This window comes from Promicromonospora sp. NPDC023805, assembly GCF_040639635.1.
Taxonomy (GTDB): domain Bacteria; phylum Actinomycetota; class Actinomycetes; order Actinomycetales; family Cellulomonadaceae; genus Promicromonospora.
Genome location: NZ_JBFAAH010000012.1, coordinates 57672 through 114080 on the forward strand (window position 1 = coordinate 57672; position 56409 = coordinate 114080).

53 protein-coding genes (2 of these 53 running past the window's edge) are annotated in these 56409 nt (G+C 70.7%); 34 read left to right on the plus strand and 19 right to left on the minus strand.

Annotation, left to right across the window (positions count from 1 at the left end):
* The 6 genes from AB0F70_RS13680 to AB0F70_RS13705 form a co-directional block, all read left to right on the plus strand.
* Nucleotides 1-891, plus strand: partial view of a trypsin-like serine protease gene (locus AB0F70_RS13680; RefSeq protein ID WP_357448774.1) — the 3' end only. The gene continues 2343 nt to the left of window position 1, outside the view; the window shows 891 of its 3234 coding nt (coding positions 2344-3234); the start codon falls outside the window, past its left edge; the stop codon is at nt 889-891.
* A gap of 139 nt (nt 892-1030) precedes the next feature.
* Nucleotides 1031-4840: an ALF repeat-containing protein gene (locus AB0F70_RS13685; RefSeq protein WP_357448776.1), complete on the plus strand. Its 3810-nt coding sequence runs from the start codon at nt 1031-1033 to the stop codon at nt 4838-4840.
* A gap of 118 nt (nt 4841-4958) precedes the next feature.
* Nucleotides 4959-6464, plus strand: coding sequence for a trypsin-like serine protease (locus AB0F70_RS13690; RefSeq protein WP_357448778.1), 1506 nt, complete (start codon nt 4959-4961; stop codon nt 6462-6464).
* A gap of 133 nt (nt 6465-6597) precedes the next feature.
* The gene (locus tag AB0F70_RS13695; protein ID WP_357448780.1) at nt 6598-6984 is read left to right on the plus strand and encodes a VOC family protein; all 387 of its coding nucleotides are present in this window, start codon (nt 6598-6600) and stop codon (nt 6982-6984) included.
* Between the two features lie 145 nt (nt 6985-7129).
* A complete protein-coding gene (locus tag AB0F70_RS13700; RefSeq protein WP_357448783.1) occupies nt 7130-7600 on the plus strand; it encodes a nitroreductase family deazaflavin-dependent oxidoreductase in 471 nt (156 codons plus the stop codon).
* 54 nt (nt 7601-7654) lie between these two features.
* Nucleotides 7655-8338 (plus strand): PAS and ANTAR domain-containing protein, encoded by a 684-nt coding sequence (locus AB0F70_RS13705; RefSeq protein WP_357448785.1) that lies wholly within the window; start codon nt 7655-7657, stop codon nt 8336-8338.
* Nucleotides 8339-8386: 48 nt separating this feature from the next.
* Here AB0F70_RS13705 and AB0F70_RS13710 read toward each other — a convergent pair whose 3' ends face one another.
* The gene (locus AB0F70_RS13710; RefSeq protein ID WP_357448787.1) at nt 8387-8971 is read right to left on the minus strand and encodes an iron transporter; all 585 of its coding nucleotides are present in this window, start codon (nt 8969-8971) and stop codon (nt 8387-8389) included.
* A 79-nt stretch (nt 8972-9050) separates the two neighbouring features.
* On the opposite strand from AB0F70_RS13710, the gene AB0F70_RS13715 reads away from it, so the two are divergent.
* The 3 genes from AB0F70_RS13715 (at nt 9051) to AB0F70_RS13725 (ending at nt 12326) form a co-directional block, all read left to right on the plus strand.
* Complete coding sequence (locus tag AB0F70_RS13715) at nt 9051-9956, plus strand: endonuclease/exonuclease/phosphatase family protein (RefSeq protein ID WP_357448789.1); 906 nt, start codon at nt 9051-9053, stop codon at nt 9954-9956.
* Complete coding sequence (locus AB0F70_RS13720) at nt 9956-10150, plus strand: CsbD family protein (protein ID WP_357448791.1); 195 nt, start codon at nt 9956-9958, stop codon at nt 10148-10150. Before AB0F70_RS13715 ends, AB0F70_RS13720 begins: the two co-directional genes overlap by 1 nt.
* Nucleotides 10151-10316: 166 nt before the next feature.
* Nucleotides 10317-12326: an MDR family MFS transporter gene (locus AB0F70_RS13725; RefSeq protein WP_357448793.1), complete on the plus strand. Its 2010-nt coding sequence runs from the start codon at nt 10317-10319 to the stop codon at nt 12324-12326.
* Nucleotides 12327-12333: 7 nt separating this feature from the next.
* Here the strand turns inward: AB0F70_RS13725 and AB0F70_RS13730 are convergent, their stop codons facing one another.
* Together AB0F70_RS13730 and AB0F70_RS13735 are read right to left on the minus strand one after the other, a co-directional pair.
* Nucleotides 12334-12819 carry a hypothetical protein gene (locus AB0F70_RS13730; protein WP_357448796.1) on the minus strand — a complete coding sequence of 162 codons (486 nt, stop codon included), beginning with the start codon at nt 12817-12819 and terminating at the stop codon, nt 12334-12336.
* 116 nt (nt 12820-12935) lie between these two features.
* Entirely contained in the window at nt 12936-13919 is a 984-nt protein-coding gene (locus AB0F70_RS13735) for a TerC/Alx family metal homeostasis membrane protein (protein ID WP_357448966.1), read from the minus strand.
* Nucleotides 13920-14372: 453 nt separating this feature from the next.
* Here AB0F70_RS13735 and AB0F70_RS13740 point away from each other — a divergent pair, with 453 nt between their 5' ends.
* On the plus strand, nt 14373-15839 hold the full coding sequence (locus tag AB0F70_RS13740; protein ID WP_357448798.1) for a non-reducing end alpha-L-arabinofuranosidase family hydrolase: 1467 nt from the start codon (nt 14373-14375) through the stop codon (nt 15837-15839).
* A gap of 111 nt (nt 15840-15950) precedes the next feature.
* On the opposite strand, the gene AB0F70_RS13745 is transcribed toward AB0F70_RS13740, so the two are convergent.
* The gene (locus AB0F70_RS13745) at nt 15951-16400 is read right to left on the minus strand and encodes an SRPBCC family protein (RefSeq protein WP_357448800.1); all 450 of its coding nucleotides are present in this window, start codon (nt 16398-16400) and stop codon (nt 15951-15953) included.
* A gap of 134 nt (nt 16401-16534) precedes the next feature.
* Between AB0F70_RS13745 and AB0F70_RS13750 the strand changes: the two genes are divergently transcribed.
* Together AB0F70_RS13750 and AB0F70_RS13755 are read left to right on the plus strand one after the other, a co-directional pair.
* Complete coding sequence (locus AB0F70_RS13750) at nt 16535-17572, plus strand: DNA topoisomerase IB (RefSeq protein ID WP_357448802.1); 1038 nt, start codon at nt 16535-16537, stop codon at nt 17570-17572.
* A gap of 16 nt (nt 17573-17588) precedes the next feature.
* On the plus strand, nt 17589-19337 hold the full coding sequence (locus AB0F70_RS13755; protein ID WP_357448804.1) for an acyltransferase: 1749 nt from the start codon (nt 17589-17591) through the stop codon (nt 19335-19337).
* Nucleotides 19338-19461: 124 nt separating this feature from the next.
* Here the strand turns inward: AB0F70_RS13755 and AB0F70_RS13760 are convergent, their stop codons facing one another.
* Entirely contained in the window at nt 19462-20493 is a 1032-nt protein-coding gene (locus AB0F70_RS13760; protein WP_357448806.1) for a substrate-binding domain-containing protein, read from the minus strand.
* Nucleotides 20494-20633: 140 nt separating this feature from the next.
* Between AB0F70_RS13760 and AB0F70_RS13765 the strand changes: the two genes are divergently transcribed.
* Entirely contained in the window at nt 20634-21338 is a 705-nt protein-coding gene (locus AB0F70_RS13765) for a ThuA domain-containing protein (protein WP_357448808.1), read from the plus strand.
* Entirely contained in the window at nt 21323-22423 is a 1101-nt protein-coding gene (locus tag AB0F70_RS13770) for a Gfo/Idh/MocA family oxidoreductase (RefSeq protein ID WP_357448810.1), read from the plus strand. Before AB0F70_RS13765 ends, AB0F70_RS13770 begins: the two co-directional genes overlap by 16 nt.
* Here the strand turns inward: AB0F70_RS13770 and AB0F70_RS13775 are convergent, their stop codons facing one another.
* Nucleotides 22424-23440 carry a LacI family DNA-binding transcriptional regulator gene (locus AB0F70_RS13775; RefSeq protein ID WP_357448812.1) on the minus strand — a complete coding sequence of 339 codons (1017 nt, stop codon included), beginning with the start codon at nt 23438-23440 and terminating at the stop codon, nt 22424-22426.
* Nucleotides 23441-23595: 155 nt separating this feature from the next.
* On the opposite strand from AB0F70_RS13775, the gene AB0F70_RS13780 reads away from it, so the two are divergent.
* Nucleotides 23596-24534, plus strand: a complete 939-nt coding sequence (locus tag AB0F70_RS13780) for a Ppx/GppA phosphatase family protein (protein ID WP_357448814.1) — start codon at nt 23596-23598, stop codon at nt 24532-24534.
* Nucleotides 24535-24748: 214 nt separating this feature from the next.
* Nucleotides 24749-25624, plus strand: coding sequence for an oxygenase MpaB family protein (locus AB0F70_RS13785; protein ID WP_357448816.1), 876 nt, complete (start codon nt 24749-24751; stop codon nt 25622-25624).
* A 16-nt stretch (nt 25625-25640) separates the two neighbouring features.
* Here AB0F70_RS13785 and AB0F70_RS13790 read toward each other — a convergent pair whose 3' ends face one another.
* The 3 genes from AB0F70_RS13790 to AB0F70_RS13800 form a co-directional block, all read right to left on the minus strand.
* Nucleotides 25641-25811: a hypothetical protein gene (locus AB0F70_RS13790; RefSeq protein ID WP_357448818.1), complete on the minus strand. Its 171-nt coding sequence runs from the start codon at nt 25809-25811 to the stop codon at nt 25641-25643.
* Between the two features lie 63 nt (nt 25812-25874).
* A complete protein-coding gene (locus AB0F70_RS13795; protein WP_357448820.1) occupies nt 25875-26330 on the minus strand; it encodes a hypothetical protein in 456 nt (151 codons plus the stop codon).
* Between the two features lie 65 nt (nt 26331-26395).
* Complete coding sequence (locus AB0F70_RS13800) at nt 26396-27496, minus strand: protein kinase family protein (RefSeq protein ID WP_357448822.1); 1101 nt, start codon at nt 27494-27496, stop codon at nt 26396-26398.
* Nucleotides 27497-27767: 271 nt separating this feature from the next.
* On the opposite strand from AB0F70_RS13800, the gene AB0F70_RS13805 reads away from it, so the two are divergent.
* Complete coding sequence (locus AB0F70_RS13805; RefSeq protein ID WP_357448824.1) at nt 27768-28148, plus strand: VOC family protein; 381 nt, start codon at nt 27768-27770, stop codon at nt 28146-28148.
* Between the two features lie 36 nt (nt 28149-28184).
* Here the strand turns inward: AB0F70_RS13805 and AB0F70_RS13810 are convergent, their stop codons facing one another.
* The 3 genes from AB0F70_RS13810 to AB0F70_RS13820 form a co-directional block, all read right to left on the minus strand.
* Nucleotides 28185-29009 (minus strand): HAD family hydrolase, encoded by an 825-nt coding sequence (locus AB0F70_RS13810; protein ID WP_357448827.1) that lies wholly within the window; start codon nt 29007-29009, stop codon nt 28185-28187.
* A 140-nt stretch (nt 29010-29149) separates the two neighbouring features.
* On the minus strand, nt 29150-30460 hold the full coding sequence (locus AB0F70_RS13815) for a hypothetical protein (protein ID WP_357448829.1): 1311 nt from the start codon (nt 30458-30460) through the stop codon (nt 29150-29152).
* A 38-nt stretch (nt 30461-30498) separates the two neighbouring features.
* On the minus strand, nt 30499-31365 hold the full coding sequence (locus AB0F70_RS13820) for a type II CAAX endopeptidase family protein (RefSeq protein WP_357448831.1): 867 nt from the start codon (nt 31363-31365) through the stop codon (nt 30499-30501).
* Nucleotides 31366-31542: 177 nt separating this feature from the next.
* On the opposite strand from AB0F70_RS13820, the gene AB0F70_RS13825 reads away from it, so the two are divergent.
* The 6 genes from AB0F70_RS13825 to AB0F70_RS13850 are packed head-to-tail and all read left to right on the plus strand — an operon-like array spanning nt 31543 to nt 36455.
* Nucleotides 31543-31836 (plus strand): hypothetical protein, encoded by a 294-nt coding sequence (locus AB0F70_RS13825; RefSeq protein ID WP_357448834.1) that lies wholly within the window; start codon nt 31543-31545, stop codon nt 31834-31836.
* Entirely contained in the window at nt 31833-32672 is an 840-nt protein-coding gene (locus tag AB0F70_RS13830) for a hypothetical protein (RefSeq protein ID WP_357448836.1), read from the plus strand. The genes AB0F70_RS13825 and AB0F70_RS13830 overlap by 4 nt, the downstream gene beginning before the upstream one ends.
* Before the next feature lie 18 nt (nt 32673-32690).
* The gene (locus AB0F70_RS13835) at nt 32691-34691 is read left to right on the plus strand and encodes a fumarate reductase/succinate dehydrogenase flavoprotein subunit (RefSeq protein ID WP_357448838.1); all 2001 of its coding nucleotides are present in this window, start codon (nt 32691-32693) and stop codon (nt 34689-34691) included.
* Entirely contained in the window at nt 34688-35440 is a 753-nt protein-coding gene (locus tag AB0F70_RS13840) for a succinate dehydrogenase/fumarate reductase iron-sulfur subunit (protein ID WP_357448841.1), read from the plus strand. The genes AB0F70_RS13835 and AB0F70_RS13840 overlap by 4 nt, the downstream gene beginning before the upstream one ends.
* A gap of 57 nt (nt 35441-35497) precedes the next feature.
* Complete coding sequence (locus AB0F70_RS13845) at nt 35498-35791, plus strand: helix-turn-helix domain-containing protein (RefSeq protein ID WP_357448843.1); 294 nt, start codon at nt 35498-35500, stop codon at nt 35789-35791.
* Nucleotides 35775-36455: a PIN domain-containing protein gene (locus tag AB0F70_RS13850; RefSeq protein WP_357448845.1), complete on the plus strand. Its 681-nt coding sequence runs from the start codon at nt 35775-35777 to the stop codon at nt 36453-36455. The genes AB0F70_RS13845 and AB0F70_RS13850 overlap by 17 nt, the downstream gene beginning before the upstream one ends.
* A 33-nt stretch (nt 36456-36488) precedes the next feature.
* On the opposite strand, the gene AB0F70_RS13855 is transcribed toward AB0F70_RS13850, so the two are convergent.
* Genes AB0F70_RS13855 through AB0F70_RS13870 form a run of 4 tightly spaced genes read right to left on the minus strand, consistent with a single transcriptional unit; the run spans nt 36489 to nt 40892 of the window.
* Nucleotides 36489-37733: an enolase C-terminal domain-like protein gene (locus AB0F70_RS13855; RefSeq protein ID WP_357448847.1), complete on the minus strand. Its 1245-nt coding sequence runs from the start codon at nt 37731-37733 to the stop codon at nt 36489-36491.
* A gap of 5 nt (nt 37734-37738) precedes the next feature.
* The gene (locus AB0F70_RS13860) at nt 37739-38605 is read right to left on the minus strand and encodes a carbohydrate ABC transporter permease (RefSeq protein ID WP_357448849.1); all 867 of its coding nucleotides are present in this window, start codon (nt 38603-38605) and stop codon (nt 37739-37741) included.
* Nucleotides 38602-39573, minus strand: coding sequence for a sugar ABC transporter permease (locus AB0F70_RS13865; RefSeq protein WP_357448851.1), 972 nt, complete (start codon nt 39571-39573; stop codon nt 38602-38604). Before AB0F70_RS13865 ends, AB0F70_RS13860 begins: the two co-directional genes overlap by 4 nt.
* Nucleotides 39570-40892, minus strand: a complete 1323-nt coding sequence (locus tag AB0F70_RS13870) for an extracellular solute-binding protein (protein ID WP_357448853.1) — start codon at nt 40890-40892, stop codon at nt 39570-39572. Before AB0F70_RS13870 ends, AB0F70_RS13865 begins: the two co-directional genes overlap by 4 nt.
* 249 nt (nt 40893-41141) lie before the next feature.
* Between AB0F70_RS13870 and AB0F70_RS13875 the strand changes: the two genes are divergently transcribed.
* Complete coding sequence (locus AB0F70_RS13875) at nt 41142-42350, plus strand: MFS transporter (RefSeq protein ID WP_357448856.1); 1209 nt, start codon at nt 41142-41144, stop codon at nt 42348-42350.
* A gap of 114 nt (nt 42351-42464) precedes the next feature.
* Nucleotides 42465-44522, plus strand: coding sequence for a P-loop NTPase fold protein (locus AB0F70_RS13880; protein WP_357448858.1), 2058 nt, complete (start codon nt 42465-42467; stop codon nt 44520-44522).
* A 121-nt stretch (nt 44523-44643) separates the two neighbouring features.
* On the opposite strand, the gene AB0F70_RS13885 is transcribed toward AB0F70_RS13880, so the two are convergent.
* Nucleotides 44644-45432, minus strand: coding sequence for a PAS and ANTAR domain-containing protein (locus tag AB0F70_RS13885; protein ID WP_357448860.1), 789 nt, complete (start codon nt 45430-45432; stop codon nt 44644-44646).
* Between the two features lie 119 nt (nt 45433-45551).
* On the minus strand, nt 45552-46706 hold the full coding sequence (locus AB0F70_RS13890; protein WP_357448862.1) for an iron-containing redox enzyme family protein: 1155 nt from the start codon (nt 46704-46706) through the stop codon (nt 45552-45554).
* Between the two features lie 244 nt (nt 46707-46950).
* Between AB0F70_RS13890 and AB0F70_RS13895 the strand changes: the two genes are divergently transcribed.
* The 5 genes from AB0F70_RS13895 (at nt 46951) to AB0F70_RS13915 (ending at nt 50248) form a co-directional block, all read left to right on the plus strand.
* Complete coding sequence (locus AB0F70_RS13895) at nt 46951-47688, plus strand: hypothetical protein (protein ID WP_357448864.1); 738 nt, start codon at nt 46951-46953, stop codon at nt 47686-47688.
* Entirely contained in the window at nt 47672-48121 is a 450-nt protein-coding gene (locus AB0F70_RS13900) for a phage holin family protein (protein ID WP_357448866.1), read from the plus strand. The genes AB0F70_RS13895 and AB0F70_RS13900 overlap by 17 nt, the downstream gene beginning before the upstream one ends.
* On the plus strand, nt 48118-48744 hold the full coding sequence (locus AB0F70_RS13905; protein WP_357448868.1) for a DUF3618 domain-containing protein: 627 nt from the start codon (nt 48118-48120) through the stop codon (nt 48742-48744). The genes AB0F70_RS13900 and AB0F70_RS13905 overlap by 4 nt, the downstream gene beginning before the upstream one ends.
* A gap of 69 nt (nt 48745-48813) precedes the next feature.
* Nucleotides 48814-49986, plus strand: coding sequence for a YihY/virulence factor BrkB family protein (locus tag AB0F70_RS13910; RefSeq protein ID WP_357448870.1), 1173 nt, complete (start codon nt 48814-48816; stop codon nt 49984-49986).
* A 10-nt stretch (nt 49987-49996) separates the two neighbouring features.
* On the plus strand, nt 49997-50248 hold the full coding sequence (locus AB0F70_RS13915) for a CDGSH iron-sulfur domain-containing protein (RefSeq protein ID WP_357448872.1): 252 nt from the start codon (nt 49997-49999) through the stop codon (nt 50246-50248).
* A 15-nt stretch (nt 50249-50263) separates the two neighbouring features.
* Here the strand turns inward: AB0F70_RS13915 and AB0F70_RS13920 are convergent, their stop codons facing one another.
* Nucleotides 50264-51853, minus strand: coding sequence for an NAD-dependent epimerase/dehydratase family protein (locus AB0F70_RS13920; RefSeq protein ID WP_357448874.1), 1590 nt, complete (start codon nt 51851-51853; stop codon nt 50264-50266).
* 84 nt (nt 51854-51937) lie between these two features.
* Between AB0F70_RS13920 and AB0F70_RS13925 the strand changes: the two genes are divergently transcribed.
* The 4 genes from AB0F70_RS13925 to AB0F70_RS13940 all read left to right on the plus strand — a co-directional run.
* Nucleotides 51938-52723 (plus strand): alpha/beta fold hydrolase, encoded by a 786-nt coding sequence (locus tag AB0F70_RS13925; protein ID WP_357448876.1) that lies wholly within the window; start codon nt 51938-51940, stop codon nt 52721-52723.
* The gene (locus AB0F70_RS13930; RefSeq protein ID WP_357448878.1) at nt 52720-53436 is read left to right on the plus strand and encodes an alpha/beta hydrolase; all 717 of its coding nucleotides are present in this window, start codon (nt 52720-52722) and stop codon (nt 53434-53436) included. Before AB0F70_RS13925 ends, AB0F70_RS13930 begins: the two co-directional genes overlap by 4 nt.
* Before the next feature lie 12 nt (nt 53437-53448).
* Nucleotides 53449-54381, plus strand: coding sequence for a DNA-3-methyladenine glycosylase 2 family protein (locus AB0F70_RS13935; RefSeq protein WP_357448880.1), 933 nt, complete (start codon nt 53449-53451; stop codon nt 54379-54381).
* A gap of 314 nt (nt 54382-54695) precedes the next feature.
* A protein-coding gene (locus AB0F70_RS13940) for an HNH endonuclease (protein ID WP_357448882.1) crosses the window boundary here: on the plus strand, nt 54696-56409 show its 5' portion. The gene runs 356 nt beyond the window's last position; 1714 of the gene's 2070 nt are visible here — the first part of the coding sequence; its start codon is at nt 54696-54698; the stop codon falls past the right edge of the window.

Genomic DNA, 56409 nt, shown 5'->3' on the forward strand with positions numbered 1-56409 from the left:
GACCGGATCACTCCGTTCGATGCCGACCATGACGGGAAGCCGAACGACCTGCTCGTGTACCGGCCGGGTACGGCCAAGAAGTACTCGGTCGTCAGCCGCGACACCACGTCCGCCTACACCAAGCAGTCCGAGGGCACATGGCCCGCTCTGGGCAGCGCGACGAGCCGGGTGGTCGCCACCGCGTACGACGACGACGGGAAGCCGGACGACCTGGTCGCCTACTCGCCGGGCACGACGATGTCGGCGATCCGGACTGCCACCGCAAACGGGTTCACCGAGATCCGCCCTGACCAGGCCGGCGGCCTCGGCGGCTACTCCCTGCGGAACGCGCAGGACCAGCTCGTCAGCGTCGCCGCCGCGGACGGCGGCAAGGCACACCTGTTCGGGTACCGCCCGGCCCAGAAGCTGGCAGTGGTCCTGGACCGCACCCGCAAGCCGGACGCGGCGGTCACGGTCTCGCGGCCGACAGGGGCCACGTCGCTGGTCGAGCGGTTCGCCTACCCGGACGCAGCGCGGATCGGGGAGCAGCTCGGCATCGAGCTCATCTCGGGCGACGGCAACATCGTCGTCGACGCCGAGTGCGCGACGGTGCCCGACGAGGAGGGAGTGGGGGCGATGAGGGTCCGGTACACCGTCGAGTCCGGTGGGGCGCTCACGCTGTGCCTGATGGTCCGCGGTGACTCGGGCCGTATCGACCTGCGTGTGCCGAACGTGTACTCGATCCGCGGCGACGGATACGAGACCGGCGCGGGTCACGACTTCACCGCGGTCGTCGACACGCCGTCTGGTAACCCGGTGGAGATCACCGGGGATGCCGATTCGTACACGCCGGTCGGTATCGGCGCCGATCCGGACTCCGAGCGGACCGTGCTGCTGCAGATCACCGTCTGACAGGCGCTGCCCGCCGTACACCACTGCAGCGCCGAGGCGGGTGGGTTCCTGCCCGGGCGCGCTCGCCGATCGTCAGTCATCTGGATGGAGAGGACCTGAAATGTCGTGGCCAAGATTATCGAGCTTCAGAGCAGGTACCGTGCTAGTCGCCGTCCTGGCGGCAAGTCTGGTGGTGCCCGGCGTCGTGCCGGAGGCGAATCAGGCCTATGCCGAGGAACTGCCTTCCGAGGTGGCGTGCACCCGGGCCGGTGTGCTTGCGGCACGCGATGCGGGCGGACCGCAGGTCAGGGAGGCTGCAGAGGCCGCGTTGGTGGGCGGCGAGGAAGAAATGTGCGCTTTCGTGCGCGAACAGTGGGGTGAGTTGGAGCTGGTGGATCGCGAGATCTTCGCCAACCAGATGCTCGCCAGCGGCGGCCCGGCGATGAAGGACGCTGTCACGCCGCTGCTCGACGCGCAGGACCCCGAGGCGCTTGGCGCGTTCCTCGCGAATGGCTGGAACGACCCGTGGCTGGCCGACCAGGAGATTCGGATCAGCCAGCTGGCGGCAGCGGGTGGGCCACAGGTCAACCAGGCTGCCCGGGTTGCGTTGGACGCGGGATCACCGGACGACCTCGAACGGTTTCTGTCCGAGGATTGGGCGCAAGCCCATCGTGCGGACGTGGAACTTCGGGTCAATCAGGCCCTCGCCTCAGGCGGGCCGCTGGTGAGGGAAGCCGCGGCGAGGGCACTGGACGATGGCCGATACTCAACACTCACCCGGTTCCTCGACATCGACTGGGGTGTGGCGGCAGCAAGGGATCACGAGAGCGAGACGATTACCGACCTGGTTCGTGCGGTCGAGACCGAAGGCAGCAAGGCAGAAGCAGCGATGAACGCTGCCGTGGACGAAGCCGACCGGGCCGAGAAGTCTGCAGGGTTGGCCAAGAAGGCCGCGGTGAAGGCCCGTGACGAGGCGCGAGCGGCGGGCAACGACCGTCAGCGTGCAGAAGTCGCAGCGAGCAAAGCCGCACGTGCCGCACGGGGCGCTGCTGCGGCGGCCGGCAAAGCAGTTGGTGCGGCCAATGAGGCTGCCGCGGCAGCTCAAACTGCGGCGAATGCCGCGGCCCGCGTAGCCCTCGCTGCTGCCAGGGCAGAGCAGAAGGCAGCGGAAGCAGCCCGCGCAGCGGCAGCAGCACGAAACGACCGTGATGCCGCCGCCGACGCCAGGGACAAGGCGGCTGAGGCGAATGCTGCCCTGGCCGATCTGAGCGATATCGAGCAGGCGATGGACCACGCCTTCGACGCGTTGGACGCAGTGGATGACGCCTTTGCAGCTGTGACGTCCGCAGTGACCAACGCCCAGGATGCCTACGCGGCGGCCCAGGCCGCTGCGGAGGCCGCGAACGCGGCCGGTGCCGATGCGGAGGAGGCGTATGCGGCGGCGGCACGTGCCCGCGCCGCTGCGATCCGCGCGCAGGAAGCCGCGGACGAGGCGGTCGACTTCGCTAGGTATGCCCGTGAGCAGGCGATCATCGCTCGTGATGCTGCGGAGTCAGCCGTGATCCACGCGCGGAATGCGGCACGAGCGGCAGAAGACGCCGCCGAGCATGCCGGAGATGCCGCCGACGCGGCCCAGCGTGCCTTGGAAGACGCCGACACTGCGTCTGAAGCTGCCGGTGCTGCGCGAGATGCTGCGGAACAAGCGCATATGGTCTTTACGGAAGCCCGCAGGCAGGACCGGCTCCGGCTTGCCCGCGAGCGTGACCAGATGATCGAAGCAGCGCGTGATGTCGCGCAGGCGGTCGAAGACGCCAGCTGGTCGGATGGCCCGGGGCCCAGCTCGCCGCGAGCGCAATGGCGGCCCCCGGCCGTGGAGGAGGCGCTTCGGGAGGCGACTGACCCGAACACCCCGAGGGACATCGCCGTCGCACGAGCTCGTGAAGCAGCGCTCGGACTGGTCGACTCGGGAGGAACCTGGACGCGAGAGGCTGCACGGAGCGCGCTGACAGGTGAGGACGAGCAGGTGCTCGCCTTCGCACGTGAAGGACTCCGGCGTGCGGAAGGTATGGACGACCGGACGACCCTGGCTGGAATATCGGCCGCCGGTACAGAGTCCATGCGCACCGCGGCCCAGGCAGTGCTAGCGGGCACGGACGCCGAGGTCGCATCCTTCCTTGAGAATCCGGAATACCCCGAGCGAGTCGTGGAGTTCGACCTCGCGGTCAACCAGGTTCTCGCTTCAGCTCGCGAGTCGGGCGACCAACATACGGTGGCGGCAGCAACGAATGCCCTGGATGACGGGTCGGTTTCGGTGCTGGGAGATTTCCTCGAGACAGGGATGTTTGCCGGGCAGGAGGCGGACGATGAGATCAAGGTGACCCAAGTACTTGGGAGTGCTCCAGCGGGCAGTGAGCTGAGGATCAACGCTGAGGTTGCGCTCGAAGGCCCCCCGGCGTTCCGCGAGCTGTTCCTGAAGACAGGGCAGTACGAGGCAGGTGCGCGTGACCAACGCACCGCCGCACACGTGCAGACGATGACGTCGTTGGTGGCTCAGGCCGCCGAAGTGGCGATGCGCGCGACGGAGAACGAGAAAAGGGCATGGGAGGAAGCTGCGCGAGCCGCCGGGGCCGCTCAGGACGCGGCGAACTACGCCGGCCAGGCTGTCACGGCAGCGAACGAGGCGGGACGGCATGCCTCCGCGGCCGTCGCGGCTGCCGACGAGGCGAGAGGGTCCGCCGCAGCAGCGAAACGGTCCGCGGACAGCGCTTTGGCGGCTGCCAACGATGCGCGGAAATCAGCCCAGGCGGCGGCAGGATCCGCTGCCTTCGCACGCGTCGCACACGTGCAATCCGTCAAGTTCGCTCGCTCCGCCGCAGAAAGCGCGGAAGAGGCATGGTCCGACGCAAGAGAGGCCGGCGAGAGCCTCGCCGAAGCGGCCGAACATGCAATCGATGCCTACAACGCCGTGTACAAGATGATGGAAGACGCGATCTGGGAAGAAGCCTGGGGCACGGTCCAGCAGAACTATCCCCAGGGCTGCAGAGTGTTTCCATTGTTCGCGTTCCGGTACGACAAGGGTCTGGACAGCGGATGCCAGCAGGATGTCTACGATATGGCGCAAGCCATCATCGACAATGATTTCGATCGCGGACCGATGATGCAACAGAACGCGAAGTACTGCTGGAGGACGTTCGTTTCCGGTACCCTGTATGCGCGTTGCATGGAGTATGTGGGGAGCTTGAACTTCGACAACTACGTAGAAGACCAGATGAGTTTGGATGCTGTCTTCGTCTCGTATCAGTTCCTCGAACCGGTGGCTCTTATCGCGCTCGATCATCAAATGGGTCGCATGCCGGATGCGTTGTGCTCCGCAACGGCTCGATTGTGCAGGAACATCGTCGAGCGCGTCGTTGATCAACTGTCCGACGTCGTGGTTCCTGAGGACCCGTATTCGCTGGAGTACTGGGAGAGTTGGGTCGGTGCATGGGAAGAATGGTTCAGGATCCCGAATATCGAAGAGGTCTCATCCGATAACGCCCGGATGATTGAGGAGTATCGCAATTCTGCCTGCCTGGCGATCGAAGGAAGCGGGGGACTGTCGCCGCAGCAATGTGTCAACCAGCGCGTCAATGCTGCCTTGGACGACCTGTCCTGGGACCCGCCATCGCTGGAGGTTAGGGAGTGGACGGTCCGCATGACGCGGGACCGCATGGTGGAGATTCTCAGTCGCCAAACGTGGGAACACTTCGCGGTGCATCCTTCTGATGTCAGGAAGTATTTCGCACGCGGCGACACGGTGGCTGATCTAGATCGCTACCTCGCGGAAGTGGTTCGGCACAACGAGGATCGAATAGTCGACTACCTGGAGGGGCGCTCACCGGTTTCGCTGTTCAGTCGTGAGATCGGCGGGAGCATTTACGTGGTGGTGCTGCAAAGGGATGGAAATATCGCACAGTTCTACCGCTGGTAGCTGCTATTTCTGTGTCGATCTCATCCGAGAGGAAGGATTTGCAGTGAACCCTCAACATGTCCGTGCTGCGATCGGTGGCGCAACTTCAGCCGCCGTTGTGATGGCGACGTTGGTGCTCATGCCTGCTGCCACCGCAGTGGTCGGGACGGCGTCGGAGAACGAGTACGCGTTTACCGCGCGGCTCGAGATCAGTGGCGAGGAGGACGGGCGCGCCTGCTCCGGTGCGCTGGTCGCGACGTCGTGGGTGCTCACGGCGGCGAGCTGCTTCTCCGAGGATCCGGCATCCGGCCTGCCACCGGCCGCGGGAGCACCGGAGATGGCCACGGTCGCCACGATCGGTCGCGCCGACCTGACCACCGACTCGGGCCAGGAGCGCGACATCGTCGAGCTGGTCCCGCACGAGTCACGTGACCTCGTCCTGGCTCGCCTGTTCGGCCCGGTTCCGGAGATTGCGCCGGTCGCGCTGGCGGACGAGCCGCCTGCGGTCGGCTCCGAGCTCGTCGTGCCGGGCTACGGCAGGACGGCGACCGAGTGGGCACCGCTGGAGCGTCATACGGGCACCTTCGTGGTCGATTCCGTCTCGGGCGGAGACATCGCCATCACCGGTCAGGACGACGCGTCGGTCTGCGCCGGCGACACCGGCGGGCCTGCCCTACGGGTGACGGCGGCCGGTCCTGAGCTGGTCGCGGTGAACAGCCGCTCCTGGCAGGGTGGCTGCTTCGGGAGCGACCCCACCGAGACCCGCACCGGCGCTGTCGAGGCCCGGGTCGACGACGTCTCGGACTGGATCCAGGAGGTCGTGCAGCGAGAGGAGCCCGAGCCACCGCCTGCCGCAGCTGCCGGCTGCGTTCCGGCACGGTGCCTCCCGGACTTCAGCGGGGACGAGCGCGCCGACGTCGTCGGCGTCGACGCCGACGGCTATCTCTGGCACCACCGCCAGGCAGCGGACAACAGGCTCGGCTCCGGCCACCGGTTCGGCCAGGGCTGGGACACCTGGAAGTTCGTCATGACCGCTGACTGGAGTGGTGACGGCGCGGACGACGTGGTCGGGGTCGATGCCAACGACGACCTCTGGTACTACGCGCATCAGCGGTCCGTCGAGGGCGTGGACTACTTCAGCAGCCGTGTCCGGATCGGCACGGGCTGGGGAAACATGACCAAGGTGATGGCGGCGGACTGGACCGGCGACGACCGCGCCGACGTGCTGGCAGTGAACGGTGCGGGCGACCTCCTGCTCTACGGGCACGGAAGCGGCAACAACTTTGTCCCGCAGGTCAAGATCGGTCACGGGTGGAACGGTATGCGTCTGGTCACCGCGGACGACGTGACCGGCGACGGCCGAGCCGACCTGCTGGCTGTCGATGCCTCGGGGACGCTCTGGTTGTACCCGCACGCCAGCGGCAACAGCTTCGGTGCCCGGACGCAGCTGGCAACGGCGTGGAGCGACGTCACGACGATCGTGGCGGCGGACTGGAGCGGCGACGGTACGGCGGACGTCATCGCCCGCAACGCCAACGGCGACCTGAATTACTACGCTCACTGGTACAACACGACCCGCGGCCACTACCTCGCCGCACCGGTGAAGGTCAGCCAGGGCTGGGGCACCTGGCACCACATCGGCTGAACCCGGCGCCGGACGGTCCCACCCTTTCGGGTGGGGGCGTCCGGCATGTACGCGACCGACCGATGACTTCCGCCGCGCCCGTCGTCGACCATATGACTGGTCCGAATGACTGGTCCGAGGAAAGGAACCCATCATGGTCACCACGCTCCGCAGCTTCAGCGGCTTTTCGGTCGACGACGTCGATGCCGCCCGCCACTTCTACCGCGACACCCTTAACCTGCCCGTACGGGACAACGCGATGGGCGCGCTCGAGCTCGATCTCACCGAGGGGTCGTCCGTGTTCGTCTACGCCAAGGGGGAGGCCCACGCACCGGCGTCGTACACGGTGCTCAACCTGGTGGTGCCGGACATCGATCAGGCGGTGACGGAGCTGGAGGCGGCAGGGGTGAGCCTGATCCGCTACCCCGGGTTCGACCAGGACGAACGCGGGATAGCCCGCAGCACCGACCCGTCCCAGGGCCCGACGATCGGCTGGATCGCGGACCCGGCGGGCAACGTCATAGCGCTCATCCAGGACTGACCTCGGGCTTGCACCGAACGGGCATCTGAGCAGGCATCGAGCAGACAGCCCGGACCGTGATGTCGAGCCCGGCGTGGCGGCTCCGTCCCAGGGATAGGTGCGGCCAAGGTGGTCGCACCCCCCAAGAACCGGAAGGACAGCCGCCATGGCCACCGCAGAAGACCTGGACCGCGCCATCGACTCGCAGTGGGACTGGGTCGCCGAGCACACCCGCACGTATCTGGAATCGGGCGGCACCAAGGGCCACGAGAGCAACGGGGTGCGCAACCTCGTGCTCGCGACCACCGGACGCCGGTCCGGTCTGCCGCGTCGCAACTGCCTGATCTACGGCACCTCGGGGGACGAGTTCGTGGTCGTCGCCTCCAAGGGCGGCGCCGATCAGGACCCCGCATGGTTCCTGAACCTCCAGACGGAACCGAGCGTCGGCGTGCAGGTCGGCACGCGCCGGTTCACCGCGCGGGCCCGGGCGGCGTCGTCCGCCGAGCGGGCGCCTCTCTGGGCCCAGATGGTGGAGATCTTCCCGCTCTACGGCGAGTATGCCCAGAAGACCGACCGCGAGATCCCGGTCGTCCTGCTCACCCCGGTGAACGGATCCGGAGCCCACGCGACTGAGTAGCTTTCCAGTATCGTTCGAAGCATCGGTTCGGTGGCTCGTCCCTGGAAGGTGCACGTGAGCTCTGCACAGATCCCCAGCGGTGTCTCGCTCGGCAAGATCGAACAGGCGCTGGACGGCGGTGACCGGCCACCGGTCGGTCGTTACCGTCTCGACCTCGCGACCGGTGAGTGGGCGTGGTCCGACGAGGTGTACCGGATGCACGGCTTCGAGCCGGGCGAGGTGGTGCCGACGACGCCGCTGATGCTGTCGCACAAGCATCCGGACGACCGCGGACGGGTGGACGGCGTGCTGCGGCGCGCGGCCGAGACCGGGCAGACGTTCAGCTCGGTGCACCGCATCCTCGACGCCAAGGGCAGCACCCGCACGCTGGCGGTCACCGGCCAGGGCAAGCGGGACCCCGCCACGGGCCGGGTGACCGAGCTGTTCGGCTACTTCATCGACGTCACCGACTCCCACCGTGCGGCGGCGGCGCGGGACGCGACCGCCTCGATCAAGGCCTCGGACGAGCGGCGGGCCGTGATCGAGCAGGCCAAGGGCGTGCTCATGGTGGTCTACGGCATCGAGGACACGGCGGCGTTCGACCTGCTGCGGGCGGCGTCCAACCGGTCCAACATCCAGGTGCGGGACATCGCGACCACGCTGGTGAACCTGTTCTTCGGGCCGGAGGTCACGGACGTCCCGACCCGCGAGGCGATCGAGCAGTTCCTGGTCGACCCCCGGCCCCAGCTGGACGCCTGATCTCGCCCCACCGACACCCAACCGGGCGTACGGCATCGGTGTTGAGAGCTAGCCGTCGGCTTCCGGCGGGTCGACGGGTTCGGCGCCGCGCTCGATGCGCACCCCGGCGAACTCGACGTCCACGGGTTCGGCGAACCGCCGTCCGTTGATCTCGTCGTGCCGCATGAAGGTCGGCGGGTCCACGTGCACACGCAGCGTGTACCCGCCGTCCTCCGGGAGGTCCCAGTTGCGCGCGTAGTGGTAGAGCATCGGGTGCCAGACCAGCTCCTGCGCGTACGGACCGAGCTCCTGCCCGCCCGGCGTCACGAGGGTCGCGGTCACGTCGAGGCCGGGGACGAAGCGCCCGTCGGCCGCGTCGCACACGACGATCTCCACGTGCGCGTTCGTGTCACCGGGGTTGTGCCACACCAGCTCGCCGTCCTGAAGGTGATACATGCCCTCGGCGTCCTCGATGGCGTAGCCGATCAGGTAGTCGCCGACCTGCTGGGTGCCCCCGTCCTTGGCGACGTCCTGCGCCATGTGGTCGAGGGCCTTCCGATAGGCGGCACCCTGCTCGACGGCGAGCTGCAGCTGGCGCTCATCAGCTTCCGACGAGCCGGGATCCATGGGCGGGGTGGCGTGTGCGGTGGTCATCCGGGCCTCCTCCTACGACGGTTCCTCCGATGCTCCACCGTCGCGCGTGCCCTCGCACCTGGGAAGTTATCGTGGCGGGATGACGGCGCACCGAGCGGCCGACGGCCGACCGATCCTGCGGCTCTACAACCACAACGTCCTCGGCAGACGGGCCGGCTGGGACGCGCGGCGGCGCGTGCTGCGGCAGATCGTCAGCGGCTCCGCCCCCGACGTCGTGCTGTTCTCCGAGGAGATCGTCACCGACGGGTACGACCAGACCGCCGATCTCGTCGGCGCCGGGTATCAGGTGGTGCACTCGCGGGCCCGGTCCGACGAGGAGCGCAGCGGCATCTCGGTCGCGAGCCGGTGGCCGGTCCTCGACCACCGCGAGCTCGACCTGATGGCCGACGGGCCGCCGGTCTACGAGTTCCGGTGGGCCGCGCTGCTGGTCAGCATCGACGCGCCCGAACCCTTCGGCCGCACGCTGGTGGTCAACCACTTCCCGGAGGCGGCGGCGCCACGCGAGGCCGACCGGGAACGGCAGGCGGTCATGGTCGCGCGAGCGGTGGAGGACCTGGTCGGCGACGACGACCGCCTCGTCGTCCTCGGCGGCGACCTGGACGCCGACCCGGACGCGGCGAGCCTGCGGTTCCTCACCGGGAAGCAGTCCCTCGACGGATGGAGCGTGTGCTACCGCGACGCCTGGGAGGTGGCGCATCCCGGCGAGCCGGGCTGGACCCTCGACCCGGCCAATCAGATCGTGAGCGCCACGATGCCTGGCTGGCCGTACCGGCGGATCGACCATCTGCTGGTCCGCTGCGGTTCGACGGGCATGCCGCCGGTCGACGTCGTCGCGTGCGACCGCGTGGGCGTCGAGGCGGTGGACGGCGTCTGGGCCAGCGACCACGCGGGACTGGTGACGGACCTTGCGCCCTATCCCGAACAGCGTGCGAGCGGGCCGGGTTCGGGTCAGCCTGGAGGCACCGACGAGAGAAGGGGGAGCTGATGAGCGCCGCAGACAAGGCCCAGAACGCAGCCGAGAAGGGCTTGGGCAAGGCGAAGGAGACGGTCGGGGACGCCACCGACAACGAAGAGCTCGTTGCCGAAGGCCGGACCGACCAGGCCAAGGCCGACCTGAAGGACGCGGGCGAGAACGTCAAGGACGCCGCACAGGACGCCAAGGACGCCCTCGACAGATAGTCGTCCTCGAAGACAAGTGCCGTGGTGGTAGTGCCCAGAGGGCTCGGGACGCAACCACCACGGCACTCGGCTGACTCCGCCGCTCCCCGTGCCGACCCGAACGGGCCGTGCCAGTGTTTGTGGCGGGCGCGGACCTCGCCGTCCGCCGGACGCTGGGAGGCGCCGCATGACCACACCGAGCGTGGAGGCCGGACCGCAGGTGCTGCCCCGGACCAGGGTCTGGGCGATCTTCGGCGGGCTCATGCTCGCGATGCTGCTCGCCGCCCTCGACCAGACCATCGTCGCCACCGCGCTGCCCACCATCGTCTCCGACCTCGGCGGCGCGGAGCACCTGTCCTGGGTGGTGACCGCCTACATGCTGGCGAGCACCGCGACCACCGTCCTCTGGGGCAAGCTCGGCGATCTCTTCGGGCGCAAGACCCTCTTCATCGCCTGCATAGTCATCTTCCTCGCGGGCTCCGTCCTGGCCGGCACGTCCCAGACGATGAGCCAGCTCATCGCCTGGCGGGCGGTCCAGGGCGCCGGCGGCGGCGGGCTCATGGTGCTGTCCCAGGCGATCATCGGCGACGTCGTGCCGCCACGGGAACGCGGCAGGTACCAGGGCCTGTTCGGCGCCGTCTTCGGCGTCTCGTCGGTCGCCGGACCACTGCTCGGCGGGTTCTTCGTCGACAACCTCGACTGGCGCTGGGTGTTCTACATCAACCTCCCCGTCGGGGTCCTCGCGCTGATCGCCGTCGCGTCCGTCCTGCCGCGCATCGCCGCGGGGGCCAGGCCACGCATCGACTACGCGGGCATCATCCTGCTGGCCACCCTCTCGACGGCGATAGTGCTCCTCACCAGCCTCGGCGGCACCACCTGGGAGTGGAGCTCCGGCCCCGTGTACGCCATGGCAGCGCTCGCGATCGGATGCCTCGTCGCGTTCATAGCGGTCGAGCGGCGCACCCCCGAGCCCGTGCTGCCGCTGCACCTGTTCCGCAGCAGGGTCTTCTCCGTCGCGGCGGTCATCGGGTTCGCCGTCGGCTTCGCGATGTTCGGCGCCATCACCTACCTGCCGCTCTACCTGCAGACCGTCAAGGGCTCCACGCCCACCGAGTCCGGGCTCGAGATGACGCCGATGATGCTCGGCCTGCTCATCACGTCGATCGGCTCAGGACAGCTCATCACCCGCACCGGCCGCTACAAGATCTACCCGATCCTCGGCACCGCGATCACCGCTGTCGGCCTCTACCTGCTCTCCCTCATGGACCAGGACACCACCACCCTCCAGGCCGGACTGAGCATGTTCGTGCTCGGCGCCGGCCTCGGCATGGTCACCCAGGTGCTCGTCATCGCCGTGCAGAACGACGTCGGCTACCGCGACCTCGGCACCGCGACGTCCGGCACCACCTACTTCCGCACCATCGGCGCGTCGATCGGCGTAGCGGTCTTCGGCACCGTCTTCTCGGGCCGCCTCACCGCCGAGCTGGGCGACGACGTCCCCGACACCGCCCAGGGCATCTGCGGGCCGGAGGCGCTCGCGGCGTCCAACCAGACGCTCGCGCGGTGCGCGCCCGAGGTGCAGGCCTGGTTCCTCGACGCCTACTCCGGCGCCCTGCACGTCGTCTTCCTGGGGGCGGTGCCGGTGGCGTTGCTGGCGTTCGTCCTGACCTGGATGCTGCCAGAGGTCGAGCTGCGCACCGCGACCCGGGGCCGGGACGGTGCCGGAACGGCGGGGCACGCGGCGGGCGCGTCGTTCGCGCTCCCGTCGTCCCGCACGTCGCTCGAGGAGCTGCGCATGATCCTGTGGCGCCGCGTGGGCAGACGTGATCCCTTGCGGGTCTACGAGATGACCGCGCAGGAGGTCGGCCTGTCCCCGGCGGAGGCGTGGATGGTCACGCGCGTCTCCCTCAAGCGCACGCGGTCCGTGCGGCTCATGGCCGAGCGCGCCTCGACCTCCGAGCAGGTGGTGCGGGACGTCGCGGACGCGCTCGCCGCCCGCGGGCTGGTCGAGGTCGACGGCGACACCGTCCGGGCGCTACCCGCCGCGGACGCCGTCGCCGAGACGATCCGGGAGGCGGAGCGCGAACGGTTGCGGCGGTACGTCGCCGAGTGGCCCGACGGCGACGAGCCGGAGGTCGCGCAGCTCGTGGACCAGCTCACGCACGAGCTGATGTCCGACCACCCGAGGAAAACCTGAGGACTGGTCAGCGGGTGGGGGAGTGGTGGGTCGCGCGGGAGCGGGTGCGCGTGCCCGCGCCGTTCGAGACGCCGTTGCTCGGGGTCGAGCTCGCGCCCGCACCCGCGCCGGCGCCCGCGTCCCACGCTCGTGCGATGCCGAGGCGGCGCAGGTGCTCGCCGGTCACCGTGGCGCCGTCGGGCCCTATCCAGTGCTCGGTGCCGAACCGTTCGTCGGTCGCGGCGCCCCAGCGGCGCATGAACGGTGTGCCGTTGTCCGTGATGACCACCGACCCGTAGCTCGTGGGGAGCGGCCGGGTGGGGAGATGGATCAGGGTGTAGATCTCCGCCAGGTCCGCCGGCCCGACGGAGGAGACGCTGTACCAGTTGCCGTCCACGTCGCGCTGGACCGCGTACCCGCTGGCGTCCAGCGCGACGCTGAGGTGCGGCAGGTCGGCCGCGAGTAGCTCTTGGCTGGTCTGGTAGACGGTGCCGACCTGGGCTACCTGGCTCATCGGGTAGGTCTCCTTGGCGTCGAATCGGTGGTGTCCACCCATCAAAGCGGATTTGTCGCGATTCGGGGGGCCGAGACGCCGTATGGGCCGCCCGGGCTACCGGGCGGCCCGCCGGCTCAGCGCGATTTCGTGTCGGACACGGCGACGGGCTCGAGTGCCTCCGGGTCCTTGTCGCCGGAGCCACGCGTGGCGTACAGGCTGGTGGCGGTCACCACGGCGAGGACGCCGATGATGACGCCGAGCGAGGCGAGCGTGGGGATCTCCGGGACGCCGGCCCAGATGCCGTGGGCCCAGTGCAGGACGAGCTTGACGCCGATGAACGCGAGGATCGTCGCGAGCCCGTACCCGAGGTGGACGAGCTTGCTGAGGGCGCCCTGGAGCACGAAGTACAGGGCGCGCAGGCCGAGCAGGGCGAAGGCGTTCGTCGCGAACACGAGGTACGGGTCGCTCGTGATGCCGTAGACGGCGGGGACCGAGTCCACCGCGAAGACGACGTCGGCGGCGAAGACCGCGACCACCACCACCGCCAGCGGGGTGAGCATGCGCCGGCCGCCCTCGCGGACCGAGAGGCTGGAGCCGCGGTAGTCGTCGGTGACGGGCATGAAGCGACGGATCAGCCGGACCGAACGCAGCTCGGAGACCTCGACGTGGTGCGAGCTGCCGCGGATCTGGTCGACGAGGATCTTGACCGCCGTCGCGAGGAGGATCCCGCCGAAGAGCAGGAACGCCCAGCTCAGGTTGGCCAGGACCGCCGCCCCGAGCGCGATGAAGACGCCGCGGAGCACGAGGGCCCCGACGATGCCGAGCAGGAGCACGCGCTGCTGCAGCGCGGCCGGCACGGCGAAGGCGGTGAGCAGGAGCATGAACACGAACAGGTTGTCGACCGACAGCGACTTCTCGACGAGGTACCCCGTGAGGTACTGGACGCCGATGTCCGAGCCGAACGTGGCCCAGATCCAACCGCCGAAGGCGAGGGGGAGCGCGATGTAGAACGCGCTCCAGCCCAGGGCCTCACGCATGGACACCTCGTGCGGGCGTCTGGTGATGAGGAAGTCCACGGCGATCAGGGCCAGGACGGCGAGGATGGTCACCGCCCACATGGTGGGAGTGGCGACAGAGGTCAGGGCAGCAGAAGCAGTGCCTGTGATGGCGAACAAGGAGTCTCCGTATCAGATGGCTCCGAGGTCTCCTTCACCTTGCTGAGCAAGGTCGCCGCCCGAGGTCGCATGGTGCGCCGTAATGACCGGACGATGTTAGGGAAGTACTCCCCTCGCAGTGCGCATCCTACGACACTTTTCTGGGTGAGATATGTCTTGTGTGCCAGGTGGGACTTCGATAACGTTATCGACCATCTACCGCTGCGTGCGAGCACTCCCCGCGACAATGATGTTAGCGCTCACACGATTGGCTCCACGCAGGCGGCTCCCGATGAGCCGCGGTCCTGATCACGCCGCAGGTAGGGCACTGCACTGACCGGTCACTGACCGGTTACTGACCGGTACTGCCCAGGCGCGGTCGTCGCAGGCTGCGCCCTGACGGAAGAGGAGCGAAGGATGAGGAAGTCCATCGCACGACTTGCACTGGCGCTGACCGCAGCCCTGGTGCTGGCCCCGGCGGCAGCGTTGCCGTCGGAGGTCGCCCCGGCGGCCGCCGCGAGCGCCAACCTGCTCACGAACGGCGACCTGGAGAACGGCACGACCGGCTGGTCGGTCTTCGGCGCCGGCACGCTGGCGTCCACGACCAGCCCGGTCCACGGCGGCGCTCGCGCCCTGTCGCGGACGGGCCGGACCGCCGCGTGGAACGGCCCCGCCCAGACCGTCACGTCCGCAATGACGAACAACACGAGCTACACGGCGAGCGTGTGGGTGCGCTCCCAGAGCGGGAGCCCGACCGGCCGGATCACGCTGGCGCTGACCGCAGGCGGCACGACGAGCTATGTCAACGTGGCGCAGGGGACCGTGAGCTCCTCCGGCTGGACGCAGCTCACCGGCACCACGACGGTGTCCTGGTCCGGGACGCTGTCGTCCGCCACGTACTACGTGGAGACGGCGGCCGGTACGGACAGCCTCTACATCGACGACGCGTCGCTCGTCAGCAACACGTCGACGTCCTGCGACCTGCCGTCCAGCTACCGCTGGTCGTCCACCGGGGTCCTGGCGAACCCGAGATCCGGCTGGGTCTCGCTCAAGGACTTCACCGTGGCTCCGTACAACGGCCAGCAGCTCGTCTACGCGACGACCCACGACTTCGGTTCGTCCTGGGGCTCGATGAACTTCAGCCTCTTCTCCAACTACTCGCAGATGGGGAGCGCCTCGCAGAACGCCATGTCCTCCGGCACGGTGGCGCCCTCGCTCTTCTACTTCGCCCCGAAGAACATCTGGGTGCTGACCTACCAGTGGGGCCCGTCGCCGTTCATGTACCGGACCTCGAGCGACCCCACGAACCCGAACGGCTGGTCGGCTGCGAGCCCGCTGTTCACCGGGTCGATCTCCGACTCGGGCACGGGCCCCATCGACCAGACGATCATCGGCGACGGCACGAACATGTACCTGTTCTTCGCCGGTGACAACGGGAGGATCTACCGGGCGAGCATGCCGATCGGGAACTTCCCCGGGAACTTCGGCAGCTCCTACCAGACGATCATGACCGACACCAGGAACAACCTGTTCGAGGCCCCTCAGGTCTACAAGCTCAAGGACCAGAACAAGTACCTGATGATCGTCGAGGCCATCGGCGCGAACGGGCGGTACTTCCGCTCGTTCACGGCGACGAGCCTCTCCGGTAGCTGGACCCCGCAGGCCGCCACGGAGAGCAGCCCGTTCGCCGGCAAGGCCAACAGCGGTGCCACCTGGACCAACGACATCAGCCACGGTGAGCTCCTGCGCACCAACGCCGACCAGACCATGACCGTCGACCCCTGCAACCTGCAGCTGCTCTACCAGGGCCGATCGCCGAGCTCGGACGGGGTGGACTACGGCCTGCTCCCGTACCGGCCGGGCCTGCTGACGCTCCAGCGGTAGGTGCGTGTTAGCTGACTTCGGTCGGTTGCGCTGAGATCGGTCGGTTGACTGACCGATCTCAGCGCGACCGACCGAAGTCGTGCACCGGCGGTCCCGTCGTGCACCGGCGGCCTAGTCGTGGGTGGCGCGGGTCCCGCCGTCGCGGTGCGCGAGCGTGGCGAGCGCGTCCTTCCAGTACCCCTCGGCCGACTTCGCGTGCCGTTCGGTGTCGATGTTCTCCTCGACGACCGTGACGAGCGTGCCGCCGTCGTCGGGCTCCAGCACTATGCGGATGTCGTGGTAGTTCTCGGGGACGTCGTCCAGGCCGTTCAGCGGCGCGAAGTGCGTGAAGCGCAGGAGCCGCGGCCGTTCGACGGCGATGACCGTTCCCTTGTCCGCGAACACGCGGCCGAAGAAGTGGCCCTCGAACGTGATGGGGCTGCCGGGCTGGAAGTCCGTCTCGATGTTGGCGCCGAGCATCCACCGGGCACCCGGGTGCATGAGCTCGGCCCAGACTCGCTCGGGCGGCTCGGCGATATGGGTCGTCGCGGTGACGCTGTGACGTGGGGTGTCGGTGCTCATCGTTGCCTTCCGTGGTGCTCTCGGACACGACCGTACCCCGCCGCAGGTCAGGTGGTGGAGCGGCAGGCTATGCGCGGGATGCCAGCCGGAGCGGCCCGGTCCATAGTGGCTTCAGGCACGAGGAGAGGGTGGCGATGGGCGATATCGACGATCTGCTCACCCACAGCTGCGACGCGGACGGCGGCATCCGGCGGCGCCGGCGCGGCAAGGGGTTCTCGTACGTGGACGACAGCGGTGCCAGGGTCACCGACCAGGAGACGCTCGCGCGGATCCGCTCGCTCGTCATCCCGCCCGCGTGGACCGACGTCTGGATCTGCCTCGATCCCGCCGGCCACATCCAGGCCACCGGGCGCGACGCCAAGAGCCGCAAGCAGTACCTCTACCACCGCCGGTGGCGCGAGTACCGCGACGCCGCGAAGTTCCACGAGCTGGCTGAGTTCGGCGCGATGCTGCCGGACCTGCGCAAGCGCGTGGACGCCGACATGCGCTCACCGCGGCTCGGCGCGGACCGGGTGGTCGCCACCGTCGTCCGGCTGCTGGACGAGACGCTGATCCGGGTCGGCAACGACGAGTACGTGCGGTCCGGCGAGTCGTTCGGGCTGACGACGCTGCGCAACCGACACGCCACCGTCGAGGGTGCGGAGGTGCGGTTCCGCTTCCGTGGCAAGTCGGGCACGCCGCACGACGTGGTGGTCCACGACCGGCGGGTGGCGAACATCGTGCGCCGCTGCCGGGAGCTGCCCGGCCAGCGGCTGCTGCAGTACGTGGACGGCGACGAGGTGCGGGGCATCGGGTCGCGCGACGTCAACGAGTACCTCGGCCGGGTGACGTCGGCCGACTACACGGCCAAGACCTTCCGGACGTGGGGAGCCAGCACGGTCGCCTTCGGCCACCTGCGTCACCTCGAGCCGGCGACCCGGCGCGAGCACGACGCACAGCGCGCCGAGGCCGTCCGGATCGCCGCCGCCCACCTGCACAACACCCCGGCGGTGTGCCGCAAGAGCTACATCCACCCCGCGATCCTCGCCGACGACCGCGCGGAGCTCGACGAGCTGATCGAGCGGTCCGGCGCGAACGCCTCCCGAGGGTCACGCTGGATGGACGCCGACGAGCGCGCGCTGCTGAAGCTCCTGACCGCCGCCGAGGACACCCGCGAAACCCCTGCGGCCTGAATATAGGGTTACCGACGTGCACCACTCCATGGCCGAGGGCGTCCGACGAGTCGACTTCCTGCCCTGGGAGTACGACCCCACGTCCGAGGAGGGCGCCGCGCAGGAGGCCCGTCGGCGCGAGCTGGTGGCCGACGGCGCAAAGATCGGCACCGGCGTCTTCGTTGCGCCGAACGCGGCGGTCTTCTGCGACCGCCTCACGGTGGGCGACCGCACGTACATCGCGGCGCTCGCCTACGTCACGGGCGACCTGACGATCGGCGCCGACTGCTCGATCAACCCCTACGCGGTGGTCCGCGGCGAGATCCGGATGGGCGACGGCGTCAGGATCGGCGCGCACACGTCGATCCTCGGTTTCAACCACAGCATGGCGACCGACCGGCCGATCCACCGGCAGGGCACCTGGAGCAAGGGCATCACGCTCGGCGACGACGTATGGATCGGCTCGAACGCCACGATCCTCGACGGCGTCACGGTCGGTGACCACGTCATCATCGGCGCCGGCTCCGTCGTCACCAAGGACGTGCCCGACTGGGCGGTCGTCGCGGGCAACCCGGCACGCGTCCTGCGCGATCGCCGGACGGACACCCGCGACGACTCGGCCCCGGACCTCGCCACGGAGCTGCGGGCCTTCGCGGGCCGGGCGCGCGAACAGGCCGGCGACCTGCTCGCCCGCTGCTTCGAGGACGGCCGGTTCGTCGACCGGCCGGCCTCGCTCGCGGGTGCCCTCGAGCCCGCCGTCCGGCCGTGGGCCGACGCCGTCGAGATCGCCGACCTGCTGCTCGACGCACCGCCGCCGGGCTTCTCCGCTGGGGACCTGGTCCGTCGACTCACCGCCCGGCAGGATCCCGCGACCGGGCTGATCCCGGCGGGCGACCTCTCCGACGACGGCCTGTCCGGTCCGGCACAGCTACCGGCGTCCGACGAGCCGCTGGACCCCATGCAGCTCGGCCCTATGCAGCTCAATCCCATGGACGGCCCCGCGAGCTACCACGTCCTCAGCGTCGGCTACGCGGTCCGGCTCCTCGGCGGGCGGCTGCCGTACCCGATCCGCGCGGTCCACACGCTGAGCGACCGCGACGTCGTCAGCGCGCTCGAGGCGCGCGACTGGGGTGCGCAGGCGTGGGGGAGCGGCGCCGCCGTCGACGCGCTCGCCACGGCGTGCGCCCTCAACATCGCGGACTTCTCCGCGGAGCTGCCCGACGGCGGCGTCGGCCCGCTCCACGGGCTCGTGGGCTGGCTGTCCGCCTCCGCGAACCCGGAGACCGGAATGTGGGGCGCGCCCCAGCCCGCGCCGCGCTGGCTGCAGGCGGTGAACGGGTTCTACCGGCTGACCCGCGGCTCGTACGCGCAGCTCGGGCTGCCGCTGCCCTATCCGGAGGCCGCTGTCGACACGGTGCTGGAGCACGCGGCCGACCCCTACCTGGCGACGCCAGAGGGGTACACGGCCTGCAACGTCCTCGACGTCATCCACCCGCTCTGGCTCGCGGCCAAGCAGACCGGGCACCGCCGCGCCGAGGGCGCGGCGTGGGCACGCGGTCAGCTGCGGCGGGCGCTGCGGAGCTGGGTCGACGGCGCGGGGTTCGCCTTCGCCCCCGTTACCGACGGCGCCGATGCCGTGGCCGGGCTCCAGGGCACGGAGATGTGGCTGAGCATCGTCTGGCTGCTTGCCGACTACCTCGGGCTCGCGGACGAGCTCGGCTACCGGCCGCGCGGTGTGCACAGCCCGGACCCGCTGGTCCGGCTCGCGCCGATCAGCGACCGCTGATCGGCGCTCGCTGAGCTTGGCCGGGGAGACTGTACGAATCCGGAGTGTGTTGCTCTGAGTAGACGATGTCTACTGACAGCAAGCGACCTCGAACTCGTACGTTCTCCCAGGGCGTCACCGCCGTTCAGGCGCCCGCTGCGGCGGTGGACCCGCGGACGACGAGGCTCGTGGCGAGCTCTTCGCGCGGCGCGACCTGCAGCGGGTCGACGTGCGGCGGGTCCGCGCTGAGCCGCAGCAGCATCCGGAGCGCCGCCGACCCCATCTCCGCGATCGGCTGGCGCACGGTGGTCAGCGCGGGGCTCACCCACTGCGCCTCGGGGGAGTCGTCGAAACCCACGACGCTGACGTCCTCGGGGATGCGCAGGCCCAGGGCCGCCGAGGCGTCGTACACCCCGAGCGCCATGGTGTCGGAGCAGGCGAAGACGGCCGTCGGCGCCGGGGCGTCCCGCAGCAGCTGCGTCGCTTGCTCCGCGGAGCTCGCCCGCTGCCAGTCGGTGTGCGCGATGCGCTCGTCGGGCAGCTCGTGGCCCGCCTGGGTCACCGCCGAGCGGAACCCGTCGATGCGGGCCTGGCTGTAGAGGTGGGTCCGCCGTCCGGCCAGCACCGCGAAGCGCCGGTGGCCGAGCGAGAGCAGGTGCTCCGCCGCGGCGCGGCCCCCTGCCCAGTTGGCGGCCCCGACGCTCGCGACGGTGCTCGGCGGCTGCGACACGGGGTCGAGCAGGACTATCGGCACCCGTGCCGCGGCGAGCGTCGCGAGCTGTTCGCTCGTGGTGTCGACGAGGGCCAGCACCGCGCCCCGCAGCCGCCGCGCGAGCAGGCGCGTGAGCCAGGCGTCGTCCGGCGGCCGGGCCACGGAGACGACGACGTCGACCCCCGCCTCCTCGGCCGCGTGCTCTACGCCGCTCAGCGCGCGGTTCGCCCACGTGCCCTCGACGCCGCTGAGCACGAGGTCGACGAACGGGGACTGCGCCCCGCGCGTCACCGCGTCCCGGCCGGACCGCCCGCGGTACCCGAGCTCCGCGACGATGCCCATGACCCGCGAGCGCGTCTCGGCGGAGACGTCGGACCGGCCGCTCAGGACCTTCGACACCGTTGGCACCGTCGTGCCGGCCGCCTGCGCGACGTCCGCGAGCGTCGTCCGGCGTGAGCTCTGCATGCCGTGACCTTAGCCAGGCCGCAAAAGTTGCGCAACATTCTGCCTCTTGATCCGGCTTGGCGCGTGCTGTATCAAAGGGGGCGAAGCGATGTGGCACTCCGCCGGGCTCAATGTTGCGCAACTATGGGAGCGAGCTGTACATGAATACTTCGACGAAGCGCGCCCTGATCGTGCGTGGGGGATGGGACGGGCACCAGCCCGTCGAGACCACCGACTCGTTCGTCCCGTTCCTCAAGGAGCACGGGTACGACGTGCGGATCGAGGACACGACGGCGGTCTACGCCGACGCCGGCTACCTGGCCGGCGTCGACGTCGTCGTCCAGACCAACACGATGAACACCATCGACGGCGACGAGCTGCGCGGCCTGATCGCGGCAGTGCGGAACGGCGCGGGGCTGGCGGGGTGGCACGGCGGGATCGCCGACTCCTACCGGAGCAGCTCCGACTACCTCCAGCTGATCGGCGGGCAGTTCGCCACCCACCCGTCGAAGGCTGCCCCGGACGAGCTGGCCGGCGAGGCCGCCGACAACTTCCTGCGGCACACGATCGACATCGTGCCGGAGCGGGCCGACCACCCGATCGTCGCGGGGATCTCCAGCTTCGAGCTCACGACGGAGCAGTACTGGGTGCTGTCCGACGACTACAACGACGTCCTCGCGACCACTACCGTCGCCGCCCGCGACTTCGACGCGTGGCACCGGCCGGTCACGAGCCCTGCCGTCTGGACCCGCCGGTGGGGCCAGGGGCGCGTCTTCGTCTCCACGCCCGGTCACGACCTCGCCACGGTCAGTGACCCGAACGTCCGCACCATCATCGAGAGGGGCATCCTGTGGGCCAGCCGCTGAGAGTGGGGATCGTCGGTCTCGGCGCGATCTCCGGCCAGTACCTTTCCGCGTTCGCGCGGCTCGCGGCGGTGCGGGTCGTCGCGGTCGCCGACCTCGACGCGGCCCGCGCGGAGGCGGTCGCCGCTGAGCAGGGCGCGCGGGCGCTGACGGTCGACGAGCTGGTCTCCGACCCCGAGGTCGACCTCGTCCTCAACCTCACCATCCCCGCCGCCCATGCAGTGATCGCGCTCAAGGCGATCGCCGCGGGCAAGGACGTGTACGGCGAGAAGCCGCTGGCGGCCACGCTCGACGACGCGCGCGCCGTCGTCGAGGCGGGCCGGGCCGCGGGGGTGCGGGTGGGCTGCGCGCCGGACACCGTGCTCGGCACCGGCGTGCAGACGGCGCGGGCGGCCATCGACGGCGGCGCGATCGGTGAGCCGGTCGCCGCCACCGCGACGATGATGACGCCCGGCCACGAGCGCTGGCACCCGAACCCCGACTTCTACTACCAGCCCGGCGGGGGCCCGCTCCTCGACATGGGGCCGTACTACGTGACGACGCTGGTCACGCTGCTCGGCCCGGTCGCGTCGGTAGTCGGCACCGCGAGCCACACCCGCGCCACGCGCACCGTCGGTTCCGGGCCGCGCCAGGGCACCGTCATTCCCGTCGACGTCGACACGCACGTCACCGGGGTGCTCCGGCACGAGTCCGGTGTGCTGTCGACCCTCGTGATGAGCTTCGACTCGGTGGCCACCCGGGCCGCCGAGATCGAGGTCCACGGCCAGGCCGGGTCGCTGATCGTCCCGGACCCCAACAGGTTCGACGGCGACGTGCAGCTCCACGAGCTCGACGGCCACTGGCGGACCCTGCCGCCCAGCGCGGGGTACCGCGACGCGGGCCGCGGCTACGGCGTCGCCGACCTCGCGACCACGCCGCCGGGTGTTCCCGCCCGGGCGAGCGGCGACCTCGCGTACCACGTGCTCGACATCATGACGTCGCTGCTCGCGTCGGCGGGCAGCGGAACGGCCGTGACCGTCGAGAGCACGTGCGACCGCCCCGCACCCGTTCCGCTGTCGGACGCGCCGGGCGGGATCCGCTCGACCTGATCAGGGCTCCCGGCCTGAGCTCTCCCGGAGGACGAGCCGGTGCGGCGCGAGGATCCGGCGCGGCTCGCCGTCGTCCCCGCCGATCCGCCGGACCAGGGCGGCCATCGCGTACCTCGCGACGGCCGCCTTGTCGGGCGAGACGGTGGTGAGGCTGGGCGTGCTGTACCTGCTGTCCTCGATGTCGTCGAACCCCACGACCGCCATCTGCTCCGGCACCGAGATGCCCGCATCGTGGAGCGCGCGCAGCGCACCGAGGGCGAGCAGGTCCGAGAAGCAGAACAGGGCGTCGGGCAGCGTGCGCCCGCGCAGGATGCGCCGCGTCGCCTCGGCCCCGGCGCGCCGGGTGAACGAGTCGACGTAGGCGACGTTCGCCGACGCCCGCGGCGCACCCGCCATCGCCTCCTCGAACCCGCTCAGCCGCAGCGAGCTCGACGACGCCAGGCTGCGCTGCGCGCCGACGGCCACCACACGCTCGCGTCCGGTGGCCAGCAGGTGCCGGACGGCGTCCCGGGCGGCCGCCGAGTTGTCGATCTGGACGTGGTCGAAGCCGGCGTGCGGCTCCTCGCCCAGCAGCACCACCGGGCGCCGCGTCCGGGACGCCCTGGACAGGTCGCCGTCGGTCAGCGCGAGCGGGCTCACGAGCAGTCCGTCGAACACCGCCTTCGTGTCGGCCCGCGCGAGCAGCTCGCGCTCGCGCTCCCGCACGCCGGCGGTCTGCTCGATCATCAGCCTGTACCCGTGGCGCCTGCCCTCCTCGCCGAGCTTGCGGGCGAGCTCCGCGAAGTACGGGTTGTCCAGGTCGGGAAGCACCAGCGCGACCATGCCCGACCGTCCGGACCGCAGCATGCGCCCGACCTCGCTCGGCTGGTAGTCCAGCTGCTCGATCGCGGCGAGCACCCGCTCGCGCGTGCCGGGGGAGACCTGCACGGTGCCGTTGACGACGTTCGACACGGTGCGCGCCGACACGCCCGCGAGGCGTGCGACGTCCTCGCGTCGGCCCACTGCGTGTCGGACCACTGTGCGCCTCCCTTGGCGTCCCTCCTGCGACCGGTACTTCACCTGCGTCGCGGCAAGCGTAGGTCCCGCACGGGCGGGCCGCCGAGGGTAATTCGGGTGGGCGGACGGCGAGCGCACATCAGACGACGGGCGTCCGCCGGGGTACCGTCTGCTCCATGCGTCTGGGCGTTCTCGATATCGGGTCCAACACAGGACATCTGCTGGTGGTCGACGCCCATGGTGGCGCGGCACCGCTCCCTGCCTCCTCGTACAAGGAGCCGCTGCGGCTCGCCGAGCACCTGGATGACGACGGCGCCGTCAGCCCGGCCGGTGTCGAGGCCCTCGTGGAGTTCACCGCGGAGGCCGTGCGCGTGGCGGAGGACCGGGGCTGCGCCGAGACGCTGGCGTTCGCGACGTCGGCGGTACGCGACGCGGTGAATTCCGAGACGGTGCTCAAGACGGTGCACGAGCGCACCGGGGTGCGGCTCGAGGTGCTGAGCGGCGAGGACGAGGCCCGGCTGACGTTCCTGGCGGTGCGCCGGTGGTTCGGCTGGTCGGCCGGGAGGCTCGCCGTCTTCGACATCGGCGGCGGCTCCCTCGAGATCGCGGGCGGCGCCGACGAGGCGCCGAACGCCGCGTGGTCGCTCCCGCTCGGGGCGGCGCGCCTGGCCCGCACGCACTTCAGGACGGCGCCCGACGCCGAGGCGCTGCGGGCCCTGCGCCGCGACCTCCGCGCCGAGATAGCGCAGAACGCCGGGACGCTCCTGCGGGCCGGACGGCCCGACCGCGCCGCCGCGACGTCCAAGACGTTCCGTTCGCTCGCGCGCATCTGCGGCGCGGCGCCGGCTGCCGAAGGCCCGCTCGTGCGCCGGGTGCTGTCGCTCGACGCGCTGCGGGACCGGATCGACGAGCTGACGCGCACGAGCCTCGACGACCTGGCCCGGCTGCCCGGGGTCTCGCCGAGCCGGGCCCACCAGATAGTGCCCGGCGCGCTCGTCGCGGAGGCGTGCATGGACGTCTTCGACCTGACCGAGCTCGAGATCTGCCCCTGGGCGCTGCGCGAGGGCGTGATCCTGCAGCGGCTCGACCAGATGCCGCACATCGGCGTCGGCTGACCGCTCTCTCGCCGTCGGGCAGCGGGCCGTGAGGAAGAAGCGCCGCGACCGTAACGCCGCGGCTCGCGCGGCGAAACCCGGCTTCGCGAGGCTCGGGGCATGACCCATGTGAAGCCTGCGGACCTCGTGACACGCATGATCGACGCGGGGGAGGCGAAAGTACACCTGAGCGCGAGCTGGTCTGACCCACCCCCGCCGGGCGGATACTGGCGGTATGCCGGTTGTCGCCAGTCCCGTCGAACGCCTGCGTGCCCGGGTGGGCGACGCGCTGTTCGTGCGGGTCGCCGGGCCCGGCGGGTACGAGGCGCGGGACCGGATCCACCTCACGCCCGGACCTCGCTGGTTCCCGCCCGACAGCCCCATCCGGCTGGTCCACGGCGACTCGGCGACGTTCGTCGGCGGGCTGCGGGCGCTGCTGCTGCAGTCGCTGCACCCGCTCGCGATGGCCGGCGTGGCCGGCCACTCCGGCTACCGCGGGGACCCGTGGGGACGCCTCGCGCGCACCTCGACGTTCCTCGGCTACACGACCTTCGCGACGGCGGAGCATGCCCAGGAGATGGTCGACCGCGTGCGCGCCGTCCACGCACGCGTGCGGGGCAAGGCGCCGGACGGCCGCACGTACCGTGCGAGCGACCCGCACCTGCTCACGTGGGTGCACGTCGCGGAGGCCGACTCGTTCCTGACCGCCCACCAGCGCTACGGCGTGCGGCCGCTCGACCCGGCCGAGGCGGACGAGTACGTCGCGCAGTCGGGCCGGGTCGCGCGGGCCCTCGGCGCGGAAGACGTCCCGGAGACGGTGGCCGAGCTGGCCGACCGCCTGGCGTCCTACCGCGGAGAGCTGGAGGCCACGCCCGCGGCGCTCGACACCGCGCGGTTCCTGCTGCGCGAGCCGCCGCTGCCCTGGCCTGCGCGCGCTCCCTACCGCCTGCTCGCGGCGGGGGCCGTGGCGCTGCTGCCCGACTGGGCCCGTACCGAGCTCGGCGTGGACACCCGGTTCAGCCGGGTGCTGGGCGGCCCCGGCGGGGGAGCCGCCGTCCGTGCCGTGCGCTGGGGCATGGACGACGTCTCCCGGCTGGGCCGCCGATGGTGACCCGGGTCAACGCCCGCTAGCCCGGACCGTCAGGCGGGCGGATGTCGGTGTCACGGGCGGCGCCGCAGCGCCAGCAGGGGCCTGTTGGGGTCTCGTTGAGGGCGCCGCACTCCGCGCAGACCTCGGAGAGCCAGCAGGCCGCGTCGCCGCCCTCGGGTCCGCTCGTGGGGCGGGATGGGTCGGGCACGGTCCCTCCTCGTGGTCGACCAGTCGTTCTCGGGTCGATCGTCCCACGGCGTCACCCGAGGGGTCAGAGGTCGGGCCGGTGCAGGTGGGCCGGCGCGAGGTCGAGCCGGCCGCTGAGGCCGCGGCAGAGGTTCTCGACGTCCGGGCTCGCCGCGCAGCCCACCCACAGGGCGAACGGGCCGGCGCACGTGCAGGCGCCGTCGGGCAGCCACTCGTCCGCCCACGCGGAGACGGCGGCGGCGAGCAGCCGGCCGCGACGGGCGCGCGGCGAGCCGGGGGAGCGGCGCAGGACGGTGAGGCTCATCCCCGGCGGGATGTCCCAGCCGGCCGGGTCGACGTCCGGCTGGCCGCCGGTGGCGCCGACCTCCACGAACACCTGGCCATAGGCGCATCGCGGCATGAGCCCGAGCAGCTTCTGAAGCTCGGGGGCGTCGTGGGCGTCGCCCGCGAGGAGCATGTGCAGCGGGTGGTAGCTCTCGGCATCGTGCCAGCTCTCGCCGCCCAGGCCGTAGTTCGTCACGTAGTCCTCCAGGTCAGGTAAGCCTTACCTAACACCAGATCGGCCGCCGGGGCAATGATCGGGCCCTAGGCGACCAGCGGGTACGGCGACTCCCGGCTCACCCGCTGGAACTGGCGGTAGAAGTCCCCGATGACCGCGGCGACCGGCGCGTGCTTGACCAGGAGTGCCGCGACGGCCGGTGGCGCTCCCTCCGGCGTCACGCCCTCGGCACAGGAGCGCACGAACTCCCTGCGCTCCTCCGGCCCGTAGCCGTACAGGGCGGCGGCCAGCCAGATCACCAGGTGCGTGAGGGCGAGGTTCCGGTCGTACCCGCGGTGCTCGTCGAAGAAGGCGGTCTCACCCTCGCTGAGCTCGAAGCCGGACGAGATCGCGAGCCCGTAGTCGGCGAAGTAGAGCCGCCTGCCGTCGGTCAGGATGTTCTGGAAGTGGGCGTCGAAGTGCAGCAGCCCGCGGGCGTTCATGAACGAGATGCCGGCTTCCAGCTCGTCCTCCACCATGGCGCAGGCCCGCTCGGCTGTCTCTCCGCCGGCCTCTACCTGGACGCCCAGCCAGTCGTGCAGGTTCTGCGGGATGTACTCAAGGAACAGCATGAGGCTCGCCGAGGACTCCTGCAGTGCCTCTATCCGACGTCGCACCTCCGGTCCGCCTCCCCAGTAGTCGACGGCGCGGTCCACGTCGGCCAGCTCCTCGGGGAGCGGGTGGCCGGCGTCCGGCAGCACCCGCCAGTGGTGCATCAGAGGGAAGCCCTCGTGGTCGCCCGCGATCACCCAGTTCGTCGTCATGATCTGCGCGGCCAGCTCCCGCCAGGCGCCGAACCCCGGCCCGCCGATGGTGCCGACGCCGTAGTGGCAGAAGATCGGCAGCCCGAAGAGATCGGCGGTCGAGCGGACGTTCCCGGGCTGGAGCTCGAGGTCGGTGAGGCGCACCTGCTTGACGAAGACCGGGGTGCCCTCGACGTCCAGCAGGAGCGTCTTGCCGCCGATGCCGGAACCGATGGGCGTCGCGGCGTCCACGAGCTCGCGCAGCCTGCGGTCGCTGCACAGCGACAGCGCCGTGGAAGCGGCTCCGTGGGCGGCCAGCCGGGCGGTGCGGGACATGTCAGGGCCCATCGGCTCTGCCTCGCCCATCAGCTCTGCCTCGTTCGTCAACTCTGCCTCGGTCTTCAACGCTGCCTCCAGCCGGTGCCCGCCGCTCGTGCCGCCGCTTCGGCAGGCACCGTGACAGGACCGCCGACCAGCCTCTCACGCAGGGGCGACGGCAATATCCGGCCGTGTCAGGACTTTCCGTCCGACGGCGACCGCCCCCGCCGCCAGCAGGCTCTACGCCCGCCCGACGGCGCCGTCGTCGACCACGTCGTCGATCAAGGCCGACAGCACTATCGCCACGGGACCGGCGGCCGCCCCATCGCCGTGCGCCTGCGCGGGCGAGAATGAGGCCATGGACGATGCGATCCTCCGCGCCATCGATGCCGTGACCATCCCCGTGCCCGACCTCGACGCGGGCCTTGCGTTCTACCGCGATCGGCTCGGCCACCGGTTGCTGTGGCGGAACGACGCTGTCGGCCAGGCAGGGCTCGCTTTGCCCGACGGCGACAGCGAGCTGGTGCTCACCACGCGGCAGGCGTACGAGCCGGACTGGCTCGTGACCTCCGTGCCCGATGCCGTGGTCGCGCTGGTCGCTGCCGGGGGCTCAGTGATCACGGAACCCGTGGAGATTCCGGTGGGTCGCGTGGCGGTCGTCGCCGACCCGTTCGGCAACGCACTCGTGCTGGTCGACCTCTCGAAGGGCCGGTACGGCGACGTGCCGACGGAGAGCTAGCCACAACACGTCATCTCCGTGACAGGCTGGTCCTGGTCAGGTCCGCTGCACAGGAAGCTCGAATCCGGCAGGGCGGTCAGCAGGTGGCTCAGCTGGGATCAGAGAGCGCAGGATCGGGACGACGCCCATCTCGCCGAGCGTCCCGGTGACCTCGTTCGCCACTGCAATCAACTCGGGCGGGGCATGTCCCATCGCGACACCGCGATGGGCCCAGCTGAGCATCGCGAGGTCGTTGAGGCCATCGCCGACCGCGATCGTGTGCTCGGGTGCGATGCCGAGGCGCTCGCGAACAGCCTCCAGGGCGGTTGCCTTGGAGAGTCCGGCCGGGGTGACGTCGATCCAGTCCGGAGTGCCACCGGACGTCGCGGTTACACCGAGTGCGCTCAGATGGTCGAGCAGGCTCTGCACATCTGGACCACGCAGGAACACCCGTGGTGTGGGCGACCTCCACAGTTCAGTGGCGCTGACAACGCGCTGGCGTCCGTTGACGACCTCGTCAGGGACGCGGATGTTGGTGCGGTAGCCCCAGCCGATCTCTTCCACTCCGATCTGTACGCGGGGGTAACGCTCGCGCACGAGGCGAGCGACCGGTTCGACATCGAATGTCTTTGCTTCTACCACCGCGTATCCCCCCGGCGCCGCGGCGTCGAGACGTGCGGTAATGGCGCCGTTGGCCGCGACGACCCACCCGTGGATGAGGCCCAGGTCGCGTGCGATGGGTAGGACGCCGGTCAAGGACCGGCCGGACGCGAGCACGACGTGGTGCCCTGCTGAGGCGACCGCTTTGACGGCGGCCCTTGTCTCGCGCGGGACCTCTTGGTCGCCCCAGGTGAGCGTGCCGTCGATATCGAGCGCGATCAAGGTGCACGTCGGTAGCGGAGTGCTCACGGTCGGAACGTTAGCGGGCTCCGGTGCTCCGCCCGCGGTGATCGAACTGCTGCACAGGTAGCAGTTCTGCACCTGTCACCCAAGCGCGGCCGATGGCAGAGGCAGCGTCATTCCTACGCAGTTGGCCTCGTCCACAGCTGGACCGACTCGCGCAGAGATTTTCTGACGACCTCAGGCGGTACCGACCCGTGCTCGACGGCATAGGCAGCCTGCAGCAGTTCTCTCGTGTCGATGACAAGCCCGTCGAGCGCGGTGAACTGCGCCAGCTCAAGGTCTGGGTTGGGGAACGCAGGTCCGCGCTGGTCTGGCGGAGTGTTGCGCTCGGGGTTGACCACGTGCCACAACTTGTCTGGCAGTCGGCCGTGGTTGGCGGCAAAGTGCGCTTGAGGATTGCCGGCTACCTGCATGACATCTCCGGCCTTAGCGCCCTTCGTGTACCCCTTGATCTCGACGAGACACGTCCAGCCCTCGATGTCGGGGTCGGTGACGCGAAGATCTTCGAGCTTGGCGCCTTTGGGCCCGGTCTCGTCCCGCACCTCCACCTCGAACCCGAGCGCCTGGAGAGTCTTCTGCACGGCATCCTCGAGCGCTGGGCCGTCTTCGGTCAGCAGCCGCCAGGGTCCGCGTCCTGCCACGGACTTCTGTGCCTCGACCAGGTCCTGCGCATGAAGGTTGCGTCGGTCGAGATCGGCCAGAAGCTCTGCGCGTTCCTGTGCGATCTGCTCAACGCTCTCGTGAGCGGCCAGCAGGGCCGGTGGCGCCCACTCCTGCTTGTCTCGCCACGTGATGCCTGGAGGGAACCGCGAGGGATCCTCGCCTTGAAGCCGCTCGAGCAGCATCCGCAGCCAGCTCTCCGGATGGAGCGTCTCCCTTGGGAGCGCGAGGAGATGGCCCGGACGTCCGGACCTCCGGTGCTCTTGGATTAGCCAGAACGCGAGAACATGTCTTTCAGCTCCGGCTGTCAGGAGCGGCCAGCCTGCCCCGGTGTGACCAGACTTCCCCCGCCCAGGCAACGCCATTTCTCTGCTATAGAGCTCCGCATATCGTCCGCTGAGCCCCGCGTACAGAGACAGATTCTCGGTCCAATACTCGCGAGGAGGAGATCCGAGCGCAGGGAGCACCGTCGTCTCTACGAGACGGCGAACATCCTTCGGAACGTCGTCTGGGACGCTGACCTCCTTGGCTAAGGTCGCGTCCTCGAGGTCTATCCCATCCGTGGATTCGGCACCGAACGTGACCAGGTGCGGAATCTCGAAGGGCCGGGTGTGTGACCCGTAGGCAACGATGAGGTCCCAATCGCTGGGATGGATGTCGTCGCCTGCCGTTACACGCTCGTGCGTCGGTGCGTAGGGCTCCATCGCGGCGTAGACGTGGTCGGGCACGTCTACGAAGAGCACCCGTGGCCGGGGCAGTGGCGTGTTCACGCGGAAAGGCTATCGACGACGGCAGGCATGGTCTCGCCTCACTGGTGTGCTGGCTTTTTCGCTTCCGGGGAATCACCGTCGCTAGAAACGCCGATGACCTCGGTGACGGCCCCGTCGCGGGACAGGAACGCCTCCCGCTTCAAGAGCACCATGACCAGGGCGCCGGCCGCGAACACGTAGTTCTCCCAGGGCTGCCCGTCCGGCCAGGCGGGCCCGTTGAGCTGGAAGTGGAACAGGGCCGCGACGAGGATGCTGCCGCGGGCGGCGTTGAACATCGGAGTCATCAGGACCGAGATCGCCAGCGCGCCGATCATGAACGCGCCGAACGACCAGCCGCTCTGCATGGTCCCGCCGAGCAGGAAGGCCGGCAGGTGCCACAGGCCCCAGAGCGCGCCCAGGATCAGGCTGGCCACGAGCGGGTTGAACCGGCGCTGCAGCATCGGCAGGGCGTAGCCGCGCCAGCCGATCTCCTCGACAGGGCCGAGCAGGAGGACCGGGAGCAGCGCCCCGAAGACCAGGTACCACGGTGAGAACGGGAACTCGGTGACCGTGCCGTTGAACGCGGCGCTCAGGTACTTCCCCGCGGGGATGCCGAGCACCAGGAACAGCCACCATCCGGCGGGCATCCGCCAGAGCGTGAGGCGCCTGAGATAGCCGCGCAGGTCCGCGAGCCCGCCGCGCCGTCCGACGACGACGAGCGCGGCGATCGCCGGGGAGTACACGGCAAGGATGAAGAGCGGGTGCGTGCCGGACGGCGGGCCGAACAACGCTTCCAGCGGCTCTGCGAACAGGAGCAGGAGCGCCAGAGCGCTCCACCCGATCGCGAAGCTGAGCACGAAGAACACGATGAGTGAACGGCTGCCGTGCTCGCTCGACTTCGTCGGGGAGGAGCTCGTGGTTGTCATGGCTCCCAGCCTGGGCGTTCGGACAGACCGGGCACATCGGGACCTTCCCGGGGAACATCCCTGGCCAACCCCTGAGTGTCTCTGCGTGCCGCCCTTGCCTAACCGGTGCGTTCACGGCAGAGTCTGTGGTGACGCACCTCACACCGTCGTGGGGCGCGTCGCCAACGGAGGTGCCCGATGACGACCACCGAGATTGCCACGCTCCGCCGTTCGATCGAGCAGCTGCGCCAGAGTGTCGCCGTGGTGCGCAGCGCGTTCGGCGACGCGCCGGAGGTGCGCCGGCTGGTGAACGACCTCGAGCGGCTGGAGATCGACGCGGCAGAGCTCCTGTCGGCGGAGCCCCTGCGGCAGGTGAGGACCTCGGGGCGCGTGCCGGAGCACGTAGTCGTGCCTGACACACCGCTGGACGAGACGATGTTCAGCGATGCCGACGACGAAGGGCTCGGCGGCTACCACGGCGACCGCTCGTGACGACCACCGCACGCGGCGTCGGTGGGCGCAGGATCGGCGCGCGAGGTGTGGACAGCCCGGGCCGGGCCGCCGTCGAGGCGCGCACGCTGCGGTCCGACCGGTGGTGGCTGCCGCCGATGGCGACCACCGTCGGCATCCTGGTCTTCCTCGTTTACGCCACGGTCCGGGCGTTCCAGCAGCAGTACTTCTTCGCGGACGAGCGCTACCTGACGCCGTTCTACTCGCCCTGCGTCTCGTTCGGGTGCGCGTCGGAGCCGGGCTCGTCGCACTTCGGGATGTTCCTTCCGGACCACCCCCTGCTGCCGTACGCGGCGCTGACCCTGCCGTTCCTGCTGCTGTTCCGGCTGACCTGCTACTACTACCGCAAGGCGTACTACCGGTCGTTCGCGCTGGCCCCCGCGGCGTGCGCGGTGCCGGAGCCGCACGCGACGTACCACGGTGAGACCCGCTTCCCGCTGGTCCTGCAGAACGCCCACCGGTACTTCTTCTACGCCGCGGTGGTCATCTCGGTGATCAACACCTACGACGCGCTCGTCGCGTTCCGGCATCCGACGGACGGGTTCGTCATCGGCGTAGGCAACCTCGTGCTGCTCGTGAACGTGGTGCTGCTGTGGTGCTACACGGCGTCGTGCCACTCGTGCAGGCACGTGATGGGTGGCCGCCTCACGCACTTCTCGAAGCATCCGGTGCGCTACCGGCTCTGGACGTGGGTGTCCGCGCTCAACACGCGGCACGCGCAGTTCGCGTGGACCACTCTCGCCTCGCTGATCCTGACCGACCTGTACGTGGCGCTCGTCGCGAGCGGGACCATCACGGACCTGCGACTCATCGGATAACTGGACAGGAGCCCCGTCTTGACGGAGATCGAACGGCACGAGTACGACGTCCTCGTCATCGGGGCCGGGGGCGCCGGGCTGCGGGCCGCGATCGAGGCGCGGGAACGCGGCCTGCGGACGGCGATCGTCTGCAAGTCGCTGTTCGGCAAGGCGCACACCGTGATGGCCGAGGGCGGGTGCGCCGCTGCCATGGGCAACGTCAACGAGAACGACTCCTGGCAGGTGCACTTCCGCGACACCATGCGCGGCGGCAAGTTCCTCAACAACTGGCGGATGGCGGAGCTGCACGCCAAGGAGGCGCCCGACCGGGTCTGGGAGCTCGAGACCTACGGCGCGCTGTTCGACCGCACCAAGGACGGCCGGATCAGCCAGCGCCACTTCGGCGGGCACACCTACCCGCGCCTCGCGCACGTCGGCGACCGGACCGGGCTGGAGCTGCTGCGCACCATGCAGCAGCGCATCGTCGCGCTCCAGCAGGACGACTTCGCGGAGACCGGCGACTACGAGGCCCGGCTGCGGGTGTTCGCCGAGTGCACGGTCACGGAGCTGCTCAAAGGTTCGGGTCCAGATTCGGACCAAGGGCCCGACGGTGCGATCGCCGGGGCGCTCGGGTACTGGCGCGAGTCGGGGCAGCTCGTCGTGTTCTCGGCGCCAGCCGTGGTGCTCGCCACGGGCGGCATCGGCAAGTCGTTCCAGGTCACGTCGAACTCGTGGGAGTACACGGGCGACGGTCACGCCCTCGCGCTCCGCGCCGGCGCGGACCTCATCGACATGGAGTTCGTCCAGTTCCACCCGACCGGCATGGTCTGGCCGCCCAGCGTCAAGGGCATCCTCGTGACCGAGGGCGTGCGCGGCGACGGCGGGGTGCTCAAGAACTCCGAGGGCAAGCGGTTCATGTTCGAGTACGTGCCCGACGTCTTCAAGGGCCAGTACGCCGACACCGAGGACGAGGCGGACCGCTGGTACGACGACCAGGAGAAGAACCGCCGCACACCCGACCTGCTGCCGCGCGACGAGGTGGCCCGCGCCATCAACACCGAGGTCAAGGAGGGGCGCGGCTCGCCGCACGGGGGTGTCTACCTCGACATCGCGAGCCGCATGCCGGCCGAGGAGATCAAGCGGCGTCTGCCCTCGATGTACCACCAGTTCAAGGAGCTGGCCGACGTCGACATCACCGCCGAGCCGATGGAGGTCGGCCCGACCTGTCACTACGTGATGGGCGGGATCCAGGTCGACCCCGACACCGGGCAGTCCAGCGTTCCGGGACTGTTCGCGGCGGGGGAGTGCGCTGGCGGCATGCACGGCTCGAACCGGCTCGGCGGCAACTCGCTCTCGGACCTGCTGGTGTTCGGCAGGCGTGCGGGGCTCGGCGCGGCCGACTACGTCGTCGGCCTGGAGAGCAGGCCCGCCGTGCGCGCGGCCGACGTCGACGCGGCGGCCGAGATGACGCTCGCCCCGTTCGACCCGCCGTCGGACACCCAGGACGGGACCGGCGGCGCGGGAGCCGAGAACCCGTACACCCTGCACGCCGAGCTGCAGCGGATGATGAACGACCTGGTGGGCATCATCCGCACGGAGTCGGAGGTGGCCGAGGCACAGCGGCGGCTCGGCGAGCTGCGCGCCCGGGTGCGGCAGGTGTTCGTCGAGGGCCACCGGCAGTACAACCCCGGCTGGCACCTGGCGCTCGACCTGCGCAACATGCTCATGGTCAGCGAGGCGGTGGCGGCGTCGGCCCAGCTGCGCACCGAGAGCCGCGGCGGGCACACCCGCGAGGACCATCCGGGGCTCGACGCCGAGTGGCGCCGCCGGGTGCTCGTGACGCGCTGCGCCGACAGCGGCGCGGTGGTGCCGCGCGTCGTCGTCGAGCCCGCCGAACGGGTGCCCATGCGCGAGGACCTGCTCGCGCTCTTCGAGTTCTCCGAGCTCCAGAAGTACTACACGCCGGCCGAGCTGGCCGCGCACCCCGGGCAACGGGCCGATCCAGATCCAGAGCCAGATCCAAGGGGAGGGACCGCATGAGCTACACGGGAACGTTCCGGGTCTGGCGGGGTGACGCCGACGGCGGCGCGCTGGCCGACTTCCACGTCGAGGTCAACGAGGGCGAGGTGGTGCTCGACGTCCTCCACCGGCTGCAGGCCACGCAGACACCCGACCTCGCGGTGCGGTGGAACTGCAAGGCAGGCAAGTGCGGGTCGTGCTCGGCGGAGATCAACGGGAAGCCACGCCTGCTGTGCATGACGCGGATGTCGGTGTTCGAGCGCGACGACGTCGTGACCATCACGCCGATGCGGACGTTCCCGGTGATCCGCGACCTCGTGACCGACGTGTCGTTCAACTACGCGAAGGCGCGCGAGATCCCGTCGTTCACGCCGCCCGCGGACCTGGGGCCTGGCGAGTACCGGATGGCGCAGGTCGACGTCGGGCGCTCGCAGGAGTTCCGCAAGTGCATCGAGTGCTTCCTGTGCCAGGACACCTGCCACGTGGTGCGCGACCACGAGGAGAACAAGGAGTCGTTCGCCGGGCCGCGCTTCCTGATGCGGATCGCCGAGCTGGAGATGCACCCGCTCGACGTCGCCGACCGGGTGCCCGCCGCGCAGGAGGAGCACGGGCTCGGCCGGTGCAACATCACGAAGTGCTGCACCGACGTCTGCCCGGAAGGCATCAAGATCACCGACAACGCGCTGATCCCGATGAAGGAGCGCGTGGCCGACCGGCGGTACGACCCGTTGGTCTGGCTGGGCCGGACGATCTCGCGCAGGCGCGACTGACGGCCAGGTGGTGATCAGTTTTGTCTCGTAACTGTTCAATCAGATATGCTGGCGCGTATGAGCTCGTTGGAGATCACACCCGAGTCGGACGACGAGTGGGAGCAGGTGATCCGCCGTCATCTCGCCGCAGGTGAGCGTGCACACGTGACCTTCGAGCGGCCGTCGATGACGCCGGCCGAGATGGCGGACAGCATTGGCGTCTCGCGGGCGACGATCCAGCGCCGGATCCTCGCGGGTGAGATCCGGTCGGAGCGCCGGGGTAACCGGCACCGCATTCCGCTGCACGAGGTGGAACGGTTCCGCCACGCCTACGTCCGCGAGATGGCGACAGATCTTGCAGCCGACTTCTGAGCACCGCGTCTTCGTCGACGCCAACGTTCTCGCCTCCCCGGTCCCGCGAACCATCCTGTACCTGTCCCAGCCGCTGTCGGACTTCCAGCTCGTCTTCAGTCCGTGGGTCGAGCGGGAGGCGGAACGGCACCAGAAGGCGGGTCACATACCGGTGTCGACCTTGCGACAGCGCTTCGACTGGGAGTTCGTGCCCGATGCTGATGACTTCGACGGGTTGGTCGACACAGACCCGAAGGACCAGCCCGTGCTGGCATCGGCGGTGGAGGCGAAAGCTCGTTACCTGGTGACGGCGAACGTGCGGGACTTCGGAGAGAAGGACCTGGCCGAGCATCGGATGGTCGCTGTGCACCCGGGATTGTTCCTGGCGCATCATGTGTCGGCTCAGAGCTACCGCGAAGTCCTCGAGGCGGTCGGCGAGAAGCGCGGCCGGGAGCCGCGCGATCCGTTGTCCATCCATCAGCAGGAGATCTCGGTCCACCTGCCCGCCCTCTTCGATGCCTACCGGGATCTGTTCGGCCATGCCACGCCTGATACCAGTCATGGGCCGCCGATGCTGTCCTTCCGGGGCACGCGATGTGTGGAGTGCTATCGCGTTCTTCGCGAGGACCTGCAGCGTGATCCGGGCCTGTGCCAGCGGTGCGGGGCCGACACGGCTCGTAGATGAGCCGGCCGGCGTCCGCACTTCGCTAGCAACCGTTCAGTACCGCGGCAGCGCGTCCGTGAACGCAGGGTCCCGGCGGCGCATGTAGTCGCCGTCGTTCCGCGCGCCGCGGCCTGAGCGCAGGAAACGCTCGTGGAGCTCCTCGACGCGCGCCAGGTCGACGTCTACGCCGAGCCCCGGACCGGTCGGAACGGTCACCGCGCCGTCGACGATCTCGATCCCGCCGTCCGGGACGACGTCGTCGGCCCGGTTCCAGGGGTAGTGCGTGTCGCAGGCGTAGGCGAGGTTGGGGATCGCCGCGGCCACGTGCGTCATGGCCGCGAGCGAGATGCCGAGGTGCGAGTTCGAGTGCATGGACACGCCCATGCCCGTCGCCTCGCAGATCGCGGCGAGCTCCTTGGTGCGGCGCAGGCCGCCCCAGTAGTGGTGGTCGCTCAGGAGGATCTGGACGGCGTCGCTCCGGACCGCCGGGAGGATGTGCTCGGTCTCGACCACGCACATGTTGGTCGCGAGAGGGAGCCCCGTCTCGGCGTGCACCCGGCTCATCCCGTCGATGCCGAGCACGGGGTCCTCGAGGTATTCGAGGACGCCGTCCAGCCGTCGCGCTACGTCGAGGGCGGTGCTGTGCGACCAGGCTCCGTTCGGGTCGATGCGGAGGGGCAGGCCGGGGAACGCCTCGGCCAGGGCGAGGAGCGAGGCGACCTCGACGTCGGGGTGCAGCGCCCCGGCCTTGAGCTTGATCGACCGGAAGCCGTACTGGTCGATCATCCGCTTGGCCTGCGCCACTATCCCGTCCGGGTCGAGGGCGGGGCCCCACTCGTCGTCATCGGCCCCGATGTGCCCTGCCCACTTGAAGAAGAGGTACGCGCTGTAGTCGACGCTGTCCCGCAGGGCGCCGCCGAGCAGCTCGCTCACCGGACGGCCGAGCAGCTTGCCCTGGGCATCCAGCGCCGCCACCTCGATCGGGGCGAACGTCATGAGGCGGGCCTGCGCGCCGAGGTCGGGCCGCAGCCGCCGCAGCACGGCGTCGACCACGGACTCGATGCGGGACGTCGCGAACACGTCCAGCCCCAGCAGCTCGGCCTCGAGCGCGGGGACGGCGTCGGGGGGCAGCGCGTCGCCGCGTCCCTCGCCCCACGCGACGACGTCGCCGATCTCGAGCCGCACGACCGTGCGCAGCGCCAGCGGCTCGTGCACCCCCGCGGCATTCAGCAGCGGCGGGTCGGAGAACGCGAGGGGGTAGACGGTGAAGCCCGTGATCCGGCCGTCGATGAAGGTCATCTTGCTCATCCTTTGATTGCTCCCGCCGAGATACCGCGCATGAACGACCGCTGGAAACCGAGGAAGGCGAGGATGGCGGGCACCATCGCCAGCGTGGAGGCGACGAGGACGACGCCGATGCCCACCTCAGGATCGGCGCGCAGGCTGCTCAGCGCGAGCGGCAGGGTGTAGTTCTTCGCGTCCGACGCCACCAGCAGCGGCAGCAGGTACTGGTCCCAGATCATGGTGAACCCGAAGACGCCGATGACGCCGAGGGCCGGGGTCACGGTCGGCAGCACCACCGACCAGAAGACGCGGAACTCGCCCGCGCCGTCGAGCCGTGCGGCCTCCTCGAGCTCGGTGGGCACCTCCTTCATGAACTCGGTCATGACGAGGATCGCGAAACCCCACGCGACGATCGGCACGATCATCCCGGCGAGCGAGTCGGTCAGGTTCAGGTGCAGCAGGGGCAGGTCGGACAGCACCACCGCGAGCGGGATCGCGAGGATCTCCTCCGGCAGCATCATGGTCGCCAGGATCAGCACCATCACTATGCCGGCGCCCCGGAACTTCTTGCGGGCCAGCGCGTAGGCCGCCAGCACCGACACCGCCATCTGCAGCAGCAGCCCGACACCGACCACGAACAGCGAGTTGGCCAGGTACCGCAGGACGTCGCGGCTGAGCGCCGCCCGCCAGTTGTCCAGCGTGAGGTCGGTCGGGAAGAGCGAGAGGCGGGACGGGTCGCGCGAGCCGTCGAAGGCTCCGACCAGGATCGCGATGAGCGGCCCGGCGAAGGTCAGCACGACCAGCGCGCACACCAGCGCCGTGATCGCCCGGATCCACCAGCTGTTCTGGGCGCCCAGGCCCAGCGCCGTGTCGAGGTTCTTGCTCATGATTCCTCCTTGCGTACGCCGGAGCGCACCAGAAGCGTCAGGACGATGGTGGCCAGCAGCAGCACCACGGAGCCGGCGGCGGCGACCCCGAGCTCCACCCGTTCGAACCCGAGCCGGTAGATCAGCGTCATGAGCACCTCGCTCGACCCGTTGGGCCCGCCGTTGGTCAGGAGGTACACCTCGGTGAAGATGCGCATCGCCCGGATCGCGGCGAGCGTCAGCAGGATGGCGAGCGCCGGGCGCAGCGCGGGCAGCGTCACGTACCGGATCCGGCGGACCCAGCCCGCGCCGTCGAGCGCGGAGGCCTCGTAGAGCGACCGGTCCACGCCGACCAGGCCGGCGATGATGATGATCATGTCGTAGGGCGCGTCACGCCAGATGCCGACGAGGATCACCGACAGCAGCGAGGTGTCGGGCGAGTTGATCCACTGCGACGGCTCGATGAGGAAGAAGCCGAGGATGCTGTTGGCCAGCCCGTCCTCGGTGGGGTGGTAGATGATGCGCCAGAGCTCGGCGATCACCGCCGTCGGCACGACGACGGGCAGGAACGCGGCGGAACGCACGAACCAGAGCCGGCGGGCCTGTCCCTCGAGCAGGAGCGCGAGCGCGAACCCGACCAGGACGGCGCCGGCGGTCTGTGCGACGGCGATGATCGCCGTGTGCCCGGCCGCGGCGAGGAACTCGTCCGTCGCGACCAGGGCGCGGTAGTTGTCCCAGCCCACCCAGGAGTTGCCGAGGTACGGCTGCACGTCCTGGAAGCTCATCACGAAGGCCTGGCCCATCGGGATGAACTTGAAGTAGACGAACAGCACGAGTGCCGGGGCGAGGAAGGCCCACGGGATCCACCAGGCGCCCAGGCGGCGGCTGGTCCGCCGCTCGACGGGCGCGCGGCCCGACGGCGGCTGCGGCGGCGTTCCTTCTCGGGTCAGCCCGGTTCGGGTCAGCTCGGTTCGGGTCGGCACGGTCATGGCGCGAGCACCTCCTGGTCGGCGAGCTCCGCCGTGAACACCTCGTCGAGGGCCTCCATCTCGGTGCGCACGTCCAGCGAGCAGTCGCTGATCAAGGCGTTGAGCGTGTTCGCCGACGCGGTGAGGAAGGGGGTCCAGTTGGGGACGGCGGGCACGTACCTGCCGTTGTTGTCGTAGAGCTCCTGGAACGTCTCCCACTCCTGCGGGTCCCGCATGCCGTCCATGTCGACCGTCGAGTTCACGGGCAGGCGGACGATGTTGCCGTCCTCGTGCCCGGCCATGCCGATCTTCTGGCCCGCTGGCGAGATCACGTACTCGGCGAAGCGCTCCTGTGCGCTCTCGCTCGCCGAGCCCGCCATCAGGTAGACGTTGTTGCCCTCCGCGAGGGTGACGAGCCCGGCCGGACCGGGCGGCGGCGGGATGACCTCGAGGTCGTCGCCGAGGCTGTCGACGAGCGCGGGCAGCTCGTACGGGGCGACGAGGAACGACCCGGCGCCGCCCGTCTGGAACGTCTCCTTCGTGTTCGTCGTGTCCTGGCTGCTCGCGCCCGGCTGCAGCACGCCTTCGGTGCAGGCGAGGTCCCGGATCCACGTGGCGGCGGCGACAGCGCTGTCATCAGCGACGGCGGAGCGGTAGCCCTCCGGGGTCTCCTCGAAGTACTCGCCGCCGCCGGACCAGAAGAACGTGGAGGTGTTCCACGAGATGTAGCCCCGCTCCGTGGTCCCGGGGACGGCGATGCCGGCGACCTTCTCGCCGGTGCCGGTGGGGTCGTCCTCGACGTAGCCGCGCCACATGGCGACCAGGGACTCCCAGTCGTCGGGCACCGAGAGCCCGAGGTTCTCCCGCCAGTCCTTGCGGTTGAAGAGCGCGACGGTGTGCGCGGTCATCGGCACGCCGTAGTAGCCGCCGAAGTAGGAGCGTGCACCGTCCCAGGCCCGTTCGTTGATGTCCTCGGAGCCGTCGATCTGCTCCGGGTCGATCTCGCGCAGGAAGCCCTGGCTCTGCATGTTGCCGAGCTGTGCGGTGTCGTTGATGACGATGTCCGGCAGGTTCCGCTGCACCGCGCGCTGCTGCAGCTTGATCTCGAAGTTGTCGGAGATCGAGGTCATGGTCGCCGGAATGCCCGTCTTCTTCGTGAACTCGCGGACGAGCTCCTGCCCGATGAGGTCGGAGGGGCTGCCGGGTCCCTTGCGCTGCCAGATCTCGAGCGACTGCTCCTGGGCGGGCACCTGGTCCACTTCTGCGGCTGCCGTCATCCCGGAGCATCCCGCGAGAGCAAGGACTGCGGCGAGACCGGCTATTGCTTGTGCTCTGGTCATGAGCTCCGTCGTTCATGAGGGGGTGAAAAGGTGTTCGCCACCGTAGGAACCGGATGGCCATGCTGTCCAGAACCGGAATTGCATGCACTGATGCCGCGACTGCATTACCGGGGGTCCTCCCGGTCCTGCTAAGTTCGAGGCACTCGTCCAGGTCCGCCTTGTCCTGGGCCGCGTCACCCCGCCCGGTGCGGCAGTCAGACGCCGGCCACCTCGGTGGCCCGTCCCGCCGGGCGGCGCTGAGGACATCTCATGCCCCGAGCCACCACCGGCTACGGCCCCCTGCTGCGCACCCCCGGCGCAGCCGCCTTCTTTCTCACCGCCGCGTTCGGTCGCGTCGGCATCGCCATGACGGGCCTCGGCCTCGTCTGGCTGCTGCACGACCGCACCGGCTCCTATGCGACGGCGGGCCTCGCCGCCGCCGGGTTCGCCCTGGCCGAGGCCCTGGTCGGCCCGCACCTGGCCCGGCTGATCGACCGGTTCGGCCAGACCCGCGTGCTGCCGTTCTACCTCCTCGGGCACGGCGCCGCGGTAGCCGGCCTGCTCCTGTCGACGACGCCCGCCGCCGCGATCGTCGCAGCCACCTGCGCCGGAGCGGCGGTACCGCAGCTCGGCGCGCTGTCGGCCGCCCGCTGGGCACACCTGCTGCGGGCCGAACGGGCAGACGAGCTGCCCACTGCCTTCTCCCTGGAGTCGCTGGCCAACGCCACCGCGTTCCTCCTCGGCCCGGTGCTGGTCACCGCACTCGGCGCGGCAGGGCACCCAGTCCTGGCCAGCGCCATCGCCGCCGCGCTGATCGTCGGCGGGGGTGTGGCGCTGGCCGCCCAACGCGGCACCGCACCGCCTCCAGCCCGGGGGAGCACCGACGGGACGCCGCGCGAACGGTCCTCCCTGCTGCGGCCGGCCTTCCTCCTCCTCGCCCTGCTCAACCTCGCGATCGGGCTCTACTTCGGCACAATGGGTGTCGCGGTCACCGCGTTCGCCGTCGGCCAGGGCACCCCCGCCGTCGCGACGCCGATCATCGCCGCCGCAAGCCTCAGCGGACTCCTCGCCGGCTGGCTCTACGGGCTGCGCAAACACCCGACCCCGGCACACCGTCAGCTCGTGCTCGTCACGATCTACCTGACGGCGACGGCGGCGCTGCTACCCCTCGCGCCGTCCGCACTCTGGCTCGGGGTCGGCGTGGTGCTCACGGAGGCGGCGATCCCGCCGGCCCTCGTGCTGCTGACCGTCCTGACCGAACGGGCAGTCCAGCCCACGACGCTCACCCAGGCCTTCACCTGGAACAACTCCGCGAGCGCTGCGGGGTCGGCGCTCGCGGCGGCCCTGGCGGGACGCGCCGCGGACGCCTGGGGCCCGTCGGGCGCGCTCGTGCAGGCGCCCGTGGCGGGGCTCGTACTGGTCGTTCTGGCCCTGGTGCTATCCCTGGTCCTGGCGCGCCGACCCGCGCGGCTGCGCTAACGAGCTATAGGCCCGCGCTCGTGGGGGCAGGTTCACCCCGTGCTCGCCAGCTGGCGGTCGCCCGTCGCCGGTACGGTCGGATAGACGTTCCCGCTCCGGCGTGAGGTGGACTCGATGACCTACGGCCCGTTTACCGGCTCGTCCGCGCGGGGGGCCGGACCTGGAGACTCTGGCGGGTCCCCCGAGCCGCTGTTGCCACGGCCGTACGCGCGAAATGCGGACTCCGGGTCGACGGCCGCCCCCTTCGGTCCCGATGCGCAGGTAGCGGGAGGGGCTGCTGGCCCCGACATCGGGAGTGCCACCGACGACGGCGCCACCACGACGGACACCATAGGTATCGCCGCTGAGGTCGACCGGCTCGCCCGCGTACTGTGTGCGCACGCGACGACGCTGCCGCTCGCCGTCGCGATTCTCGGCGACTGGGGAAGCGGAAAGTCCAGCTTTATGCAGATGGTGCAGGCGCGGGTGCACGATCTCGCCGGATGGCAGCAGAAGTACGCGCCGGTCGTCGGTGACCTGCCCGCCTACGCGGCCCGGGTGCGGCAGGTGCGGTTCAACGCATGGCACTACAGCGACGAATACGCGCTGGTCGGCATGGTGGACGAACTCTTCCGGGAGCTGGCGGACCAGAAAGTGATGAAACCGCCGGTGCCCCCTGCGGAGGTCACCAGGCTCCGCGCGGCCCGGGATACCGCTGCACGCGAGCTGCGGCACGCCGAGGAGCACCGGGAGGCAGTCGGTCACGACGGGCCCCGCTCACTCTGGTCGGTCCTCACATCGGGACGCCGAGGCCGGGCTGGTCTGGTCTGGTTGCTCGTCACACTCACCGCGATCCTCGTGGCCTGGCAGGGGGAGGCGATGTTCGCATGGCTGCCCGACGGCGTCGCCGAGGCCACCCGGTGGGTGGTGGCCGCGGTCGGCATCGCTGCGGGGGTGATCAAGTCCGTTCAGGGCTGGCGGGTGGCCCTTCGGACATGGCAGGCCACCGTCAAGGAGCAAGCCGTCGCAGCACTGGAGCCGAACATCGGTGACCTGCGCGCGAGACGGGACTCGACGGAGCTCGCGTACCTCGCGGTCGACGCGACGGCCCGGCTCGCCGGTTTCCTCGATCAGCAGCGGGACGGCGTGCAGTACGACACCTACCGCGGGGCTGTCGGCCTGGTCTACCGGAACCTCGAGGAGCTGGCGCAGAAGATCGCCGACGACGCAGGACAGCAGACGGAGCGGGAGGAGCGCGACGGACCGGCCGTCTCGATCGACCGCATCGTGCTGTACGTCGACGACCTCGACCGGTGTGCACCGGAAAGGGTCGTTGAGGTGCTCCATGCCGTCAATCTGCTGCAGGTGCTGCCGCTGTTCGTCGTGGTGGTGAGTGTGGATGCGCAGTGGCTGCGCAGGTCCCTCGCGTTTCATGATCGCGCGATGTTCGGCGACGGCCCGAGCGTGCTCGGCGCGCGCGTGGGCGATCCTCTCGACTACCTCGACAAGATCTTCCAGATCCCATACTCGTTACCACCGATGGGACGCGAGGGGGCAGCCGGACTTGTGCGAGCGCTCGTCGGAGAGACATCGCCGGGCTCCGCCGACCGCGCCGCCCGAAATGCCCGGTCGGACGACACGGCCGCCGAGCGGGTCCCCGGTGCGTGGGACGTCGACGGTGAGTCCGGCCTCGGCGGACGGGACATGCGGCTCGCTCCCGGCGAGGAGGATCTCCTGGCTGCGGTGGCCGCCGTCGTGCGCACTCCGCGAGGCGTGAAGAAGCTGGTCAACCTGTACCGGCTCGTTCGGGTGGGGCCGCAGGCACTCGCTGATCCTGCGTTTGCCGACCCGGAGGTCGGCGCTGGCCGCGCCGTCGCGCTGCTCCTTGCGGCCGTCGTTGGCATGCCCGCCGCCGCCCCCAGACTGCTGACGGCCCTGTCCTCCAGTGAGGGCACGCTGCCAGAAGCTCTCGCCGCGGCCGCCGCCCGCCACCGCTCCGAGGGTGAGCATGAGTGGCCCGAGCGGTGCGGTCCGTGCGCTGACCTGGAATGGCTGGGCACGGAGATCGGGGCACTGCTGAGGAGGAAACAGGTGCCGGAGGCTGCTGCCGACTACCGCCCCTGGCTGAGTGAGGTCGCGCGGTACTCGTTCCACTCGGCGCGGTTTCGTGATCTGCTCGCCGACGCGTCCTGAGTGTGGTCGTCGTGTTCTGGCCGCTCTCTTTACCGCCCTTCCTCACGCTGCGGCAAGCCCGGCCCGCCGCCCAGAGGAGCGGCGGGCCGGTTACCTGCGAGGGCTCGGCGGACGGGCCGGGTCAGCCCTTGGACTTGCCCGCGGTCCTGCGCGGCCGCCGGGTCAGCAGGGGGTCGTGACCCCGCGGCCGGCTGACGGGGTGGACGGTGGCGAACGCCTCGTCCAGGACGTCCGGTGTCGCGATCGCGCCGTCACCCCGGGCCTGGAGCGCCGTCATCACCTGCTCTGCCGCCAGCCGCAGGGATACTCCCGCGTCCCGCGCGGCGCTGACCAGGAGCTCCGTGGCCTTCGCCTCGTCGACTCCCCGTACCGCCACGATGACACCCTTGACCTGCTCGATCGTGGCCTGGCTGACGAAGGCGCGGTTCACCACGGACTCCGACCGGCGGTCGAGCGCCTCCTTCTGGACCGGCGTGACGTCGACGACGTAACCGACCAGCTGCGGCGACCGGCTGCGGGCGCTCTGCGAGCCCTGACCGGTGACGACCACCGATCGGGTCCGGCCGCTCCGGTCCACGATCCGGTGTGCGCACGCGAAGGGCCTACCGAGCCGGAGGGCCTCCCCGGCGGCCCGGACCACGCGGGCCCGGTCGTCGGGGTGCTTGCGGGAGCGAAGCGCCTCGAGCCCCGGCTCGATCTCGTTCTGCTTCCATCCGTGCATGGTGTAGACCTCGTCGGACCACCACCAGGTGCCGGAGGCAAGGTCGACGCTGTACCGGCCGACCAGAAGGTTGGTTCCCAGGCCGAGGGCGCGAGTCAGATCTGCCGCGGAAAAGCCCTGCGTGCTGGCTCCGGCGTCGTTCCCGGCCACTTCGGCGAAGTCCGTCTCGAGCTGAGTGACGGTTGACATATGAACCTCCCAGATCCCCTGCGGACCTGGAGCCGCTTCATGACCCCGAGTCTCAGAGTATAGAGGGGTTCGGACGATTCGGACAGTCGGGGTCTCAAGATTCCTCTCGAAACCGCAGGTCAGGCCCCTGTCATGGGTGCGTCATCGAGGGGTGCGAGCAGGGCGGACGCGCCGTCCTCCCAGCGGCCGAGCGCGTACGCGCCGACGTCCCCCTCGATGGCCAGGCAGGCGGCGGCTCCGAGCAGGACGTCGTCGCGGATCGCGGGATCCTGCTCGACGAGCTTGCCCGCGAGGTCGCGCGCGGCGATCTGCTCGTGCACCGCGTCGGCCTCCACGTGCTCGTCGAAGTACCGCGTCGTGTCGGTGCCGTGCCCGAGGCGCCGGAAGCCGGTGCTGTACAGGCGGCTGGGGATCGACGACGTGATCTCGTACGCGGCGAGATGGCCGACTATCGCGCCCCGGAGCCGCCGGTGCAGCGCGAAGAGCGACATGGTGTTCAGCGAGACGAGCGCCGGTGTGGGGGCGACGTCGAGGTAGGCGCCGTAGGTGTCGTCGAGCCCGGCGCTGCGCATGGTGGCGGCGAAGAGCTCGGAGTGCAGGTAGCCCGGCCGGCCGCCACCGTACTCGTCGGCCTGGATCTCCACGAGCGCGGCCTTGGGCGTGCCGTACAGCCGAGGGATCGCCCAGGTGTGCGGGTCGGCCTCCATCAGCTGGTAGACCGACCGCAGGGCCAGGAACTCACGGGCCTGCCCGGCGGTGGCGCGCCTGGCGAGGTAGCGCGAGAGGCTGGGGCTGTCGTCGGCCTCGGCCAGCTCGAACAGCCGCTTCGCGACGCCGGCGGCGTCGGTCTCCTCGCAGACGGGCCGTCCGGCGCGCGTCCGGACCGCCGCCTCGAAGGGCCGCTCGAGCGACTGTCGCACCGCGAGCAGCGCCGGTTCCCACTCCCACTCGTCGTCGACGCCGTCCACACCACGGTGGTGCAGCTCGTACATGACAGTGAGGGCGAGCTGCAGGTCGCCGTCGTGCAGGACGGCGAGCTCGTCGGCGTGCTCGGCGTTCTGCAGCGCGTCCGCGGCCGCGGCGCGCATTGGCTCCAGCCGGGCGTGGGCGTCGTCGGCGGGCGGTCCCGCGGTGAGCGCGGTGATCAGCGCGGAGCTCACCGGACCGCGCGGACGGGGGAGGGGGAGGCGGGCGGCGTTCCCTGTAGCAGGCACGGCCCGCCGGCCGGCGTCGTCGTTCGTGGATGTGTGCTCCCGCACAGGGGTCGAGGTCATGTGGAGGCTCCTCATCTCGCACCGGCCGCGCCTCTCCTCGACGCCGCGCCCATAGTGCGCATGATGCTGCCGACTCGCGAGGTGTGCACCCGGACAAGCTGTCGGGTTGCGAGTGCAACTCACCGTCTTACGTTGGGGCCGAGGTCAGGAAGAGGCCGCACCGGTGGAGCACGGGCCCGCCGAGGCTCGTGCTCGCCCCGCCCGGTCGCACTCCGGGCGAGGAGGACGACGACAGGAGTCCGACATGAGTGGAACGGACATTCCGTACGGTTCAGGGGCCGGTTCGCAGCGAACCTGGGAGCCCGGCAGCGAAACAGGCAGCACCGGCACGGAGACGACAGGCGTCAAGGAACGAGCCGGCGCGGCAGCGTCTCAGCTGGGTGAGGCGGGCCGCGAGACGGTTCGTGAGGCAAAGGAGCGTGCGCACGACGTCGCTCACGAGGCGGGCGACCGCACGCGTGGGCTGGTCGACCGCACCAGGAACGAGCTCAGTTCCCAGGTGGCGTCGCAGCAGCAGCATCTCGCGGGCGGGCTCCGTGCGCTGGGGGACGAGCTGGGCCAGATGTCCAGCGGGACGCAGGACCCCGGCTACGCGACCGACCTGGTGCAGCGCGCCGGGGCGGCTACCGGCCACGTCGCGCAGTGGTTCGAGGACCGCGAGCCCGGCGACGTCCTGCACGAGGTCGAGGACTTCGCCAGGCGCCGGCCGGGCATGTTCATCCTGATGGCGGCGGGCGCGGGCCTGCTCGTCGGGAGGTTCCTGCGCGGTGCGAAGGACGCGCCGAGCGGTGACGCCTCCGGCGGTGACACGTCCGGTGGCGCCGGTGCCGGTGCAGCGGCCGGGTACGACGTCGGCCGGACGCCCGCCACGAACGTGAGCGAGCCGCCGCCGGCCTTCGCGCCGCCGGCCGCTGACGGCGTCCGCCCGCAGGCCACCCGTCCGCAGACCCTCGGGGGTGAGCGCGATGTCGAGTTCCCGTGACCCGTTCGCCGCGTCCAGCGTGGCGCCGCAGGTGACGACCACCGGCCGGGACGACCGGAGCGTCGGGGAGCTGGTCAGCGAGGTCAGTCGTGACCTCTCGACGCTGATCCGGCAGGAGATCGAGCTCGCGAAGGCCGAGGCGACGCAGTCCGCCAAGCGTGCGGGGAAGGGCGCCGGGATGTTCGGCGGCGCGGGGGTGGCGGGCCACATGGTCCTGCTGTTCCTGTCGCTCGCCCTGTGGTGGGCGCTCGGCACCGTGATGGGCGGCGGCTGGTCCGGGCTGGTCGTGGCCGCCCTCTGGGCAGTGGTCGCCGCGGTGCTCGCCGCGCGCGGGCGCAGCGAGATCAAGGCGGTGGAGGGGCTGCCGCGGACCGCCGACTCGGTCAAGAAGATCCCCGATGCACTTCGAGGACACGAGGAGAAGAACTCATGAGCACCAGCGATCCCAACGAGATCCGGGAAGACATCGAGCGCACGCGCGCGGAGCTGAGCCATGACGTGGACACGCTCGGCGACCGGGTGACGCCCAGCCATGTCGTGGAGCGCCAGAAGGAGAAGGTGCGGGCCCGCGTGACCGACGTCAAGGAGCGGGTGATGGGCAAGGCGCACGACACCATGGACTCCGCGGGCGGCACTACGCACGACCTGGCGGACAGGGGGCGTGAGAGGGCTTCGTCGGTTGCCGACTCGGCCCGGCACACGGCCTCGTCCGCCGCGGACTCCGTCCGGTCTGCCCCGCGTGCGGTGCGGGAGCAGACGCAGGGCAACCCGCTCGCCGTGGGTCTGGTGGCCTTCGGCGTGGGGCTCGCGGTCGCGTCGCTGCTCCCGTCCACCCGCGCCGAGCAGCGTGCGGCCACCGCCGCGAAGGAGAAGGCGGCGCCGCTGGTCGACGACATCAGGTCGACGGCGAGCGAGGTCGTGCACGACCTCGAGGAGCCCGCGAGGGAGAGCATGGAGGCCCTCCGCGACGCCGCGAAGGATGCGGCGCAGCAGGTCGGCCAGCACGGGCGGGAGTCCGTGGCCGACGTCCGCTCGCAGGCGACCGGTAACGGCTGACCCACCGCCGGGCTGGTGCCGGCCGGTGCTGCCGGCCGGCACCAGTCGGCGTCTGCCCTGGGAGACGACATGAGCGACAGCAACGACGCGGTACCTCGAACCGACACGGCGAAGCGGACCGGCGCGGCGAAGCGGACCGACGCAGCGAACCGGACCGACACTGCAGAACGGACCGACGACACTGCAGAGCGGACCGACGCGCCGGCGCCCGACGATCAGCGGAAGCCGGAGTCCCCGCCGGCGCTGCACGGCCGGACGTGGACGTACGTCCTGCGGAACAGCGTGCGGCAGTTCTCGCGCGACCAGTGCACCGACCTGGCCGCGGCGCTGACCTACTACGCGGTGCTCGCGGCGGCACCCGCGCTGCTCGCGCTGGTCTCGGTGCTCGGTCTCGTGGGCAACGGAGGCCAGGCGGTCGAGCGGGTGATCGGCACGATGGACGGCGTGCTGCCGCCCGACGTGCTGTCCGTCGTCGAACCGCTCGTCCAGAACGCCGCCGGTGGCGGCGGCAAGGCCGGGTTCGCTCTGCTCCTCGGTGTGGCGCTGGCCCTGTGGTCCGCCTCCGGGTACGTCGGCGCCTTCGGGCGTGCGATGAACCGGATCTACGAGATCGACGAGGGTCGACCCGTCTGGAAGCTTCGCCCCGTGATGCTGCTGGTCACGCTCGTGGCCGTCGTCATAGCGGCGCTGATCGTGGCGGCGGTGGCGCTCAGCGGGCCGGTCGCGCAGGCGGTCGGTGACGCCGTCGGCCTCGGTTCGACCGCCGTGACCGTCTGGAGCATCGCCAAGTGGCCGGTGGTGCTGCTGCTCGTCGTGGTGCTCGTGGCGATCCTCTACCACGTCACGCCGAACGTGCGGCAGCCCAGGATGCGCTGGCTCAGCGTCGGTGCGTTCGTCGCGATCCTGGTGTGGGTGCTCGCGTCCGCCGCGTTCGCGCTGTACGTAGCGACGTTCTCGAGCTACGACGCCACGTACGGGTCGCTCGCCGGCATCATCGTGTTTCTCCTGTGGCTGTGGATCACCAACCTCGCGCTGCTGTTCGGCGCGGAGCTGGACGCAGAGCTCGAGCGGGGCCGTGAGCTCCAGGGCGGCATCGCCGCCGAGGAGACGGTGCAGCTGCCGCCCAAGGACGCCCGCGCGAGCGAGAAGCGGGAGGCGAAGCGCCTCAAGGAGGTGGAGCGCGGCCGTGCGCTGCGGCTCGCGGCGGAGCGGGACGGCGCAAACAAGGACGACCGAGCCTGAGGGAGATTGCATGACGACGTTCGACGAGTCCCTGACAGCCCACGCGGACGAGGCAACCGGCGGTGCTGCCCCGGAGGTCACGGTGACGGCCTGCCCCGACGGGCCGCTGCTGCTGCGCGGCCCGGCGACGATCCTCGGCCCGGACGGCGAGCCCGTGGAGCGCCGTCGGGCCACCGTGGCCCTGTGCCGCTGCGGTGGCACCGCCATCGCACCGTGGTGCGACGGGACGCACAAGGTGAACGGCTACCGCTCGACGGACTAGCGCGCGACCACCGCGCTAGACCCGGAACGCCCGCTCGCGCGCGTAGGCGTGGAACCGCGCGAGCACGTCGATCTGCTGGTGGGCCTGGGCGATCAGCTCGTCGAGCTGTGCGGGATCCAGGCCGATCTCGTCGGCGTGCTCGCGCAGCGTCTGCCAGCCACCGATCTTGGCGAGGACTGCCGCCCGCATCATCTCGGGCTCGAACACCATGGTCATCGGGGACTGCTCGGCCACCCGGCCGTTGAGCTTGAGCCGGCCCGCCTTCTCACCGGCCCACGCCGCGACCTGGCGGTACCGGCGACGCGGCACCTCCAGCCGGTCCAGCAGGTCGCGATAGAGCTCCCGCTCTCCGCGCAGCTGCTCGGTCACCTCCGCCAGCTCGGCGTGGAAGGGCGTGTCCCGGTAGGCGCGGGTCATGCGTTCCAGGCGCTCCAGACCGGCGGTGGAGGCGGTGAGATGCTCGGAGAGATAGAGGCCGAACAGGTAACGGTCCATCGTCTCCGGGATCCGCAGCTCGCCCCGGGCCCGCAGCGGCAGCACCGACGCCCCCGCCGGCCGAGGGCTGGCCGGGCGCAGGGGAGCGGAGCTCGCACCCTGCCCGGCCGCCATACCGTCGAGCAGGTCCTCCACGGCTTGCGCCGCCGTGCGGCGGGGCGCCCAGCCCAGCACTGCCTTGATCCGGGAGGTGTCCAGCACCGGCACGGCCATCGCCATGTCGAGCCAGCCGGGGTCGGCGCGGACGACCCGGCCGTCGTAGGCGGCGGCCAGCGCCGCGCGGACGACGGCTGGCGGCACCTCGACCAGCCGTCCGTGGCCGACGATCCGGGCCAGGTCCGCACCGCGCAGCACGTCGTCCGCCGCGACGTTGAACGCGCCGCGGGCCCGCTCGACGACGACGCGCCGGTAGGCGTCGGCGACGTCGTCCGCGTGCACCGCCTGCAGTCGCAGGCCGGCGGGCAGCGGCAGGGCGGGCAGCCGGCCGTGCCGCAGCAGCTGCGTCGGTACGAGCGGGCCGAGGAAGTAGCGCACCACGGACTGGGCGGCGTCCGCCTGGAAGATGAGCGCGGGGCGCAGGCGCGCCACGGCGATCTCGGGGTGCTCGGCCTCCAGCTCGTCCAGCACCCGCTCCTGCGCAGCCTTGTCCACGCTGTAGTGCGACGTCGGTACGCCGCCGGTGGACCAGTCCTCGCGGCGCGGACCGTCGTCGGCGACCGGGGAGTACGCGCCCATCGACGACGCGACCACCAGGTGCGGCACGCCCGCCCGCGCGACGGCCTCGGCCACCCGGCGGGTGCCCTCCACGTTGGTGCGGCGCAGCAGGTCGCGCTCGCGGTTGGGCTGGACGAGCCATGCGAGGTGGACCACGGCGTCGGCGCCGCGGAAGTGCTCGGTGAGCTGATCGACGACGTCCTCGGCGCCGTCCGCGGAGCCGCCCTCCGCCGAGAGGTCGACGGGCGCCCACTCGGCGTACCGGTACGGTTCGGCGTTCCGGTCGGGCAACCGCCGAGCCATGCCGAGCACGGAGGTGACCCGCGGCTCGGCGTGCAGCGCCCGCAGCAGCGCGGTCCCGGTATTGCCTGTGGCTCCCACGACGACTACGCGCATGGGAACACGGTCACACCGGCCCGGCACACTCGCACTCGACGGCACGCCCTCGCGTGTCGGCGCGTGTTCCACCATGCTGGCGATATGCCCGAGATCAGCTCGCGACGAACCCACCGATTCGAGGACGACGGCCTGACCGTCATCGGGCACGTCTCGGCGCCGCCCGACGCGCGCCGGGCCTTCGTGCTCGTGCACGGCGTCGGCTGCTCGTCGCGCACCTACGCCAGGCTCGTGGACCACCTGGTGGCCCACGGCGAGGTGCACGCGCTGGACCTGCCCGGATACGGCGCGTCCCCGCACCCGCGCCGCGACGTCACGGTCCCCGAGCACGCGACCGTCGTCGCGCGGTACATCCGCGAGCACGTGCTCGACGCCGGTCTGCCCGCGCCGGTCCTCGTCGGCCACTCGATGGGCACGCAGATAGTGGGCCAGCTGCTCGCCGACCACCCCGACTCCGCGTCGGCGGGCGTCCTCCTCGGCCCGACGGCGGAGCCCGGCGCACGTACCTTCCCGCGTCAGGCGGTACGTCTCGCGATCGACGTCGTGGGGGAGTCGCCGCGCACCATCGGCACGCTCCTGTTCGACGCCCTGGTGCGCTGCGGTGCGCCGTGGTACCTGCGGCAGCTGCGCCACGTCGTCAAGCACCGGCTGGAGGACGTGCTGCCCCGCACCACGGCGCCGGTGGTCGTCGTGCGGGGCGAGCGCGACCCCGTCGCCCCGGAGCGGTGGGTAGCGGCGCTCGCGGCGAGTGCCCCGCTCGGGCGGCACCGCACCGTGGGCGGGCGGCACCACGCCATGGACGCGGACCCCGCGGGCGTCGCCGAGGCTGTCCTGGACGCGTGGCCCGCTGCGGACCGGGGCGTCGGATGAGCGGCCGACGCCGTTCGCCCGACGGAGCGCTCGCGCGGCTCGCCGCGTGGGCCGCCGACTACGCGTGGGCCACGGACCGGCAGGCGCGGCACTTCCTCCGGCGGCCGAAGCTGCCCGGGACGTCCGGCGCGCCGCCGCGGGCGCCCGTCCTGCTGCTGCCCGGCATCTACGAGACCTGGGAGTTCCTGCAGCCCGTTGCCACGGCGCTGGCCCGTGCGGGCCACCCGGTCCATGCCGTGCCAGGTCTCAACCTCAACCTCCGGCCGGTCCCGGAGTCGGCAGACATAGTGGTCGAGCACCTGGAGCGCACGGGCCTGACCGGAGCGGTGCTCGTGGCGCACAGCAAGGGCGGCCTCATCGGCAAGCGGGTCATGCTCTCGGGGGCGAGCGACCGGGTGCTGGGCATGGTCGCGATCGCGACCCCGTTCACGGGCTCCCGCTGGGCGCGGTACATGCTCTCGCGGTCGCTGCGGTCGTTCGACCCGCGCGACCCGGTGCTGCTGGCGCTCGCCGGGGAGCTGCTCGTCAACGAGTGCATCACGGCCGTCTACCCGCGGTTCGACCCGCACATCCCCGAGACGGGCCGGCTGGAGGGCGCGCGGAACATCGAGCTGCCGCTGTCGGGGCACTTCCGGCCGCTGGGGAACCCCCTGCTCGTGGAGACCGTGGTGCGCGAGGTGGCGCGGGTGGAGTCCGAGCATGCGGTTCGGTGAGCCGGGCCGCACGTGGTCAACTGGGACGTGCTCACCGTCCGCCACAGCTCGCCGCGCCGGACCGACGTCGCCCTGACGCTCGGACCGCTGGGGCACGGGCCCGCGGACCCGACGTTCCACCGGGCGGCGGACGGAACCGTCTGGCGGACGTCGCTGCTGCCCACGGGCCCGGTGACGCAGCGGTTCGTGCCCGCGGGGCCGCACGAGGTGGTGGTGCAGCTCTGGGGTGACGGGGCGCGGGAGGCCGCCGAGGCGCTGCCGACGCTGCTCGGCGAGGACGACGACGTCGCGGACTTCGCGCCGCCGTCGCAGGTCCGCGACGCCCACCGTCGGGCGGCCGGGATGCGGATGGCGCGCAGCGGCCGTGTGCTGGAAGCCCTCGTGCCCGCGGTCCTGGAGCAGCGCGTGCAGACCGTGACGGCGCACCGGGCGTGGCAGTGGCTCGTGCGGCGGTACGGCACGCGGGCGCCGGGCCCGGCGCCCGAGGGGCTGCGCGGCGGGCTGCGGGTGGTCCCGGACGCGCAGACCTGGGCGCGGGTGCCGGTGTGGGACTGGCACCGCGCCGGCGTCGACCCCGGACGTGCCCGCACTGTGACGCGGTGCGCGCTGGTGGCGCCACGCCTCGAGGAGGCGTGCGCGATGGCGCCCGCCGAGGCCCGCGCACGGCTCGAGAAGGTGCAGGGCGTAGGGGTGTGGACGTCGGCGGAGGTGGCGCAGCGCGCCTTCGGTGACGCGGACGCCGTCTCCGTGGGCGACTTCCACCTGCCTGCGGCGGTCGGCTGGGCGCTGTCGGGCGAACGCACCGACGACGCCGGGATGCTGCGGCTGCTGGCGCCGTACGCCCCGCACCGGCACCGGGTGGTCCGGCTGCTCATGATCGACGGGCGGGCCAAGGCGCCCCGTCGCGGGCCGAAGCTGCCGATCGCGGACTATCGGGCGTTCTGAGCGGGCTGGTGGTGGGCGGCTGGGCGGCTGGGCAGCTCGGCGACCGACTGGGTGTCTGCGCGGGACCTCGGTGCTGGACCTGGGTGCAGGGTTTCGTGGCGGGTCTCGGGGTGCGTCTGCGCGCGGGTTCAGCCGTGGCAAGCGCGTCAAGCAGTCGCCGCGTACAGGTAGGTAGTGATGCTCGCGTCCTTACGAAGGGGGCAGAAGAACGCGCCGGTGTCAGTGGCCGGGCATAGGATCGAACAAAGGTCCGAATGATTGGCGGGCCCAGTCTATTCTTCTTGAGTAATGAGCCACGGGGGAGGTGGGCGGGAATGTACGAGGGACTGTTCGACGACCGCACGCCTGGTGCGCAGCTGGACGCCGTGCCGCCGGTGGAGATGCCGGGTGGCATGCCGGAGACACCGCCTGACATGCCACCTGACATGCTGCCTGCCACGCCGAAGGGCTTCCCGCCGGACTGGCCTCCGGAGGTCGTGCCGGTTGCGTTCTGGCCGGAGGACGTCCTGCGTCGAGCGTTGCAGGACGCGCCCGGTGCGCGGTTGGCGCGCGTGGTCGCGGAAGCGGTCGACGTAGACGGGAATCTGGAGATCGGCATGCCCGTCGCCGCGGACCCGGACCAGGACTCGGGCGACGGCGCGGGTGCGGGTGGCGGCGCGGGCGTGGGTTTCAGTGTGCTGGCCGACCTGTCGGACGAGGCTCTGGCCGACATGGTCGTCGCGTGTGGCCGGTTGCAGTCCTGGGTAGCCGGTGTGCAGGCCCGGGTCGTGGCGGAGCGCGCCGCGCGGGAGTCGCACCCGCTGGCGCACAACTCCTTGGTCGGGCAGGTCACGGGCGAGCTGGTGGTGACGGCGCCGGAGGCGACCGAGGTGGTGGTGCGGGCCGAGTCCGGGACCCGGCACCCCACCGTGATCACCGCTCTGCTGAAAGGCAGGATCGATACTCGTAAGGCGCACACGTTGCTGCGTTCCGCGTCTCGGTTGACGGTCGTGGAGCGCGCTGAGGCGATCAGCCGGTTCCTGCCCCAGGCCCCGGCACGGACGTGGAAGTGGTTGCAGGCCCGGATGCTCGCGTTCGCGAAGAACCTGCACGGCGCCTCTGCCACCGCTCAGGCCGAAGCGCAACGCCGCTCGGTGCAGGTGGACCGGGCGGAGAACGACATGGGGTGGCTGTCCGCGTACCTACCGGCCGTGGACGCCGCAGCGGTGTGGGGTGTGGTGGACGACATGGCCCACCAGCTACGCCACGTCACGGGCGAGGAACGCACCCTGAGCCAGCTGCGTGCCGACTCGTTGACCGGGATCGTCACCGGCCGCCTCCTGCCCGCCGACCGGTACACCGAGGCCGACGCAGACTCAGATAAGACGACCGGCGCGACGACCGGCACTGCGACTGCTGGAAGCGTCGGCCCGGACATCGGCGCGCGAGCCGAGATGACGACCGCCGGTAACGCGGCGACCACTGGGAGCACCCAGAGCCCTATAGGTGAGCCTGAGCCAGTGTGTACGTGTGGTGGTCGGGTGCCAGTGCAGCAGATTGTCCGAAAGATTGTGGTGCAAGAAGTCGTGCGGCCGGTACGGATCATCCCGACCCGCCCCGTCGTCCGGGTCACGATCCCGGCCACCGCACTGCTTGGCCTGGACAACGCGCCTGGTGAGCTCGCCGGCTTCGGGCCGGTCCCCGCAGAGATCGCGCGGATGATCGCGACGGACGCGACCTGGCACCGTCTGCTGACGGACCCTGTCACCGGGATCCTCCTGGACTACTCCACCACCGCCTACCAACCGGGCAAGACCCTGCGCGGTGCAATCGAGGCCAGGGACGCCATGTGCACCTTCCCGTGCTGCGATACCCCGGCCGAGCGGTGCGACCTGGACCACATCCAACCCTTCGACCATGACCACAAGAACACCAGCAGCATCGAGGGGAGCAAAGCCAACGGGTGGGGGCAGGCCAACGCCCACAACCTGCACGCCCTGTGCCGCAAGCACCACCTCCTCAAGACTCACGCCGGCTGGAACATCGTCC

Bases quoted from the DNA above. Each gene is read 5' to 3' on its own strand.
- AB0F70_RS13715 (WP_357448789.1), top strand. From the start codon at position 9,051: ATGACGGCGCACCGAGCGGCCGACGGCCGACCGATCCTGCGGCTCTAC.
- AB0F70_RS13730 (WP_357448796.1), bottom strand. From the start codon at position 12,819: ATGAGCCAGGTAGCCCAGGTCGGCACCGTCTACCAGACCAGCCAAGAG.
- AB0F70_RS13925 (WP_357448876.1), top strand. From the start codon at position 51,938: ATGCCCGAGATCAGCTCGCGACGAACCCACCGATTCGAGGACGACGGC.
- AB0F70_RS13915 (WP_357448872.1), top strand. From the start codon at position 49,997: ATGACGACGTTCGACGAGTCCCTGACAGCCCACGCGGACGAGGCAACC.
- AB0F70_RS13885 (WP_357448860.1), bottom strand. From the start codon at position 45,432: ATGTCAACCGTCACTCAGCTCGAGACGGACTTCGCCGAAGTGGCCGGG.
- AB0F70_RS13700 (WP_357448783.1), top strand. From the start codon at position 7,130: ATGGCCACCGCAGAAGACCTGGACCGCGCCATCGACTCGCAGTGGGAC.
- AB0F70_RS13805 (WP_357448824.1), top strand. From the start codon at position 27,768: ATGGACGATGCGATCCTCCGCGCCATCGATGCCGTGACCATCCCCGTG.
- AB0F70_RS13920 (WP_357448874.1), bottom strand. From the start codon at position 51,853: ATGCGCGTAGTCGTCGTGGGAGCCACAGGCAATACCGGGACCGCGCTG.
- AB0F70_RS13845 (WP_357448843.1), top strand. From the start codon at position 35,498: ATGAGCTCGTTGGAGATCACACCCGAGTCGGACGACGAGTGGGAGCAG.
- AB0F70_RS13905 (WP_357448868.1), top strand. From the start codon at position 48,118: ATGAGCACCAGCGATCCCAACGAGATCCGGGAAGACATCGAGCGCACG.
- AB0F70_RS13890 (WP_357448862.1), bottom strand. From the start codon at position 46,706: ATGACCTCGACCCCTGTGCGGGAGCACACATCCACGAACGACGACGCC.
- AB0F70_RS13930 (WP_357448878.1), top strand. From the start codon at position 52,720: ATGAGCGGCCGACGCCGTTCGCCCGACGGAGCGCTCGCGCGGCTCGCC.
- AB0F70_RS13785 (WP_357448816.1), top strand. From the start codon at position 24,749: ATGCCGGTTGTCGCCAGTCCCGTCGAACGCCTGCGTGCCCGGGTGGGC.
- AB0F70_RS13910 (WP_357448870.1), top strand. From the start codon at position 48,814: ATGAGCGACAGCAACGACGCGGTACCTCGAACCGACACGGCGAAGCGG.
- AB0F70_RS13825 (WP_357448834.1), top strand. From the start codon at position 31,543: ATGACGACCACCGAGATTGCCACGCTCCGCCGTTCGATCGAGCAGCTG.
- AB0F70_RS13870 (WP_357448853.1), bottom strand. From the start codon at position 40,892: ATGACCAGAGCACAAGCAATAGCCGGTCTCGCCGCAGTCCTTGCTCTC.
- AB0F70_RS13740 (WP_357448798.1), top strand. From the start codon at position 14,373: ATGAGGAAGTCCATCGCACGACTTGCACTGGCGCTGACCGCAGCCCTG.
- AB0F70_RS13760 (WP_357448806.1), bottom strand. From the start codon at position 20,493: ATGCAGAGCTCACGCCGGACGACGCTCGCGGACGTCGCGCAGGCGGCC.
- AB0F70_RS13865 (WP_357448851.1), bottom strand. From the start codon at position 39,573: ATGACCGTGCCGACCCGAACCGAGCTGACCCGAACCGGGCTGACCCGA.
- AB0F70_RS13860 (WP_357448849.1), bottom strand. From the start codon at position 38,605: ATGAGCAAGAACCTCGACACGGCGCTGGGCCTGGGCGCCCAGAACAGC.
- AB0F70_RS13765 (WP_357448808.1), top strand. From the start codon at position 20,634: ATGAATACTTCGACGAAGCGCGCCCTGATCGTGCGTGGGGGATGGGAC.
- AB0F70_RS13695 (WP_357448780.1), top strand. From the start codon at position 6,598: ATGGTCACCACGCTCCGCAGCTTCAGCGGCTTTTCGGTCGACGACGTC.
- AB0F70_RS13840 (WP_357448841.1), top strand. From the start codon at position 34,688: ATGAGCTACACGGGAACGTTCCGGGTCTGGCGGGGTGACGCCGACGGC.
- AB0F70_RS13900 (WP_357448866.1), top strand. From the start codon at position 47,672: ATGTCGAGTTCCCGTGACCCGTTCGCCGCGTCCAGCGTGGCGCCGCAG.
- AB0F70_RS13710 (WP_357448787.1), bottom strand. From the start codon at position 8,971: ATGACCACCGCACACGCCACCCCGCCCATGGATCCCGGCTCGTCGGAA.
- AB0F70_RS13875 (WP_357448856.1), top strand. From the start codon at position 41,142: ATGCCCCGAGCCACCACCGGCTACGGCCCCCTGCTGCGCACCCCCGGC.
- AB0F70_RS13880 (WP_357448858.1), top strand. From the start codon at position 42,465: ATGACCTACGGCCCGTTTACCGGCTCGTCCGCGCGGGGGGCCGGACCT.
- AB0F70_RS13720 (WP_357448791.1), top strand. From the start codon at position 9,956: ATGAGCGCCGCAGACAAGGCCCAGAACGCAGCCGAGAAGGGCTTGGGC.
- AB0F70_RS13750 (WP_357448802.1), top strand. From the start codon at position 16,535: ATGGGCGATATCGACGATCTGCTCACCCACAGCTGCGACGCGGACGGC.
- AB0F70_RS13820 (WP_357448831.1), bottom strand. From the start codon at position 31,365: ATGACAACCACGAGCTCCTCCCCGACGAAGTCGAGCGAGCACGGCAGC.
- AB0F70_RS13725 (WP_357448793.1), top strand. From the start codon at position 10,317: ATGACCACACCGAGCGTGGAGGCCGGACCGCAGGTGCTGCCCCGGACC.
- AB0F70_RS13780 (WP_357448814.1), top strand. From the start codon at position 23,596: ATGCGTCTGGGCGTTCTCGATATCGGGTCCAACACAGGACATCTGCTG.
- AB0F70_RS13895 (WP_357448864.1), top strand. From the start codon at position 46,951: ATGAGTGGAACGGACATTCCGTACGGTTCAGGGGCCGGTTCGCAGCGA.
- AB0F70_RS13690 (WP_357448778.1), top strand. From the start codon at position 4,959: ATGCCTGCTGCCACCGCAGTGGTCGGGACGGCGTCGGAGAACGAGTAC.
- AB0F70_RS13855 (WP_357448847.1), bottom strand. From the start codon at position 37,733: ATGACCTTCATCGACGGCCGGATCACGGGCTTCACCGTCTACCCCCTC.
- AB0F70_RS13735 (WP_357448966.1), bottom strand. From the start codon at position 13,919: ATGTGGGCGGTGACCATCCTCGCCGTCCTGGCCCTGATCGCCGTGGAC.
- AB0F70_RS13745 (WP_357448800.1), bottom strand. From the start codon at position 16,400: ATGAGCACCGACACCCCACGTCACAGCGTCACCGCGACGACCCATATC.